General features: G+C 43.1%; 42 protein-coding genes. 40 read left to right on the forward strand and 2 right to left on the reverse strand.

Translation table 11 applies throughout. The features are described 5' to 3' along the window. The first annotated feature begins 395 nt into the window (after positions 1-395). The 12 genes from KFV02_RS08645 (at position 396) to KFV02_RS08695 (ending at position 9,506) form a co-directional block, all read left to right on the forward strand. Complete coding sequence (locus KFV02_RS08645) at positions 396-1,157, forward strand: prepilin peptidase (protein WP_252381145.1); 762 nt, start codon at positions 396-398, stop codon at positions 1,155-1,157. A 204-nt stretch (positions 1,158-1,361) separates the two neighbouring features. Then, positions 1,362-2,249 (forward strand): formate dehydrogenase accessory protein FdhE, encoded by an 888-nt coding sequence (locus tag KFV02_RS08650; protein WP_252381146.1) that lies wholly within the window; start codon positions 1,362-1,364, stop codon positions 2,247-2,249. After that, the gene (locus tag KFV02_RS08655; RefSeq protein WP_252381147.1) at positions 2,249-2,938 is read left to right on the forward strand and encodes a formate dehydrogenase accessory sulfurtransferase FdhD; all 690 of its coding nucleotides are present in this window, start codon (positions 2,249-2,251) and stop codon (positions 2,936-2,938) included. Before KFV02_RS08650 ends, KFV02_RS08655 begins: the two co-directional genes overlap by 1 nt. 136 nt (positions 2,939-3,074) lie before the next feature. Further along, a complete protein-coding gene (locus tag KFV02_RS08660; protein WP_252381148.1) occupies positions 3,075-3,665 on the forward strand; it encodes a molybdenum cofactor guanylyltransferase in 591 nt (196 codons plus the stop codon). Positions 3,666-3,755: 90 nt separating this feature from the next. Then, positions 3,756-4,322, forward strand: coding sequence for a lytic transglycosylase domain-containing protein (locus tag KFV02_RS08665; protein ID WP_252381149.1), 567 nt, complete (start codon positions 3,756-3,758; stop codon positions 4,320-4,322). Positions 4,323-4,452: 130 nt separating this feature from the next. Continuing rightward, on the forward strand, positions 4,453-4,995 hold the full coding sequence (gene pgsA, locus KFV02_RS08670; protein ID WP_252381150.1) for a CDP-diacylglycerol--glycerol-3-phosphate 3-phosphatidyltransferase: 543 nt from the start codon (positions 4,453-4,455) through the stop codon (positions 4,993-4,995). 15 nt (positions 4,996-5,010) lie between these two features. Continuing rightward, entirely contained in the window at positions 5,011-6,093 is a 1,083-nt protein-coding gene (locus KFV02_RS08675; RefSeq protein ID WP_252381151.1) for a type IV pilus twitching motility protein PilT, read from the forward strand. Next, positions 6,094-7,260, forward strand: a complete 1,167-nt coding sequence (locus tag KFV02_RS08680) for a type IV pilus twitching motility protein PilT (protein ID WP_252381152.1) — start codon at positions 6,094-6,096, stop codon at positions 7,258-7,260. A gap of 17 nt (positions 7,261-7,277) precedes the next feature. Beyond that, positions 7,278-7,895, forward strand: a complete 618-nt coding sequence (locus KFV02_RS08685) for a zinc-ribbon domain-containing protein (protein ID WP_252381153.1) — start codon at positions 7,278-7,280, stop codon at positions 7,893-7,895. A gap of 2 nt (positions 7,896-7,897) precedes the next feature. Continuing rightward, complete coding sequence (locus KFV02_RS08690) at positions 7,898-8,167, forward strand: hypothetical protein (protein ID WP_252381154.1); 270 nt, start codon at positions 7,898-7,900, stop codon at positions 8,165-8,167. 3 nt (positions 8,168-8,170) lie between these two features. Further along, positions 8,171-8,455, forward strand: a complete 285-nt coding sequence (locus KFV02_RS11525) for an FtsB family cell division protein (protein ID WP_353617327.1) — start codon at positions 8,171-8,173, stop codon at positions 8,453-8,455. A 22-nt stretch (positions 8,456-8,477) separates the two neighbouring features. Then, positions 8,478-9,506 carry a tetratricopeptide repeat protein gene (locus KFV02_RS08695; RefSeq protein WP_252381155.1) on the forward strand — a complete coding sequence of 343 codons (1,029 nt, stop codon included), beginning with the start codon at positions 8,478-8,480 and terminating at the stop codon, positions 9,504-9,506. Positions 9,507-9,796: 290 nt separating this feature from the next. Here KFV02_RS08695 and KFV02_RS08700 read toward each other — a convergent pair whose 3' ends face one another. Together KFV02_RS08700 and KFV02_RS08705 are read right to left on the reverse strand one after the other, a co-directional pair. Next, complete coding sequence (locus tag KFV02_RS08700; protein ID WP_252381156.1) at positions 9,797-10,054, reverse strand: hypothetical protein; 258 nt, start codon at positions 10,052-10,054, stop codon at positions 9,797-9,799. Positions 10,055-10,074: 20 nt separating this feature from the next. Beyond that, positions 10,075-10,506 (reverse strand): hypothetical protein, encoded by a 432-nt coding sequence (locus KFV02_RS08705; RefSeq protein ID WP_252381157.1) that lies wholly within the window; start codon positions 10,504-10,506, stop codon positions 10,075-10,077. Positions 10,507-10,888: 382 nt separating this feature from the next. Here KFV02_RS08705 and KFV02_RS08710 point away from each other — a divergent pair, with 382 nt between their 5' ends. From KFV02_RS08710 to fusA, 28 genes are all read left to right on the forward strand, one after another. Next, the gene (locus KFV02_RS08710) at positions 10,889-11,638 is read left to right on the forward strand and encodes a hypothetical protein (protein ID WP_252381158.1); all 750 of its coding nucleotides are present in this window, start codon (positions 10,889-10,891) and stop codon (positions 11,636-11,638) included. Between the two features lies 1 nt (position 11,639). Then, entirely contained in the window at positions 11,640-12,647 is a 1,008-nt protein-coding gene (gene fbp / locus KFV02_RS08715; RefSeq protein WP_252381159.1) for a class 1 fructose-bisphosphatase, read from the forward strand. A 456-nt stretch (positions 12,648-13,103) separates the two neighbouring features. Continuing rightward, complete coding sequence (locus KFV02_RS08720) at positions 13,104-14,906, forward strand: methyl-accepting chemotaxis protein (protein ID WP_252381160.1); 1,803 nt, start codon at positions 13,104-13,106, stop codon at positions 14,904-14,906. Positions 14,907-15,176: 270 nt separating this feature from the next. After that, entirely contained in the window at positions 15,177-16,232 is a 1,056-nt protein-coding gene (tsaD, locus tag KFV02_RS08725) for a tRNA (adenosine(37)-N6)-threonylcarbamoyltransferase complex transferase subunit TsaD (protein ID WP_252381161.1), read from the forward strand. 719 nt (positions 16,233-16,951) lie between these two features. Next, a complete protein-coding gene (locus KFV02_RS08730) occupies positions 16,952-17,176 on the forward strand; it encodes a hypothetical protein (RefSeq protein WP_252381162.1) in 225 nt (74 codons plus the stop codon). A 471-nt stretch (positions 17,177-17,647) separates the two neighbouring features. Continuing rightward, positions 17,648-19,870, forward strand: a complete 2,223-nt coding sequence (locus tag KFV02_RS08735; RefSeq protein WP_252381163.1) for an NADP-dependent isocitrate dehydrogenase — start codon at positions 17,648-17,650, stop codon at positions 19,868-19,870. A 562-nt stretch (positions 19,871-20,432) separates the two neighbouring features. Next, positions 20,433-20,567 carry a hypothetical protein gene (locus tag KFV02_RS11465; RefSeq protein WP_289510130.1) on the forward strand — a complete coding sequence of 45 codons (135 nt, stop codon included), beginning with the start codon at positions 20,433-20,435 and terminating at the stop codon, positions 20,565-20,567. Positions 20,568-20,762: 195 nt separating this feature from the next. Continuing rightward, entirely contained in the window at positions 20,763-22,700 is a 1,938-nt protein-coding gene (locus tag KFV02_RS08740) for an aconitate hydratase (protein WP_252381164.1), read from the forward strand. 10 nt (positions 22,701-22,710) lie between these two features. Then, entirely contained in the window at positions 22,711-23,985 is a 1,275-nt protein-coding gene (locus KFV02_RS08745) for an ATP citrate lyase citrate-binding domain-containing protein (RefSeq protein ID WP_252381165.1), read from the forward strand. Positions 23,986-23,995: 10 nt separating this feature from the next. Next, a complete protein-coding gene (locus KFV02_RS08750; protein WP_252381166.1) occupies positions 23,996-25,849 on the forward strand; it encodes a citrate/2-methylcitrate synthase in 1,854 nt (617 codons plus the stop codon). Positions 25,850-26,019: 170 nt separating this feature from the next. Further along, positions 26,020-26,952, forward strand: coding sequence for a malate dehydrogenase (mdh, locus tag KFV02_RS08755; RefSeq protein WP_252381167.1), 933 nt, complete (start codon positions 26,020-26,022; stop codon positions 26,950-26,952). 21 nt (positions 26,953-26,973) lie between these two features. Then, a complete protein-coding gene (locus tag KFV02_RS08760) occupies positions 26,974-27,366 on the forward strand; it encodes a 4Fe-4S dicluster domain-containing protein (protein WP_252381168.1) in 393 nt (130 codons plus the stop codon). A gap of 104 nt (positions 27,367-27,470) precedes the next feature. Next, entirely contained in the window at positions 27,471-28,292 is an 822-nt protein-coding gene (locus KFV02_RS08765; protein ID WP_252381169.1) for a CoB--CoM heterodisulfide reductase iron-sulfur subunit B family protein, read from the forward strand. Further along, on the forward strand, positions 28,292-30,256 hold the full coding sequence (locus KFV02_RS08770) for a CoB--CoM heterodisulfide reductase iron-sulfur subunit A family protein (protein ID WP_252381170.1): 1,965 nt from the start codon (positions 28,292-28,294) through the stop codon (positions 30,254-30,256). The genes KFV02_RS08765 and KFV02_RS08770 overlap by 1 nt, the downstream gene beginning before the upstream one ends. A gap of 55 nt (positions 30,257-30,311) precedes the next feature. Beyond that, complete coding sequence (locus tag KFV02_RS08775; protein WP_252381171.1) at positions 30,312-30,581, forward strand: 4Fe-4S dicluster domain-containing protein; 270 nt, start codon at positions 30,312-30,314, stop codon at positions 30,579-30,581. Positions 30,582-30,599: 18 nt separating this feature from the next. Beyond that, a complete protein-coding gene (locus KFV02_RS08780) occupies positions 30,600-31,754 on the forward strand; it encodes a 2-oxoacid:acceptor oxidoreductase subunit alpha (protein ID WP_252381172.1) in 1,155 nt (384 codons plus the stop codon). A gap of 20 nt (positions 31,755-31,774) precedes the next feature. Further along, complete coding sequence (locus KFV02_RS08785) at positions 31,775-33,238, forward strand: 2-oxoacid:acceptor oxidoreductase family protein (RefSeq protein ID WP_252381173.1); 1,464 nt, start codon at positions 31,775-31,777, stop codon at positions 33,236-33,238. 9 nt (positions 33,239-33,247) lie between these two features. Next, on the forward strand, positions 33,248-34,024 hold the full coding sequence (locus tag KFV02_RS08790) for a 4Fe-4S dicluster domain-containing protein (RefSeq protein ID WP_252381174.1): 777 nt from the start codon (positions 33,248-33,250) through the stop codon (positions 34,022-34,024). Positions 34,025-34,085: 61 nt separating this feature from the next. Next, positions 34,086-35,738: an FAD-binding protein gene (locus tag KFV02_RS08795; protein ID WP_252381175.1), complete on the forward strand. Its 1,653-nt coding sequence runs from the start codon at positions 34,086-34,088 to the stop codon at positions 35,736-35,738. Positions 35,739-35,833: 95 nt separating this feature from the next. After that, positions 35,834-36,982 carry an ADP-forming succinate--CoA ligase subunit beta gene (gene sucC / locus KFV02_RS08800; protein WP_252381176.1) on the forward strand — a complete coding sequence of 383 codons (1,149 nt, stop codon included), beginning with the start codon at positions 35,834-35,836 and terminating at the stop codon, positions 36,980-36,982. A 12-nt stretch (positions 36,983-36,994) separates the two neighbouring features. Next, positions 36,995-37,873, forward strand: coding sequence for a succinate--CoA ligase subunit alpha (sucD, locus tag KFV02_RS08805; RefSeq protein WP_252381177.1), 879 nt, complete (start codon positions 36,995-36,997; stop codon positions 37,871-37,873). A gap of 118 nt (positions 37,874-37,991) precedes the next feature. Then, entirely contained in the window at positions 37,992-38,534 is a 543-nt protein-coding gene (locus tag KFV02_RS08810; protein WP_252381178.1) for a gamma carbonic anhydrase family protein, read from the forward strand. Further along, positions 38,509-40,314, forward strand: a complete 1,806-nt coding sequence (locus KFV02_RS08815; RefSeq protein ID WP_252381179.1) for an FAD-dependent oxidoreductase — start codon at positions 38,509-38,511, stop codon at positions 40,312-40,314. The genes KFV02_RS08810 and KFV02_RS08815 overlap by 26 nt, the downstream gene beginning before the upstream one ends. A 69-nt stretch (positions 40,315-40,383) precedes the next feature. Further along, on the forward strand, positions 40,384-40,704 hold the full coding sequence (gene trxA / locus KFV02_RS08820; RefSeq protein ID WP_252381180.1) for a thioredoxin: 321 nt from the start codon (positions 40,384-40,386) through the stop codon (positions 40,702-40,704). Between the two features lie 4 nt (positions 40,705-40,708). Continuing rightward, a complete protein-coding gene (gene trxB, locus KFV02_RS08825) occupies positions 40,709-41,632 on the forward strand; it encodes a thioredoxin-disulfide reductase (RefSeq protein ID WP_252381181.1) in 924 nt (307 codons plus the stop codon). Next, positions 41,625-42,356, forward strand: coding sequence for an outer membrane protein assembly factor BamD (locus tag KFV02_RS08830; RefSeq protein WP_252381182.1), 732 nt, complete (start codon positions 41,625-41,627; stop codon positions 42,354-42,356). Before trxB ends, KFV02_RS08830 begins: the two co-directional genes overlap by 8 nt. Positions 42,357-42,496: 140 nt before the next feature. Next, positions 42,497-43,348 (forward strand): hypothetical protein, encoded by an 852-nt coding sequence (locus KFV02_RS08835; protein WP_252381183.1) that lies wholly within the window; start codon positions 42,497-42,499, stop codon positions 43,346-43,348. Between the two features lie 91 nt (positions 43,349-43,439). Next, entirely contained in the window at positions 43,440-45,491 is a 2,052-nt protein-coding gene (fusA, locus tag KFV02_RS08840) for an elongation factor G (RefSeq protein WP_252381184.1), read from the forward strand. Positions 45,492-45,615: the final 124 nt, after the last annotated feature.

A 45,615-nucleotide genomic window follows, 5' to 3' on the forward strand; every position in this document is an offset into this window, starting at 1 on the left:
AAAATTGTTCTTGAAAACAAAATAAACTAACCAATAAATTTTAACCATTAACTATTGACAAAAAACACAGTTGCTGAGTTAATTTGCGAGCGCATTTTCTTCAATGCTGACAAAGACTTGGACACATCTAAGGCTTGCTTGCGGGCTGTGCATAATGGGGTTAGTCAATAGAATGTTACTTAATGCCTTTTCTGTTGTTATGATGGGTTTCGAAAGTTCGATGGAATAACCTCCCTATGCACAGCACTTCCGCAATCTTCGCCAAGATGTTTTACCCAACCCGTTTGTAATGCATTTCAGAAAATGCACTCTTCAATTGTGTGGTAATTTGAGGATGTTAATCGTGTCAGAAAGTTGAGTAATAATTGTTGCAAAACTGAAACTAGAGGAGACTCATGTCCGAATATTTTGGGTTGGGATTTTCTTTTGTCCTTGGTTTAGTGTTGGGAAGTTTTTATAATGTCTGTATTCACAGGTACCTGTCGGGTGTGTCCATTGTCTGGCCAAGTTCTCATTGCCCAAAATGCCAGCATAAATTATCTTGGTGGGAGAATATTCCAATAATAAGTTATATAATTTTGCGTGGCAAGTGCCGTTCTTGCAGGCAAAATATTAACATAAGATATCCCGTAGTTGAATTAATTTCAGGTTTTTTGTCATTGGGGCTGGCGGTTAAGTTTGGTCTGGGAGTTTATTTTTTTGTTTATTTGTTTTTTTTCGGGTTACTTATCGTGGCCAGTTTTATTGACCTGGACAGTTTTATCTTGCCGGATATCATTACTCTGCCCGGTGCGGTTCTGGCCTTCGGCGCCAGTTTCATCTTGCCCGTTGCTTGGCAAGACTCGCTCCTAGGCGCTCTTCTTGGTAGTGGGTGTTTTTGGTTGTTGCAAAAAGGTTATAAAATATTAAAAGGTATAGATGGCCTTGGAACTGGAGATGTTAAGCTTATGCTCATGCTGGGAGCCCTTATTGGCTGGCAAGGGTTGCCAGCCATGATTTTTATTTCAGCTTTAACCGGCTTGATAGCAAGTTTGTATTATCTTAAGAAGAACAAAACTAACGTTGCTCAAACCCCTATACCTTTTGGTCCTTTTTTAAGTCTGGGGACCATTACTTATATTTTGGCCGGGGATATATTGGTAAAGTTTGGATTTTAAAGTTTAGATTTTGGTGGTTTTGAAGTCATCGGGACCAGGAAGCTTTCCAGTTTAGCACATAGCTGAAAAATATAATAGCTTGTAGGGTTTTTTGGTTACGGTGTTTTTTATTTAACTAGACAAACAATACAAGCAGAGATACCAATCAATCCCTCATTATTCACCGCGCCATACTTTAAAATTAAAAGTTAAAAAGGAGCAGTTATGGACAAAGATGTGCAAAGAGAGCTAGGCCGTTTTGAAAGACGTATGGGTATGCTCAAAAAGAAGGGAACAGTCCCTGACGATCTCTTAAAGTTAATTGATTTTATATATAAGAAACAGTTGAATTCTTTTGCCTTGCTTAAAGATGTCCTGGATAAAGGGCTGGACTTCCCTCAGACGGAAGATGTGTTAAAGGGAAAGCCAATGCTGCCCAGACAAAATTTTCCCTATGACTTCGATGCGACTCAGAAGCTTTTTTCTGAATTACTTGGTTTTTTGCAGGAACAAGAGGGGCATCTTGGTCAGGCAGCAGAAATTGTTACCCAGGATATAAGTAATGGAGAACTTGATTTGTCTGAAGCTTACGCCAAATATCTGACCGGAGACGATCACTTTTTTCGCTTATATGGGGAAAAAACTCCCACTGCTCCGAGAACTCTCAATTTTTTGATTCAGGCCAGCATAACCCCTAGCCTGGTTAAAACAGGTTATAGTATCAGCTTGCTTTTGCCGGCGGACCAAGTCTGGAATACCGGTCACTGTCCGGTGTGCGGTAGTTTGCCCCTAATTAGTGAGCTTAAGGATAAACAAGGTTTTCGCTACGTTACATGCTCTTTTTGCCAGACTAGGTATCGAGTTCCCAGAATGTCTTGTGTGTTCTGCCAGGAGGATAAAAAAGAGAAATTGGAGTATTTTCAGGTTAGTGAAGAGCCAGGATTTCGGGTAGATGTGTGCAAGTCCTGCAAAATGTACATCAAAACCGTTGATTTTAGAGAAATGGACAAGCAGTCTATTCCAGCTGTTGATGATCTGGAGTCTCTGCCCTTAGATGTTCTGGCCAGAAAACAAGGATACACCAGACCAACTCTTAGTGCTTGGGGGTTTTGATGAGTAAGATTTTACAATTACCCTGTAGACAGTATAAAAATGGTCAATGGCGACAAATCGATGATCTTGTTAGCCTCGAAGAAAAGATACATATTCATTGGCCAGGTCAGGAGGTTAAAACACTGTGGGCCTATCCAGAGGATTTAACTTCGTTGGTTATTGGCCATTGTGCCATAGAACTATGTGCACCTGATGAGCGGCCAGAGCTAGTCAAAAAGGAAGGGTGCGAATTTCATTTGAAGCCAGTACCAATTGAGCCTGACAATGATACGGAACTTCCGAAGCTTTCTAAGGCATTAATTTTGGAGAATATGGCCCGGTTTATGGCTTTGGATGGTAAGTGGGAGAAAACAGGCTGCTTTCATCGCGCAGCTTTATATGAGCCCGGGAAGAATGATTTTGTGCACTACGTGGAAGACATTGGTCGGCATAATTGTCTTGATCGATTAAAAGGGTGGGCCGTAAAGAATAATAAATCTATGGGCAGCTTAATCCTTTTTGTCTCAGCCAGGGGAACTGCTTCACTTATACTTAAGGCTGTTAAGGCCGGATTGCAGGCTGTGGTTTCCAGGTCTGCCTTGACGTCTGCCAGTATTGAATTGGCCTTAAAGAAAGGTCTAACCTTGATCGGTTTTGCTAGAGAGAACAGGTTTTCAGTTTTTACAGATCCCAAAGGTCTTGTAATTTAAGACGCAAGCTTAAGTGGTTGCGTGGTTGAATAGCAGAGCAACCGTTTTTAACCACGCAATCCCGAAATAGTAGTTGGCAGTAAACAGTAGATAGAAAGGTTAACCTATTTTACCTTTTGAATTTGGGTAGTTAGCTTTGAATACGATTTGCGGAGTGGTCTTGGCTGGGGGAAAAAGTTCCCGTCTTGGACAGGACAAGGCCAAGTTGCGTTTTAAGGGCCAGGACTTGTTGCAAAGAAGTGTTGCTTTGGTTCAGGAGTTTTGTCCTGTAACTTATGTAGTTGGCAGGGATGCCAGGGAGCATGAATTGAATGTGCCCTGGATGTTGGATGATATTCCAGGCATAGGCCCAATGGGTGGAATTTTGACTGCACTTAAAAGGCTCAAGCGGCCATGCCTGGTTCTTTCTTGCGACTTGCCACTTTTATCCAGAGATATACTGGCGAGACTTATTGAAGTCAGGAATAGAATTGGATACCAAAAGTTAATGACCACTTACTTACAGGGAGAAACAGGTTTTATTGAGGCCTTGGTAGCCATCTATGAATATAAATGCGTAGAATTTTTGCAAAGGTCTTTTAAACGAGGTTGTTATAAACTCAGTCAAGCCATTGAATCAGAGAATCGTCACCATATCCCTTACAGTGAGGCAGAGAGAAAATATTTCTTAAATATAAATTATCCCCGGGATATTCAGTTGTTGAAAGTGTTGGATAGTAAAGGATAAGCAAAAAGATAAAAAAATATGAGTGCTTGGTGAGTGATGGGCGTCCCGCGTGCCAGGTTTCGTGCATTACAGATTAAGAATCGCGAAATTATGAAGTTAAATTTAATATTCGTGGCTTGGATATTTTTCGTTCTTGTTGGCTTGGAGAATTTGGACGCAGGAGCCATCTATTATTTTTGTGATGAAAATGGTGTTTTTCACTTTACCGATTTGCCCTCTTCTGACTTATATCGGCCTTTTATTATTTTCAGCGACAAAAAGAATGACCAGACAAAAATCAATGAGATGATTAAGGTTTACAGTAAGCGCTATGGTCTGGATTATGATTTGGTGCGGGCAGTGGTCCAGGTGGAATCAGCTTATAAGCCAGAAGTCGAGTCCAGGGCCGGAGCGCAAGGGTTGATGCAGATTATGCCTCAGACCCAGGAGGAACTAGGGCTCAAATATCCCTTTGACCCCGCTTCCAATCTTGAAGCCGGGGTTCGCTATCTGCGGAGTCTAATTGACCGGTTTGGGGATGTCAGATTGGCCTTGGCGGCTTACAATGCTGGGCCGTCTAAAGTTGAAAAGTATAATGGTATTCCACCTTATGCAGAAACAAAACGATATGTACAGAAAGTGTTAAATATTTATTCGAAATTTAAAAGAAAAAGATAGTCTTATGGAGTGTGGGAACTAAATCGTGATGTATTGGAAAGATTATAGTAGTATATTTTCTGATGCATAATGATGACAGATGGTCTCTAAATTATAACAACAACTTCTAGTTTTCAGAGATGAGATATTTATGTTTAATCTGGCAAACAATTTAACTTTTTTGCGTATAGCCTGTATCCCACTTTTAGTCCTGCTTTTATATTTTCCAAGCAAAATATCCTGTCTGATAGCCATGTTTATTTTTATTGGTGCTTCTTTAACTGACTTGGTAGATGGTATTATCGCTCGCAGGTATAATTTAGTAACCAATATGGGAAAATTTTTAGATCCACTGGCCGATAAACTGCTGGTGGCATCGGCTTTGATTATGCTTGTAAAGCTGGGATGGGTTGAGGCCTGGATAAGTATAACTATTGTTAGCCGGGAGATACTGGTTACAGGCCTGAGGGCTATTGCTGCTGACCAAGGACTAGTGATTGCTGCAGATAAATACGGTAAGTTAAAGACCATTGTTCAGACAGTGGCTTTGTGTCCGCTGATTCTACACTATAAATGGTGGGGATTTGATCCTAACCTCCTGGGACAGGTCCTCATCTACCTGGCTTTGATTTTGACTTTGTTCTCAGGTGTCAACTATTTACGCAATTTTTATAGGAAGGTTTTAACTAATTAACCTGGGGGGAAGCTCATGGCCCAAATAGATGCTTTTTTTAAAATGATGCATGAGTTGGGAGCATCAGATCTGCATTTATCTTCAGGTTCCCAACCGATTATTCGTTTGCACGGCGATTTGCAACGGGTCAAATACAAGGAGTTGGAGCACAATGAGCTAAAAAAATTGCTTTACGAGATTACTCCTGAGAGCAAGATCAAAATTTTTGAAGAAAGCGGGGACGTTGATTTTTCCTATGAAGTTCCGAATTTGGCGAGGTACAGAGCAAATTTTTTCTTGCAACGTCGTGGCATTGCTGCTGTTTTTAGAGAGATTCCGCAGAAGATTTTGACCATAGACGATCTTGGGCTACCCCCTATTTTAAAAAATCTGGCCATGTTGCCAAAAGGTCTGGTTTTGGTCACTGGACCTACCGGCAGTGGTAAGTCAACGACTCTTGCGGCCATAATCGATTATGCCAACAGGATGCGCAAAGATCATATTCTAACCATTGAGGATCCCATTGAATTTGTCCACGAGCCTATAAATTGTCTGATTAACCAGAGAGAGGTGGGGCGAGATACCTTGAGTTTTCAGGCAGCACTGCGCGGGGCCTTGCGCGAAGATCCAGACATTATTCTGGTCGGTGAGATGCGGGACCTCGAAACGATTAAATTAGCTTTGGAGGCAGCGGAAACAGGTCATCTGGTTTTTGGCACTTTGCATACTATTTCTGCGTCCAAAACCATTGACCGGATTATTGAGGTTTTTCCAGCGGAAATGCAGGGTCAGATCCGGTCCGGCCTGGCGGATTCTTTGCGGGCCATCATTGCTCAAAACTTGTTTAAGCGAATTGATAAGCCTGGTCGGGTGGCAGCCTTAGAAATCCTTATTGCCACACCCGCTGTGCGCAACCTGATCAGGGAGAATAAGATTTTTCAAATTAATTCTGTTATTGAAACTGGTAAGAAGTTTGGCATGCAGGCCCTTGATGATGCTATTATGCAGCTTTTGCAGCAGAACATTATTTCACCTGAGGCTGCGTACAACAAGGCAGTGAATAAATCCAAATTCAGGCAATTTTTATCAGAGCCGCCGCAAGATTTTACCGAGGTATAAATGCTTCGTTCACAAATGGATCACATAGTGGGGCAGATCTTGGATCAGGCCCCGGATACATCTGATATAATTTTTACTGTGGGAAAGCCTATCCAGGCCGAGGTGCATGGTGAATTGCAGGATATAAAAATAAATCCGCCTTTGGGCCGGTTAGTACCCTTTCAAGTAGAGGCCATGGCTATGGCCATGATGGGCCGAAATTTGCGTCTATACAAGGATCAATTGCAAACAGGATCCTGTGATCTCTCTTATGAACTACCCGGACGGGCCAGATTCAGGGTGAATGTGTTCGGGCAAAAAGGGTCTCTGGCCATTGTTATGCGCAAATTGTCTATGCAAGTGCCAACTCTGGAACAACTTAACCTCCCTGAGATTTTTAAGGAAATAGCCAGAGAAAAGTATGGTCTTATCCTGGTCACAGGTGGTACCGGAACAGGTAAGTCTACATCTCTGGCCGCGCTCATAGATCGTATCAATTCCCAATTTAGAAAGCATATTATCACACTGGAAGATCCTATTGAATTTGTACATGTACACAAAAAAGGTGTGGTCAATCAAAGGGAACTCGGTATTGACTTTGATACCTTTGCCTCAGGACTTAGAGCTGCTCTTAGACAGGCGCCTAAAGTAATTTTGGTGGGCGAGATAAGAGACCGGGAGACCATGGCAATAGCTCTTGAAGCAGCAGAAACAGGACATCTTGTCCTGGGTACTTTACACACAAGTGATGCCGGTCAGACCATTAACCGTATCATCGGTATGTTTGAATTATCTGAAGAGAGATTGATCAGGGCCCGGCTGGTTGAGAGTTTGAAATATGTTATCTCTCAACGTCTTATGCCCAAGATTGGAGGCGGCCGAGTGGCAGCATTTGAAATTTTGCGCAAAAATTTACGTATTAGAGAATTGATTTTAAAAGGAGAATCCGAAGACAAGACATTTTATAACGTTATTTCCGAGGGTGGTACCTATGGCATGGTCACTTTTGACCAGTATCTAAGCAACTTATTTGAGCAAGGAGTTATCACCGAGGAAATTGCTATGCTTAATGCTTCGGACAGGTCACGTTTGAAACAAATGATCGATAAGATTAAGGCCAGGCGCGGGGAAAAGATTACAGATATTGAGGGGCTTGAATTGGATCTGGATTATGGCCGTGACTTTTAATATTGTAGAGGTGAACTATGGACCTTACATGCGCAAATTGTCAGAAAGAAATTTTTTTACCTCCTGAAAAAATTCCGAATGTACCGCGTTTTGCTTTAAAATGTCCCGGATGTGGTGAGAGGATCGTAGTGGAAAACGAGGCCTATGCGAAAGAGAACAAGACCGCTGTCGATAAGGAGCAAGTCAGGCAGACTAAAAGTATTGAACCTGATTTCTTTCCACCAGGTGCGAATGTAGCCTTTTTATTTACCATTAACGAGGAAATAGGACTGAAGGTCAGCGAATTTTTTCAGGAAAAGGAATTTTATATAAGCACGGCCGAAGATGTTCAAGAGGGAGTACTTAAGCTGAGACTTAACGACTACCAGTTAATTTTACTTGAGGATAGAGAAGAGATCGCCCCATTACTTACTGAAATACATTCCTGGCCAGGCAAGAAAAGAAGAAATGTCAACTGTTTGCTCATTGGTGACAGAGCTCCCAGTATGCATCAACAGGAGGCTTTTTACCGCGGGGTAAATTTTTACCTGCATATAAATGATAAAGATAGGATTGATGACTTGCTCGAGCAATGTTTAAATGGTTTTGTCCTCTATAATGAACCTTGGACCATGGCTTTAATGGTAGAGGAGTGAAGATGGGAAACAGGCAAACCCTTCAGGCCAGAGTCTTAAATTGTCTTTTGACCATAGTCGAATTGGAGCCCTTGATAAAAAAGTTGCCCCTTGATTCTGATTTGAGAGCAGAGTTTAAGTTTATTAAAAGTATAGTTAATCAAGTCAATGAGTTTGACTTATCCGAGAATGACGTTTCGCGTATTGAAAGGGCAACGGCTACATTTCTCGATGAGATCAGCGTCCCATTGTCTATTTTTTATAAAGATTTTAAAAAACAAAAGTTGCAATAAATTATGTTTTTCCGAGCCGTGTTCCTTCTTTTTTTGCTAGTAAACATTTTTTTAATTTGTAGAATAATTTGGTCAGATAGTGGAATAATTGCATATTTAAAGGTAAAGGATACGTACACTAAATTATATGAGGAGAATGAGAAGATAAAGAACGAAAATGTAAAATTAAGTAATGATATCAGAATGCTTAAATCTGACACTGAATACTTGGCTGATGTCATCCGTAAAGAAATGCATTATGTCAAGAAGAAAGAACTAATATATATATTTCCTACAAGTGGAAGGTAGTCGAGTTTTAGGAGTTTAGTACATGCAGGACAAAATTGATTTTTACGAAGAAGTTTTGGCGCTTGATCCCCATTCCAAACTGTTTTTTCCCTTGGCTAGGTTGTATCTGGAAAGTAAACAGACTCAAAAAGCCCTTGAGGTTTTGCAAGCAGGGCTTGAAAAATATCCGGAACATTTAGAGGCCAGACTTTTATTGGCCAATATATACTTTTGGCAAGGGCTAGAGGAACAGGGAGAAAAGATTTGCGTCGAAATCTTTGAACTTTTGAAGAAAAATAGTTTTTTTTGGACTACTCTAGAGCATTTTTGGGCACGAAAGAGCCAGGAAGATCTGGCCTTGGCTTTTAAATTTATAGCTGAACATGCACAGGGACAGGAACTAACCTGGAGCAGTGTTTTAAAGGCGGGTCTCTTGGCGTTGGAGAAAAGGCCTGAAGTGAACGCTAAAGGTCTTACAGAAGGAGAGGGAGTAGAGAACAGGTCCGAACAGGAGACCTTAACTTCGAGCCCAAAATCAATTCAAGAAAGGGTATCAACATCTGCCAAAGACCTAAGTTTAGAACATGAGCAATTAAGTGAACAGGAAACTGACGATAAAGGGCCAGAGGGGGCTCAAGCTGAAGAAATTTTCGCTCGGACCGGGACTTATCAAGACGGAACAAGAGCTGTTGTTGCTGTCGATAAGGAGCCGGATGGGGAATTCGAGGAAGTTGAGGAAGTTGAGGAACTGAACTTTGAAGAGGAGGCCCGGACCAGATCTCTGGCTGATCTTTTGTTCGAGCAGGAAGAATATGTAAAAGCCTTGGACATTTATGAAGAATTATGGCGGTCCAGCTTGCCCGGAACAGAGCGTAAAGAAATAGAAGAACGCATTAAAGAAATAAAGGAATTACTTGCCAGCCAAGAAAACAGACCAGAGCAGGAGGTATCTGGAGAAACTGCTGGTAGTGAAGAGGCTAGCTCAGGGGAGAATATTGAGCAAGCTGAAGTTGTCGATTTTTTATCTAGCCTAGCAGAGCGCCTAGAGGCTAGGGCTGAAAAGCAAAGTTAAGTCCTGAATCCGTGAAAGTGAGTAAATTTTGTTTATTGACAGTTAGCAATCCGGAACTTTTGTCAAACAGGCGAAAAAACTCCCTCGTAGGCAGCCTAAATAAAAATTTTAACACGATTCGTTGGATTTATGGGGCATTATATTTTCAGGTTTTTAAGCAAATTTTGGAGCTAACGATTTAAAAAGATTTTAATTGAGGCTGCCTAACTCGGTCAGACAGTTTTCGCTGTTTTGCAAAAGCCTCGGATTGTTACAGGAATCGTTGTTGAGTCAATTTTCACGGAGCCAGGTTAAGTATTTTGTTCATTCTTTATCTTTTCGTGCTCAGCTTGCAGTTTTTTTAATTCTGCCTCAAGGTATTTAATTTCTTTTTGCAGTTGTTCTTTGATTTTATTTAATCCTTCTATTTGATATTTTCTTTTAGAACGGATTATCGCTAAGCTATTTTCTTTGGCTGTGATTTGATTTTGTCTTTTAACATATATATAACCGATGAACCAGAAAGAGATAAAGCTTAAAATGATAATGTAGTATAATAGAGAATTCATTTTTCTAAAGATAAAACGTTTTACTCTTCAATTTTGTTCTTGGCCCAGGTTAGTTTATCTTTATCTAAATATCCAAGGACTACCAAAGCATCGATTAATTCGAGATTGGAATTGGCTTTTTTGATGTAGTTTTTGGCTTTTTCAAGCTGTTCATTTGTTATTAATCCTTCGAATTTGAGTAAGTTAATGGGGTCGGTCTTTTCTTTTTGGGTTGATTTTGTAGTAAGCTGTTCGACTTTTTTTTCTTCAGTTAATTTTGTTTTTAGGTTGTTTGCCTGTTTTTTTAGAGCTTCAACTTCAGCTTTTAACTTGCGATATTTTTCTGTTAGGTTTTTCTCTTCTTCTTTTAAGGTCTGTAATCGGGATTGAGCCTGCGAGTTGATCTGGACATAAAGCAGGGCGTTAATAATTGCGAAGATGAGAAAGATAAGAAGATATAAAAGCAAAGTCATTGTTGTTATTTTTTTTTGAACTATTTGCTTGGAAAGTTTATGATTTCCCTTTGCCTCTTCGCTGGAATATGAGGTTTAAAAGTAGGCAAATCGCTGGCCAACCCAAGAAAATGTTTTCTTAAATAAAAACGTTATATAATATTCCAGCTTGATAGACAAGAGCAGGTTAGCAAGAAACAATAATTAAAAGTTTAGGTTTAAAGAGTTTATTAGTGTCGTGTCGGTAGTAGTTTCTTTCGTCGCTATGAAGATTTAGGGTGAGTTTAAATAGAGAATGTTTGTTTTCTCCCGTGTGTTTTTTTACATAATATGTTTAAAAAAAATTATAAAATCAATAAGCTAAACTACCTAAAGCCTGTTTAAGATAAAGGAGAATAAAAAAATGTACAAGTTGATTATTAATTTAATAATGGTTTGTCTTTTTATCACCGGATGTACAGCGTGGAAGTCAACAAAAAATTTTTACAAAGAATATATAAATTCAGATCCGGAAATTGATCTACAAGCCAATGGGTTGGATAATAAACAAGAGGAATATTTTGCAAAGATTTTATATCCTATGGATAGGCAGTTAAGCGATGTTTTGCACAGGTTAGATGTTCAGGATAGTTATCCCGACGAAGTCTGGTTTGAGCAAATGTTGAAGGACTTTCCCTGGTTAAATGGTGTGGCCGCTATTGATAGAAATGGTCATATTTTGTTTAAACGTTCTGCCTATTCCATGAAGGCATTGGATTTTAGTGTGCTATTTACAAAGAGATTACGAGTAAATGAGCCAAAAGTTCGGGTTTGTGTCCAAGATTCGGTTTTGGGCCCGGAAGTATACCTAGGCCGACCTTTTTTTAGAAATAACCAAGTTCAGGGGTTCCTGGTGGTACATTTTGATCCCAGAACATGGGCAAGTTTAAGTCCCAGGCCTGAAGAATTGGCGATTATTGCAGAGGGGAAACTTATTTGGGCCGGTAAGTACGGAGAATTGAGTAAATTGTTTACGCAAAGAAATAGGACCGAGATGCTTAAAAACAGTGTCTTTGGTAAGTTGGAGGTCAAGGATAGGAATTTTTATTGGTTCTCTAGAGCACTGGAGGAAAATTGGCTCATATACTTGATGGCAGAATCTAAAGGGGGATGAGATGCGTCAAATTACTGTTACAGAACATTTACTTGTGCATCAAAAAGCAAGTGCAATGGCCACCGGTCGATTCACTCGGCTTTTAAATGAATTAATATTAGCAGCTAAGATAATATCCAGAGAAGTAAACAAGGCAGGTTTGGTAGATGTTCTGGGGTTTACCGGGGAGGTAAATGTCCAGGGAGAACAGGTGAAAAAGCTGGATGAGTACGCCAACAGGGTCATTATCCATCGTATGGAGAGAGCAGGGGTTTTGTGTGCCATGGCCTCTGAGGAGAATGCCGATTTAATAGAGATCCCGGCAAAATTTGGCCAGGGAGATTATATTTTGATCTTTGATCCCCTGGATGGCTCGTCAAATATAGATGTCAATGTAAGTATAGGCACTATTTTTTCCATTTACAGGCGTAAAGATGGCACTCGGCCAGTAGTTTTGAGTGATGTGCTCCAAAAGGGAGCAGAGCAAGTGGCTGCCGGTTATTTTATTTATGGTTCATCAACAATGATGGTTTATACGACAGGAAATGGAGTGCATGGTTTTACTTTGGATCCCAGTGTGGGCGAATTTTTGCTTTCTCATCCGGATATTAAGATTCCGGAACAAGGCAAGATATATTCAATTAATGAAAGTTACTGGCACTACTGGGATGAACCTACCAAACAAGTTGTTTCTTACTTTAAATCCCCTGAAAATGAGATTAAAAGACCATACTCCTTACGTTATATAGGTTCCCTGGTTGCTGATTTTCACCGCAATTTGCTCTATGGTGGTATTTTCATGTATCCAGCCGATTCAAGAGACCCCAAAAAACCTTCCGGAAAGCTCAGGTTACTATGCGAGGCCAATCCCATGGCCTTTATTGCCGAGCAGGCAGGAGGAATGGCAATTGATGGGCAGAGAAGGATTTTAGATATTGAGCCACAAGAACTGCATCAGCGGGTGCCTCTGTTCGTAGGGTCGAAAAAGGATGTCCAGAAAGTAGCTGACATTTACAAGTGTAGTACATAGCAAGCTGAGAAATTGAACGGAACAATTTAAGAAAAGTTTATAGATAGGTTCTACTGGTTTTGAAACGGAGGCTATTCATTTTTCTCGCGAAGAAAGAGAATCTATATTAATGTACCTTCAAGCTTGGATAAGGCAAAATTTTTGGCCTGAGGATGACCTTTCTTGACCTAGGCATTATGGGCTATCATTAAAGGTGCTTGTGGAAGTTTTATTATTCTTAAGGGAAGTAGTATGAGCCTTAAGGCTGGATTGAAGTCCGGGGAAAATATGTCTGATATGATTTGATTTGCTGAAATTTTTTTAGTTTACTTAATTTTTGTACTTTTGCTAAGTAACTCGACCGGCAATGCTAGCAACCAGTGGTAGCATTGCCGGTCGACTTTTTTTGGGATAAAATTATAAATTTTCAGATTAAAAAACAGGAGTGGGAAATTGAAAAGGAGATTTATGCTGTTTATGCTTCCATGTGTTTTATTGGGAGGGGTAATTTTAGCCTTTTTGATTGGTTTCCAATTAAACAAAGAGTTTGAGGAACAGTTCCGTCAGAGAGCGGAATTGTTGATGTACAGCATGAAAGCCGTACGTAAGCACATTGGAGCGGTAGTTAGGCCGAAGGCAGAAGAGTTACTAGGCAGTGATGAATTTGTGCTTGAGCTACAGTCAACTTCTTATGCCGCTAACAATGTTTTTGCTATGATTCCAAAGGAATATAAAGATGGGCTTAGCTGGAGAACCCCATCAATTAAGCCGATGAATCCAGCTAACAAGGCCACTGCTATGGAAGCAGAGTTGATTAACAAGTTAGACGAAATGCATTCGAGAGGCCAGAAGCCAGTTTGGAAAGGAGTGAAGACGATTAATGGGATTGAAAGTTATGTTATAGCTTTGGGCACGGTTAACAAGGCTAAATGTATTAGATGTCATAGTACGCCAGAGAGGGCACCTAAATCCGTACGCAATCGATATCCTTTTGATAGTCCAGCACGGATAGTGGGGCGTGTAGAAGCTGCCGAAATTGTGACAGTTCCGATATCCATTATTTCCGAAAAAATTGCTTATTTTAATTATATTATCTTGGGTTTTATTTTAACAGGCTCGTTTTTATTGGTAGTTATTGTTTATATTTTATTCAATAGGATGATTAGTAATCCTATACAACATTTGTGCAAATTGACTCAACAAATAGGTAGTGGAAATTTTGATTATAGAGTCAATGGCAAGTTTAAAGGTGAATTGGTGACTTTGTATAACGCAATTAGAGGGATGGCTAAAACTATAAAAAGCAAGATTGAAGAGGCTGATAATGAAAAAAGTAGGGCCGAAGAACATACTTTGCGGGCAGAACAGGCATTGAAACAGGCCGAAGAAGCCATGCACAGGGCTGAGCAAGCCAGAAAAGAAGGGTTACAGGAGGCAGCTTGTAAATTGGAGAAGGTGGTTGAGAGTTTGGCTTCGGCATCCGAACAGCTTTCAGCCCAGTCCGAACAGGTTGCTAATGGAGCCGAGACACAAAAGCAGCGTACAGAAGAGACAGCAATGGCTATGCAAGAGATGAACGCCACGGTTCTAGAGGTCGCCAAAAATGCTTCGCAAGCTGCAAAAGAGGCTGATCAGGCCAAGAGCAAAGCAGAACAGGGAGCTAAAATTGTGGATCATGTCGTTGGAGCTATAAACCAGATCAACGAACTGGCAGAGCAGTTAAAGGAAAACATGGGACAGCTTAAGAAAAAGGCAGGTGCTATATCCCAGGTAATGACCGTGATTTCAGATATTGCTGATCAGACAAATTTACTGGCCCTTAATGCAGCTATTGAGGCAGCCAGAGCAGGTGAGGCCGGTCGTGGTTTTGCTGTAGTGGCCGATGAGGTGCGCAAACTAGCGGAGAAGACTATTCAAGCAACCAAGGAAGTGGGCGGGGCTATATCTGAGATCCAAAATGAGGTAGAAAAAAATGTTACCGATATGGATAATGTTGCAACATCAGTGCAAAAAGGAAAAGCCCTGGCAAAGGAATCCAAACAGGCATTGCAGGGGATTGTGCAATTAGTCATTTTGGTAACTGACCAGATTAGAGCCATTGCTACAGCATCAGAAGAGCAAGCTGCTGCAACTGAAGAGATAAGTCAGGGAGTAGAAGATATAAAGCAGATTTCCGAAGAAACGGCATCGGGGGTGAGCGAGACCAAAGAGGCTATAAGGGATTTGGTAAGGCTGGCTGAGGAACTTAAGGCTTTGATCAAGGAACTGTCGCAGGGGTGATAGAAGCAATTTAGATTGGAATTTTTGAGAAGAGGTAGTATCTAATAGAAGTTAAATAAAATCCCGCTTTAGGCGGGATTTTATTTTTTTAATTATTGTTTATTGACTGTTTGTTTCCAATTCGGTAATTCTCTGAAATTCTTAGAATAATTATATGGACGGGATTTAATTCGGACTTTAGATGTAATTTGTTATTCTTTTTTTTGTGAGATATTAAAATTATGTGAGAACTTTTAATATTGAGACCCTCAAACTACAATCTATGGAATAATGCTCTGTTTAGGAATTGAGACTTCATGCGATGAAACGGCTTTGGCCTTGGTGGATAAGGGAAAGCTGATTGGCGAAAGTATTGCTTCGCAAATAGATATCCACTCAATATTTGGGGGGATTGTGCCGGAAATAGCTTCCAGGGAACACCTGCGCACATTAGTCCCCTTGTTTGATGATCTGCTCCAAAAGTGTGGAGTGGAGACAAAAGATATAGACCTAATTGCTGTTGCAAGAGGACCAGGCCTTCTTGGTAGTCTTTTAGTCGGCTTGGGTTTTGCCAAGGGTTTGGCCTTAGCCCTAGATAAGCCTCTGGTTGGGGTTAATCATCTATATGCCCACTTGCTGGCAGCTGGTCTGGAGCAAGAAATCGAGTTCCCGTCTTTGGGGCTTTTGGTCTCAGGCGGACATACGCATATTTATTTCATCCGATCGCCGTTTGATTTTGAACTGCTGGGCAAAACCCTTGATGACGCTGCCGGTGAGGCTTTTGATAAGGTGGCTAAGTTCTTGAATTTGCCATACCCGGGAGGGGTTTATATTGACCGGTTCGCACAGGAGGCTGATCCTGATCCTGGTCTTTTCCCCAGGCCTTATGTTGACAACGACAATTTAGACTTTAGTTTTAGTGGTTTAAAGACTGCGGTGGCCAATTTTCTTAAAAAGAATGATCATTTGGTATTGAAAAGCATGGATGAAGTTGCTCCCGGATTTACGCCTGGCCTTGAATTGGCAGCGGTTTGTGCCTCCTTTAACTGGACTATAGCAGAAACTTTAAAGATTAAGTTAAGCCGAGCCTTAAAAAGAGTTAAACCTAGAAGTATTATTTTAGCTGGAGGAGTTGCGGCCAACACTTTGATTCGCCAGACTATAGAAGATTTGTGCCAGAAAGAGAATCTGCCCCTGGTTCTCCCAAGTAAAAAACTATGTACTGATAATGGGGCCATGATAGCTTACTATGGAGAAATATTGGGGGTGGCGGGGTTGAAGCATGGCTTGGATCTTGAGGCAATTCCTAGAGGCAAGAAGATCCCCTGGGATTATATAAAAGATTGAAAGAGTGCCCGTCAGCAAAGGTTTTTTTAAAAATGGTCTTTTTAAGACCTCAACTTTCTGACATGATTAACATCCTCAAATTACTACACAATTGAAGAGTGCATTTTCTGAAATGCATTACAAACGGGTTGGGGAACACATCTTGGCGAAGATTGCGGAAGTGCTGTGCATAGGGAGGTTATTCCATCGAACTTTCGAAACCCATCATAACAACAGAAAAGGCATGAAGTAATATTCTCATGACTAACCCCATTATGCACAGCCCGCAAGCAAGCCTTAGATGTGTCCAAGTCTTTGTTAGCATTGAAGAAAATGCGCTCGCAAATTAACTCAGAAAGTTGAGTTAAGACTCCGAAACTATCGCTAAAGAGACTGTGGCCGGACCTTTTATCAACTCAATTTCCAAGGTTTATTTCAGTCTTGGTTTCTTTCATGCTGGTACAAATACTTGGACCTGATTCTCAAAACTTGCTTGCGGCCATAGCATAATGGGACACTTTGGGTAAACAAAATATTCTTTTATTATCGATAGTTATGGCAAATAGTCCCCGATATTTAGCTTTGTCGCCCCGAGGCTCTGTTCTTTCACAAGCATCACTAAGATTGGGTTACCCAAGCCGTTTGTAATGCATTTCAGAAACCAGGACTTTCAATCAGCGCTTAAAATGTGGTTTAGCCACAGACTCTTAAGATATTACCCAGTACCAAAATATGGCTCAATGAGCGTTTTTGTAGAAAAATTGATTAAAGTAGGCATTGCCCTGACCAGAACCAGGGAACTGGAAAATTTTTTGGAGCTCATCCTGGGGGCTAGGGCTGGAATTTGTGCGGACTATGGTTTTAGGGGGGATAATAACTATACTTATTTCAATGCCAGGCCTAATGACTGGCGCTATTTGTCCTGCGAGCGGTTAAAATTCTCAACTATTTTCCAGTATAATTGATTTGTACCTTTTATCACTTTTTTTGTACCTCATATCGAATTTGAGGTGCAAATTTTCAAGAAGGTTTATATTAACTTTTTGAAATTCCACAAGGAAAAATTGACAAGACAAGCTATTGGCTAAAACCTTGACCCCAAAAATTCTGCAAAATCAACTGGTGGTGGCATTTTTGAGTAAACTGGTGAGGGCGTATTTAACTCAAAAAAGTGAAAATTAGTTACGACTTACTATATTTATAAGCCTGAATCCGTGAATTGAATCCTTACCTCGTTATAACACTGACCATGTTGAACGCCAGAGCGGACTACTTCTTTCGCACGTGCACGGACACAACTATTATGACATTGTGTTCGGCTTTCAAAGCAATAGGCATTTTTTTTGCTGAGGTGCGGGAGCCCTGTCAGAGCTTTGGGGCGTTTGACATGAAGTAATTCACGGATGGAGGTTAAAACCTTTTCAAGGAGGACATGTATGTCTAAAAAAGCGACTATCGCGTGGACCAAGGTCGATGAAGCTCCAGCTCTTGCAACATATTCTTTATTGCCGATAGTACGGGCAATGACCAAAGACGCCAACCTGGAAATTGAGCTTAGAGATATTTCATTGGCTGGAAGAGTTTTGGCTCAGTTTCCTGATTACCTGCCAGAAGAGCAAAGAGTGCCTGATGATTTAGCCTTTCTTGGTGAGCTTGTCTTTAAGCCGGAAGCAAATATTATGAAGCTCCCCAACATCTCAGCATCTTTGCCCCAACTTAAAGAAACCATTCGTGAGCTTCAATCTCAGGGTTATGCTTTGCCAGATTACCCAGAAGACCCAAAAACTGAAAAGGAAAAAGAAATAAAAGCACGCTATGATAAATGTATAGGTAGTGTGGTTAATCCTGTTTTAAGACAGGGGAATTCAGATCGAAGACTGGCTCAGGTTGTCAAAGAGTTCGCCAAAAAACATCCTCATAGAATGAGAGATGTCGATGCTAAATCCAAAAGTTATCTTGCTCATATGGTTAGTGGGGATTTTTATGAAAATGAAAAATCTGTAACAATTGAAAAAGACACTAAAATTAAGTATGTTTTTACAGATAATAGTGGTCAGGAAACAGTTTTAAAAGAAGTTGAGATTGGAAAGGGAGATGTTGTTGATGCAACTTTCATGAATAGACAAAAGCTGCGTGATTTCTTTTCTCAGGTAGTTGAAGATGCTAGAGAAAAAGATATTCTTTTTTCCTTGCACGTCAAAGCTACAATGATGAGAGTTTCTGATCCTGTTATCTTTGGTGACGCTATCAGGGTTTACTATAAAGAATTGTTTGAGAAATACAATAAAGAGTTGGAGGAGATTGGATTTAATCCTAACAATGGATTGTCAGATCTTGAGGCAAGATTAAGCAAATTGCCAGAAGATAAGCAAGGCGAGATCAAGAAAACTTTAGAAGATATTTATGCCAGGCAACCAAGGCTGTATATGGTTGACTCAGATAATGGAATTACCAACTTGCATAGACCTAATGATGTAATTATTGATGCTTCTATACCTGCAGTTATTAAAAATGGTTTAAAAGGCTGGGGGCCATCTGGAGAAGTTGACGATTGTGTTATTACTGTCCCTGATAGAAGTTATGCTACAATGTATCGTGAAATAGTGGAAGATGTTAAAGTGAGAGGGCAGTTTGATCCAACTAAAGTAGGTAGTGTTGCTAATGTTGGCTTAATGGCAATGAAAGCTGAGGAATATGGTTCGCACGATAAAACATTTTTTCCTCCTGCAGATGGCACCATAAAAGTTGTTGATGGAGATGGAAAAGTATTACTCGAGCATTCTGTAAATGAAGGAGATATTTATAGAAGCTGTATTACCAAAGATAAGGCAATTAGAAATTGGGTTAAGCTTGCTGTAGATAGAGCGGAAGAGAGTGGGTGGACTTTAGTTTTTTGGCTTGATTCATTTAGAGCCCACGATAGAGAAATCATTAAGAAGGTTAAAGAAGAATTACCTAAATATAACCTTGACAATATTGATTATTACATCAAACCACCTCAAGATGCTATGAAGTTTACTTTAGAAAGGTTTAGAAATGGTGAAGATACTATTGCAGCAACAGGTAATGTCTTAAGAGATTATTTAACAGACTTGTTTCCCATTATTGAGGTTGGAACAAGCGCTAGGAGCCTTTCTATTGTTCCACTTATTGCCGGAGGAGGGGTGTATGAGACAGGTGCTGGAGGTAGTGCGCCCAAGCATGTTCAACAGTTTGTCAAAGAAGGACATTTGAGATGGGATAGTTTAGGAGAGTTCTTGGCTTTTGCTGAATCATTACAACTTGCTTATAAGCAGTCTGAAGATAAAAAATTGCTTATTATAGCAAATGCTTTGTCTAAAGCTATTGGTAAATATCTTCATAACGATAAAACACCAAAGAGAAAGGTAGGAGAACTTGACACCAGAGGAAGCCATTTCTATCTTGCACTTTACTGGGCCCAGGCTCTGGCTGAACAAACTGAAGATGAGCAACTGGCACAAAAATATGCCAAAGTAGCTAAAGAGCTGGAAACAAATGAAGCAAAAATATTAGAAGAGATCCAGGCAACAGAAAGATCTCCTAAAGACATTGGCGGATATTATCATCCTGATAAAGAGAAAACTGAACAAGCCATGCGGCCAAGTAAAATTTTTAGGGATATTATTGACGCCCTTTAAATTAATTCCCTGAATCCGTGAATTTATCTAAATCATAACCGTTTTGAATATCAGAAAGAGGGCTGTCCTTCCCGCAGCTAATAGAATACGGCTGTATTAAATGAGTTTCAGTTTTAAAACAATAGGGCTTCTTCCCTGGGTAGCGGGGAGACAGTTCCAACTCAGACGGTATAGATTTGAAATGATTCGCGGCTTCATGTTGATAAGCTAGACAAAGCACTTCCTTTCAAAGGAAGTGCTTTGTCTATTTTTTTTAACTTTTTGTTTAAGTGTTAGTTTTATTTAGCTTAACTCCTTGAGTTTTCTTGTGCTTCGTTATAATCCTTGACCATTCTGAACACCTGAGGGGGACTGTCCCTGTGCACCAATATATTCGTCAGAAAATGGAATTTTAAAGAAAGTATATAGCTCTACATGGTGTTAATTGTGCAGTCGGGTAAGACTATTAGACTTGGTGCTTCGGATGACAGTTTGGTCATTGAAGCGCAGCTCCCCATGCAAGATGTGCTTTATGTGCAGCCCGGATGCTTTTACCTGTAACTTTAATACGGGATTATCTTGAATGGGAATGACAAAAATATCGCCATTTCCCGGTATGATTGTGCTGGTCAATACTAAGACAGGCGAGCGTACCATCCTGGAATATCTACCTGATCCCTACCTGGAACGATTTCCCCACGCTTTTACTGAAAGCTGAATTGTAACCAACCAAAATGACCGGAGCTAATTGTCCCGTGAACGGTAAAAATTCACAACTATTTTTCCTGCATAATAGGTTTGTACCTTTTATCACTTTTTTTGCACCTCATATCGAATTTGAAGTGCAAATTTTCAAGAATGTTAATATTAATTTTATTAAATTCCACAAGGAAAAAAATGAGGAGAGAAACTAATGGCCAAAACCTTGACCCAAAAAATTCTGGAAAGTCATCTGGTCGTGGGCGAGTATGAGCCTGGGAAAGAAATAGGCATTCGCATTGACCAGACTTTGACTCAGGATGCCACTGGCACCATGTGTAACCTTCAGTTTGAGGCTATGGGTATCCCCCGGGTAAAGACTGAACTTTCGGTTAGTTATGTTGACCACAACACTATTCAGGCTGGTTTTGAGAATCCTGATGATCACAAGTACCTACAAACAATGGCAGCAAAATACGGGATGATTTATTCCCGGCCTGGCAATGGTATTTGTCATCAGGTACATCTGGAGAGGTTTGCTGCTCCTGGCAAAACTCTGCTTGGTTCTGACAGTCACACTCCTACGGGTGGCGGCATTGGTATGGTCAGCATCGGCGCTGGTGGTCTGGATGTTGCCGTGGCCATGGCAGGCGGGCCTTTTTATTTAACATGTCCCAGGGTGATTCGCATTAACCTTACAGGTAAGCTGCCTGAGTGGGTAAGTGCTAAAGATGTAATTTTAAAAGTATTGGAGATCTTTGGTAGCAAAGGCAACGTTGGTTGCGTTTTCGAATATACTGGTGAGGGCGTAAAGACGCTAAGCGTACCTGAACGCGCAACGATTACCAATATGGGGGCAGAGTGCGGTGTAACATTTTCTATTTTCCCCAGCGATGAAGTGACCAGAGAATTTCTAAGGGCACAGGCCAGGGAAACGGATTGGGTGCCACTGGCTGCTGATGAAGGCGCTGTTTATGAAAAAGAGGTGGAAATCAATTTAAGTGAGCTGGAGCCGATGATTGCCTGTCCGCACAACCCTGGTAATGTGAAGAAGCTGGCAGAAGTGGAAGGACTGGCTGTTGATCAGGTTTGCATTGGAAGTTGCACCAATTCTTCTTACCGCGATCTTATGATCGTTGCTGAAATGCTGGATGGCAAGGTTTGTCATCCGGATGTGAGCTTTGTTGTTGCTCCTGGTTCCAGGCAGGTTATGCGTATGCTGGCAGAGAACGGCGCTCTGGATAAATTGATTGCTGCTGGCGCCAGGATAGCAGAAAGTGCGTGTGGTTTTTGTATCGGCAATAGTTGTGCCCCGCGTAGTAACGGCGTGTCCTTGCGGACCAGCAACCGCAATTTTCTGGGGCGTTGTGGGACAAAGTCAGCAGATGTTTATCTGGTTAGTCCTGAAGCTGCTGCTGCTGCCGTTATTACCGGCAAAGTTACTGACCCGCGTGCTCTGGAGATAAGCTATCCTGAGATTGTTCAACCAGAGATGTTCTTGATTGACGACACCATGTTTATCGCTCCGTCACCAGAGCCGGAGAAGATTGAAATTTATCGTGGCCCAAATATTGGCGAGCCTCCAGTAAATGACCCCATGCCGGAAAAGATAGATGGCGTGGTAACCATCAAGGTTGGTGATGAGATTACCACCGACCATATCATTCCTGCGGGCAGCCGGATGAAATATCGTTCCAACGTGCCCAAATACGCAGAATTTGTCTTTGAGGTCCTGGACCCTGAATTTCATATCAGGGCCAAGGCCTATAAAGAGAAGAACAAACACAATATAATCGTTGGTGGTCTGAGTTATGGTCAAGGTTCTTCCAGAGAACATGCGGCAATTTGTCCCATGTATCTGGGAGTTAAGGCCGTTATTGCCAGATCTTTTGAACGCATCCACGCGGCTAATCTGGTGAATTTTGGTATTGCTCCGCTGTTATTTATCAATGAGGCCGATTACGAGGATGTTGCTCAGGGTGACGAATTGGAGATAGCGGATATGCGGGAAAAGATTAAGGCTGGCCAGGATCTGACAGTTGTGAATAAAACCAAAGGTAAAAGTTTTACCGTAACTTATCAGCTCTCAGACCGTCAGAAAGAGATCCTTTTGGCTGGTGGAACACTTAGCTATATGAAAATGAAAGCGTAAGGAGAGTATCATGGCACAACGCGGCATTAGAGAATATGATGCAAAAAGAATGCTGGCAAATTATCTGAAAGATAATCTGCCGGAGATTGCTTTTGAATTTAAGGGCGTTTTGGTTACACCTGAAACAGATTGGGACGTCCTGGTAAAAGAAAATCCGTGGCTGACTACTGAAAAGTTGGTAGCCAAGCCGGACCAATTGTTCGGAAAGCGAGGCAAGCATGGTCTGGTCCTGGTAAATGCAAGCCTGGATGAGGTAAAGGCCTGGATTGGCGAAAGAATGAACAAGGACGTGACCATAGGCCAGGTGACCAATGAGTTGAACTGCTTTTTGGTCGAGCCATGTGTTCCACATGAGAAGGAATATTATCTGGCCATGACCACGGAAAGAGAAGGGGATAAGATTTTTATCTCTGCTCATGGCGGAGTAGATATCGAAGAGGTTTGGGATACAGTCAATGAAGTATTTATTCCAATTCTTGCCAAAGAAAATATTGAGGAAAAGATTGCTCAGGCCATTCCAGAAGAAATAGAGGATAAAGAAGCTGTGACTCGTCTTGTAAAGGCACTATATGACTTCTTCGTTGATTATCATTTTACCTACCTAGAGTTTAACCCCTTTGTTTTAGAGGGGAACAAGTTTTTCCCATTGGATGCAGTTGCCCGCCTGGACGATACCGCTCAGTTCGAGTGTGTGGAGAAGTGGGGCGATCTTACCTTCCCAACACCTTTTGGACGCAAGAGCACTCCGGAAGAGGCATATGTCAAGCAGTTGGATGCCAAGAGCGGTTCATCAATGAAACTTACCGTGCTTAATCCTAAAGGGCGGATCTGGACAATGGTGGCCGGCGGGGGCGCCAGTGTTGTTTATACCGATACCATTTCTGATCTTGGTGGAGCGCAGGAACTGGGCAACTACGGTGAATATAGCGGTAACCCCACCACAGACGAGACCTATGAATATGCAAAGACACTTCTTGATCTTATGACCAGGGAAAAAGATCCCCAGGGCAGGCCCAAGGTGCTGATTATAGGCGGTGGTATTGCCAATTTTACTGACGTGGCCAAGACCTTTGACGGCATTGTTAAGGCCTTGGAAGATTATACCGAGAAGTTAAAGGCCGTGAATGCCAAGATTTTTGTACGCAGGGGTGGCCCCAACTATGAAAAGGGTCTCGCCAAAATCAAGGATGCGGGCGAAAGGTTAGGTCTTAGCATTGAAGTTTACGGTCCAGAGGCCCACATGACCAGAGTTGTTAAACTGGCCTTGGAAGAACAAGCTGCTTAAGGAGGACACAATGTCAAAACCGGAATATTGTTTGTTTGATAGAAATACCCAGGCCATTATTTATGGCTATCAGCAAAGGGCAATCCAGCGGATGCTGGACTTTGACTATATCTGTAGGCGCGAGACCCCCAGTGTGGCCGCCATTGTGGCTCCAACGCGTAAGAACGGTTACCATAAATGTTTTTTTGGCAACAAGGAAATCTTGATCCCAATTTACAGGGAGTTTGATGAAGCTGTTGAAAAGCATGCAAATGCTGATGTAGTGGTCAATTTTTCATCCTATCGTTCTGCCTATCCCACCACTATGGATGCTCTGGCCAAGGACACCATCCGTACTGTGGCTATTATTGCTGAAGGCATCCCCGAAAGATATGCCCGTATAATCGCGGCTACAGCCAAAGAGATGAACAAGTGCGTTATTGGCCCAGCCACAGTAGGCGGAATTGCTGCCGGAGCCTTTAAAATAGGAAACTCAGCAGGAACCCTGGAAAATATTATTCGTTGCAAACTCTATCGTCCTGGCAGCGTTGCTTTTGTTTCTACATCAGGTGGTCTGTTTAACGAGTTGAATAATATTATTTCTCAGGCCACAAATGGAGTTTATGAAGGAATAGCTGTCGGTGGCGATTTATATCCTGGCTCGACCTTTATTGATCATTGTTTGCGTTATGAAGCCAATCCGGACATCAAGATGATGGTAGTCCTTGGTGAGCTGGGTGGTAAGAAAGAGTATGAAGTAATAGAGGCCATGAAGGCCGGTAGAATTACCAAGCCTGTTGTTGCATGGTGTACAGGTACCTGTGCCAAGCTTTTCCCGGGCGAGGTACAATTTGGTCATGCAGGCGCGAGGGCCGGCGATGATTCCGAGACCGCAGAGGCCAAAAACAGGGCCTTTAAGGAAGCTGGTGCCATTGTCCCCAAATCATTTGATGAGCTCAGGAAGGTCATCAGGGAAACTTTTGAGGACTTGAAGGCCAAGGGGGTTATTCCTGAGTTAGAGGAGCCTGAAGTTCCACCTGTTCCTGAAGATTTTGCCGAGGCTAAAGCTAAAGGCAAGGTGCGCCGCGCAACCAGTTTTATCTGTACCATCAGCGATGATAGCGGCGAAGAAGCTACATATAATGATATTCCCATTAGCTCGGTTGTCGAGCAGGGGATGGGTATTGGAGATGTCATTGGTTTGCTTTGGCTAAAATGCCGTTTACCGAAATGGGCTAGCGAATATATCGAAATGTGTATAAAGATTGTTGCTGATCATGGCCCCTGTGTCTCTGGTGCCCACAATGCTATCGTTGCTTCCAGAGCTGGAAAGGATCTGGTTTCCTCACTGGCAAGCGGACTCCTGACGATTGGACCCAGATTTGGCGGGGCTATTGACGGCGCTGCCTATTATTTCCGCAAGTTCTGTGACGAAGGGAAAACTCCCAGGCAGATGGTTAACGAGATGAAGGCTGCCGGTACCTTGATTCAAGGTATTGGACATAAAATCAAGAGTGTACGTAATCCTGACAAGCGGGTTGAACTGCTTAAGAATTATGCCAAAGAGAACTTCCCTTCGACCAAATATCTGGACTATGCCCTTGAAGTAGAAAAGGTGACCACGGCTAAGAGGGGCAACCTGATTTTGAATGTAGATGGATGTATTGGGGTTTTGTTTGTGGATTTGCTGGCGAACTTAGGGTTCAGTTCAGAGGAAATCGGCGAAATCATTGATGCCGGAACATTGAATGCAGTTTTTGTTCTTGGCCGCAGTATTGGCATAATCGGTCATATTCTGGACCAAAAACGGCTCAAAGCCGGGCTTTATCGCCATCCAATGGATGATATCTTATATGCTACAGAGCCCCCACGCGAAGTACGCTAATAAACATTCAATGTTAGGCTAGGCTATAAAAGCAATGCGGGGGATACTCCCCCGCATTGTATAAGTTTTAAGTGTTAAGTTTTAGGTGTTAAGGGTGGAGATATGTATACGGTCCACACTACACTTAAAACTTAACACTTAAAACTCTATAAAATAAAAAGAGGAGAAAGATGCGCAGACATAAGGTATCGATTATTGGTGCTGGAATGGTAGGTTCTACAACTGCTCATTGTTTAGCTCAAAAAGATATAGCAGACATAGTATTATTGGACATCAAAGACGGCCTCGCTGCGGGCAAGGGTCTGGATCTATTTGAAGCCTCCCCAATTAATGCATTTCATGGTCAAATTCAGGGAACAACGGATTTTGCCCAGACCAAGGGCTCAGATTTAGTGGTGATAACAGCTGGTTTGCCACGTAAGCCTGGCATGTCCAGAAAGGAATTGATAGGAATTAACGGTAAAATTGTTGTCAATGCTGTTAAAGAGTGTATAAACTACTCACCAGAAGCAAAAATTATTATTGTCACTAATCCTGTTGATGCCTTGACCTATGCAGCCAAGAAACTAGTAGGTTTGCCACATTCTCAGATTATGGGTATGTCAGGGATGTTAGATTCTAGCCGGTTACGTACCTTTATCGCTATGGAATTAGATGTTTCCCCTCAGGATGTTAAAGCAATGGTAATCGGAGCCCACACAGGGTCAAATATGATTCCTTTGCTTCGTCTAGCCAATGTTAATACAGTTCCATTGCCTGAATTGCTGGAACAGGAAAAGTGGCCAAAGATAATAGATAGGACAAAGAACGCAGGAGCCGAGATAGTTAGTTTATTACAGATCGGTAGCGCCTATTATGCTCCAGCTGAAGCAACAACAGAGATGGTTGATGCAATTTTGCGTGATAAGAAGCGCCTTATGCCATGTTCCGTATGCCTGGAAGGAGAATATGGTTTGTCAGATTGTGCTCTTTGCGTACCTGTAATTTTAGGAAAAGAAGGGGTCGAGAAGGTTGTTGAGATAAAACTCACTGATGAAGAAATGCAAGAAATGGTCAAAGGTGCTAATGTAATTAAAGAGATGATTGAGTGTATCGAGGTTTGATTAAATTCAAGGAGAAGAAAATTGCGCGTTGCCTTAAATCTTCAGGACAATTTACTGAAAAAGGTCGAGGAAATAAGTGGCGAAAATGTTTTTGCCTGCTACCAGTGCGGTAAGTGTTCTGCAGGCTGTCCAATGGTTGCAGAAATGGACCTCTTACCCAATCAGGTGATCCGTTTTCTGCAGATTGGCGCGGGTGAGGCAGTATTAGAAAAGCGCACTATATGGCTTTGCGCCAGTTGTTTTACTTGCGCAGCTCGCTGTCCTAAGGGTGTAAATTTAGCCAGGATGATGGAAGGAGTACGTGTGACTATCTTGCGCCAGAGTAATGCCGATCAGGTTACCCCACCTGAAATGGTCAAAGAGCCACTTCCTCAGATAGCGTTAATCAGTGCCCTGCGCAAATTTACAACTTAGATGCTGGAAGACGCTGAAGGTCAAAGCCTAAAGAAATTTTTGTGGTAAACTGTTTTTTTAGCTTTTACCATCCAGCATTGAGCCAAATAAGAAGGAAGGCAGATATGGAGATTGCTTATTTTCCCGGATGCACGTTGAAGACGACAGCAAAATCTTTTGAGACATCAGCCTTAGCTATAGCCGAGTCATTAGGTCTTGATATTAAAGAACTGCCAGAATGGACTTGTTGTGGAACAGTCTATTCATTGGCCGAAGACGATTTAATGAAGCAGTTAGGTCCGATAAGGACTCTGGCTAGGGCAGAAGGCTTAGGTTATAGCACACTGACAACTCTTTGCTCAATGTGTTATAACACACTAGTTCAGGCGAAGCAATTTGTTGCAGGAGACTCGGTTCGGCTCCAGAAGATAAATAATTTTATGGAAGAAGAGTCTGACTATACGGGTACGGTGGAGATTAAACATTTTTTGACTCTTCTCATGGAGCTGGGCTTAGATAGGCTTAAGGAAGCAGTGCAAAGGGATTTGGCGGGCAGAAAAATTGCCTGTTATTATGGATGTTTACTATTGCGTCCAGAGAGTGCATCAATTGATGATTGCGAACAGCCACAAATTTTAGAGCAGCTCATGCAAGCCTTAGGCGCTGAACCGGTATTTTTCCCGTACCAGGTTGAATGCTGTGGTAGTTATTTAACAGCGGTAAAACCTGATATTGTGGCCAGGCGCGCATACAGGATTTTAGAGAATGCGAGAGAAAATGGTGCGGAGGCGATCATAACAAGTTGTCCTTTATGTTCGTTTAATCTCAAAGACCGCCAAAAAAATATTAAGGCCATTTATCCAGGTTTTAAAGATATACCTGTGTATTATTTTACGGAAATTATGTCCGAAGCATTAGGAATTACAAAAACAGTGGAGAACAGCTAATGCGCATTGGAGTATTTATCTGTCATTGCGGTAAGAATATAGCCGGGGTAATAGATATAAAAAGGCTGACTAGTTCTGTATCCGAATTAGAAGAAGTCTATTACGCAACCGATTATGTGTACCTTTGTAGTGAACCCGGCCAAAAAGCAATCCAGGATCAGATCAAGGAACTAGGCTTAACCCATATAGTTGTAGCAGCCTGTAGTCCCAAGATGCATGCTGCAACTTTTGCGCAGGCCTTGGAAGATGCAGGAGTAAATGCTTACCTGCTTGAGATTGCTAACATCAGGGAGCAATGCTCCTGGGTTCATCCTCATGAGCCCGAAGAGGCTACCGACAAAGCTTTTGAACTGATCAAGGCAGGTGTGGCCAAGGTCGGTCAGGCTGTTCCTTTGCAACCCCTAAGCGTTCCTTTAAACCGAAAAGTAATGGTAGTTGGGGGAGGTATAGCCGGGATTCAAGCTGCTTTGGATATCGCCAATGGCGGTTTTGAGGTATACCTCGTAGAAAGGACACCATCCCTGGGTGGTCATATGGCCCAATTAAGCGAGACCTTTCCTACCCTGGACTGCTCATCATGTATTCTCACACCACGTATGGTAGAAGCAGCCAAACATCCTAAGATTCATCTATACACCTATTCCGAGGTCAAGGAAGTCCAGGGAGTAGTGGGGCAATACAAAGTAAAGATAGAGCAAAAACCCCGCTATGTTGACCCGGTGAAATGTACCGGATGTGGGGATTGTACCGAAGTATGCCCGGTGATTGTGCCCAACGAGTTTGAGCAAAGTCTAGGTGGGCGTAAAGCCATTTATGTTCCCTTTTCCCAGGCAGTACCTCTTAAATACACAATTGACTTGGAAAACTGTCTGAATACCAGAGAACTTGTTGTCTGCGACCAATGTTATAGGGCTTGTGGCCCCAAAGCAATAAATTATCTGATGGAGCCAAAAGAGGAAGAGATTGAGGTCGGGGCCATTGTGGTGGCAACCGGATATGATCTCATGCCTGTTGAGGATTTGAAAGAGTATGGCGGAGGATTGTATCCGGATGTTGTGTCAGGCCTTGAATTTGAACGACTGGTTACGGCTTCCGGACCAACAAGCGGTGTAGTCAGGCGTCCATCCGACGGCAAAATCCCTAAGCGAATCGTCTTTATTCAATGTGCTGGCTCGCGTGATCCTGAACACGGTTGTGCTTACTGTTCAAAGATTTGTTGTATGTATACTGCAAAACATGCCTTTATGTTTAAGCATGCTGTGCCCGACGGGGAGGTATTTGTATTTTATATTGATGTGCGGGCTGCGGGCAAAGGCTATGAGGAATTTGTGCAACGGGTTATGGAGGAAGAGAGGATTGCCTATTTGCGGGGCAAGGTATCTAAAGTATTTCAGCGTGATGATAAATTAATTGTATGGGGATCTGATACATTAACTGGTATGGCAGTGGAAATCGAAGCTGATATGGTTGTGTTGGCTCCAGCGGTTGTGCCAAGTAAAGGAGCAAAAGAGCTGGCCAAGCTTTTTAAGACGCCAGTTAATGAATATGGATTTTTAGATGAAGTTCATCCAAAACTCAGGCCTGTTGAGTCTTCGGCTATGGGGGTTTATCTGGCCGGAGCAGCTCAGGCGCCCAAGGATATCCCTGATAGCGTATCTCAGGCTAGTGCGGCTGCAAGCAAAGTCCTGGGTCTCTTTTCTCAAGAAGAGTTGGCTCTAGAACCGATCAAGGCAGAAGTTAATCTTGATAATTGTGACGGATGTGCGCTTTGCGTCGGAGTTTGTCCCTATGGGGCAATATCTTTGGTTCAGGATGAGCCTGACGGTCCGAGGCATATCCAGGTACATAAGGCCTTATGTCAGGGCTGTGGAGTGTGTATGGCTACCTGCCCGAAGGAAGGAGTCAATGTTGCTGGATTTACCTTAGCGCAACTGCGAGAGCAATTAAGGGCTATGTTGAAATAGGCGAGGGGTTAAGGGGTGAATAATTAAAGTAAATTTTGATTTAAGGACGGATAAGATGCTTAAAGCAAAAAGAAAATTATTAAATGCGGACAAGTTACAGGTTCCTTGTGGCCGGCCTGTTGTTTTTGAGGAAAGATGTAAAGGGTGCAGGCTGTGTGTAGAGTATTGTCCAAAACAGGTTTTAGAGATGTCAAAAGATTTTAATGAAAAAGGGTATCATTACCCACAGCTTAAGCAGGGTCAGGAAAAAGATTGTATTAATTGCGGTTATTGCCAGGAAGTATGTCCTGATTTTGCGATATATGTAGAGAAAGTAACCAGTTAGCGGAGCGAGGGACAAAATATGGGAAAGGATGTTTTAACAGGGGTACATTTTATGAGTGGCAACCATGCCTGTGCTGAGGGTGCGATAGCAGCAGGCTGCCGTTATTATGCAGGCTATCCGATTACACCTTCAAATGAAATAGCCGAGAGAATGTCATGGCGTCTTCCGCAGGTAGGTGGTATTTATATTCAAATGGAAGATGAGATTGCTTCAATGGCCGCCATCGTCGGAGCTTCATGGGGAGGGGCAAAGTCCATGACAGCAACCTCCGGACCAGGTTTTAGCCTCATGCAGGAAAATCTTGGGCTTGCTGTTATGACGGAAGCTCCATGTGTCATTGTTGACGTTCAGAGGGGGGCTCCTTCAACAGGACTGCCAACTCTGGTTGCACAGGCTGATGTGATGCAGGCCAGGTGGGGCAGTCATGGAGATTATGCTACAATATCCATTTCTCCTTCTTCACCGCAGGAATGTTTTGATTTTATGATTAAGGCCTTCAATTTGGCAGAGACCTGGCGGGTTCCAGTTGTTATGTTAAGTGATGAGAGCATTGCGCACTTGTCCGAACGAGTAGTGATTCCTGAGAAAAAGGAAATAAAGACTGTTTTTAGAAAAGTGGCGACCGGTCCTAAAGAAGGATTTTTGCCTTTTAAGGTGGGAGATGATCTTGTTCCTGAGATGCCCATAGCAGGGAGTGGCTATAGGGTACATGTGACTGGTCTTACCCACGATGAGCGGGGATATCCGGATTTAAGCCACCGGATGCATGAGCAACTTGTGCCCAGGCTAGTCAACAAGATAAAACAGAATGCTGAAAAGATTATTGAATATGAAGAATTTATGATTGATGATGCCGAAGTAGTACTAATAACATTTGGTGTGTCCACAAGGATCTGCCGCGCTGTGGTTAAACGGGCCAGGATGGATGGTTTAAAGTTGGGCATGCTACGTTTGATAACTGTATGGCCATTTCCAGAGAAGAGAGTGATTGAACTTTCAAATCAGGTCAAGGCGCTGGTTACAGTAGAGATTAACCTGGGGCAGCTGGCATTGGAAGTAGAAAGAGTGGTCAAAGGCAGATGTGAGACATACCTTATTCCCAATGCTGGCGGAGAAGTCCATGATCCAGAGATGGTATATGCCAGGGTAAAAGAGATTGCTCAAAATAGTTAGTTTAAGATGGAGAGAATAAAATGTCAGAAATAAAGCATCCTTCAGGGAAATTAGTCAGAGAAGATCGTATGCCCCATATTTTTTGTCCGGGGTGCGGAATTGGGGGTACGATTAGCAATATAGCAGAGGCCCTGCTGGAGAGCGGTCAAGACCTGGATAAGTTTACCGTTGTATCGGGTATTGGTTGCTCCGGCCGAGCAGCGGGCTATTTTAAGCTGGATGGGTTTCACACCACACACGGACGGCCTGTAGCTTATGCTACCGGGCAGAAATTGGCCAACCCTGATCTGAATGTGATAGTTTTCAGTGGCGATGGCGATTTGACCACCATTGGGGGTAACCACTTGATCCATGCTGCTCGCCGTAACATGGATTTGATTGTCATCTGTATCAATAATTTTAACTACGGCATGACAGGCGGGCAGATGGGCGGAACCACACCGACTTTGACCAAGACGACTACATGTGTCTACGGAAATTTTGAGACTCCGTTTAATGTGCCGTTGCTTATGACTGCTTGCGGAGCCAATTATGTGGCTCGCTGGACTTCAGCCCATTCTCATTACATAAAAAAATCTTTTCACGAAGCCTTGGAGAGGGAAGGGTTCAGGTTCATAGAGGTCATTTCCGCCTGCCCGATAAACTGGGGACGAAGAAACAAGATGCGCACGGGCATAGATCTGGTTAAATTTTTCCTTAATCAAACTGTGGTGAAGGAAAATCCTGATCCCCAGGATGCGCTTATCCAGATGGATACGCCTATTTTGTGCGGTGTGTTTGCAGACGAGGGACGTCCTGGTCTTTTACGCTCTATGCATGAGGTGCTGTCTCCCAAGGTGAAAGTTGAGAAGTTCAGAGGTGACGGAAAGATTCAAGTACCAGAGACTAAGGAGGAAGAAGCTCCGGAGATCGTCAGCAGTCCGAAGAAGGTGGAGCAGGTCAAGATAAAGCTTGGTGGTCTTGGCGGACAGGGAATTGCTCTTCTGGGCCTGATTATGGGCCGTGCGACGTGTATTTTTGATGGTAATGAGGCAGTGTACTCCCAGGAATACGGAGCAGAAGCAAGGGGTGGTGCGTCGGCATCAAGCGTTATTATTTCGTCAGAGAAGATAGATTACCCTTATATTAAAGTTCCCGATGTTATGGTGCTCATGGCCCAGGCTGCTTTTCGCAAATATAAGTCTGAGATACAACCGGGTTGTACATTGTTTATTGATAAAGACTTGGTGAAACCAGAAGACTTGCCGGAAGATGTAAAAGTGTATGCTGTGCCTGCAACGCGTATGGCCGAAGAGGTAGGGCGTAAAGTAGTTGCCAATATAGTCATGCTAGGATTTATCTCCGCTTTGACTGACTATATCAGCCTGGATGCAGTACAGTCAGCTCTGAAAATGTCAGTGCCCAAAGGAACAGAAGAATTTAACCTGAAGGCCTTTCAGGCTGGTTATGAATACGGGGAAAAGTTGAAGAAGGAAGAATCATAGGAGGCCGAGATGGCAGAACAGGAATATACCATTGGTGAAAAGACCATTGTTTTAGAGGGCACAAAGAGGATACCCATTTATATAATGGGTAAACGCTATGAGGTCCTGGAAGGGCTTACTATTATGAAGGCCCTGGAGTTTGCCGGTTATCAAATCAAAAGGGGTTGCGGCTGTAGAGCAGGTATTTGTGGCGCTTGTGCCACGGTTTACCGCCTTAAAGATGATTACCGGCTTCGTTTTGGTCTGGCATGTCAGACCACTGTTGAGCCGGACATGTACCTGACACAGATTCCCTTTGTTCCTGCTAACAAGACTGCTTACAATATGGAGGAAATAACTCCTGATGTAGGTACAATCGAGAAACTGTACCCCGAAACATTTCGCTGTTTGGCCTGTAATACCTGTACCAAAGCCTGTCCCATGGAGATTCCGGTAATGGATTATATACAGGCTTTGATGCGTGGCGATATTGCAAAAGCTGCTGAGTTATCGCACAGTTGTATCATGTGTGGCATGTGTAGCATGCGTTGCCCGGCAGAGATACAGCATTTTCATGTGGCCATGCTCGCACGACGATTGTACGGCAAGTATATTCAGCCAAAGGCCAAGCACCTGGCCAAAAGAGTTGAGCAGATTGAGGCAGGTAAATTTGAGTGGATGCTGGATGAACTAGAAGGCCTCTCTGATGAGGAATTAAAACAGAGGTATAAAGATAGAGAATGGGAGCCGGAACCATACGATCCGGCCTGGAAGCCTCAAGATACTAAATATTTGATTCTGGAATAATTGAATTTAGAGAGAAGAAGGCTACCTGCTACGAACTACGAGCTATTAAAAGGGGAAAGAGATGAAAAAATCTGGATATCCGGAAAGTTTGCAGGAGACGTTGGCCAAGGTAGAAGAAACCAGGTCAGAGCGTCTGAAGGAAGCAAAAAAACAAAAATATTTTCCAAAATTATCGCCGGATGAATACAGGGGTGTATTGGAGAAATATCACCCTGATTATAAGCCAGAAGGTCGAAAGCCATTGCAAGTAGGGCCGAATAAGGGAGATTTGTTGCAACCCGAACTGATTGAAGTCTTACAGGGACGGCCTTGGATTGAACCGGCTACCTTTGCCTCAAGGCTTAAATCTCCTGATTTTAGCACTGATGTATTGATCATTGGTGGAGGCGGTGCAGGCAGCGCTGCTGCTATTTTGGCCACAGAGCAAGGTGCTGACGTTATCATGGCTACCAAATTACGTCATGGTGATGCCAATACTGTGATGGCTGAAGGCGGGATACAGGCTGCTGATTTGCCTTATGATTCACCATATTTTCATTTTTTGGATACCATTGGTGGCGGCCATTTTACCAACGATAAAAAGTTGGTTCGTGCCCTGGTAACAGACGGTCCTCTGGTCATGAAGTGGCTGGAAGATCTCGGGGCAATGTTTGACAAGGAACCAGACGGGACCATGAAGGAACTCAAAGGTGGCGGGCTCTGCCGGCGTAGGATGCACTCCTCAGCAGATATGACCGGCTCAGAAATTATGCGTGTCTTGCGAGATGAAGTCCGCAACCGCGAAGACAAGATCAGAATTTTGGAATTTTGTGCTGCTGTTGAATTGCTGCTCGATGAAAGTGGGGCTATCGGCGGAGCAGTACTCTATAATTTGGATACTGAAGAATTTATCGTGGTTCAGGCCAAGGCCGTGATTTTGGCCACAGGTGGTTCAGGCCGCTTACATTTGCATGGTTATGCCACCACCAATCATTACGGAGCTACGGGAGATGGTCTTGCCCTGGCTTATCGTTTGGGCGTGCCTCTGCGTAATTTGAAATACGCCCAGTTTCATCCCACTGGAGCTGTATATCCCGAGCAGTGCGTGGGTATGCTTATCACAGAAAAGGTAAGAACATTAGGCGGTGAGCCTGTAAATTATAACGGTGAGAGGTTTTGCTATCCACTGGAACCAAGGGATGTCGAGGCCGCTCTGTTTATCCGTGAATGTTTGGAGCGTGGCAACGGTATTGTAACCCCCACCGGCAGAGTTGGTATCTGGCTTGATTCACCAATGATCGATATGTTGCATGGTGAAGGCACAGTAGCCAAAGCCCTGGCCGGTAAATATTTGCAATTTAAACGCTATGGTATTGATATAGCTAAAGAGCCCATGCTTATTTTTCCCACTTTGCATTACCAGAATGGTGGACTGGAGATTAATGAATACGGAGAAACCAGGATTCCAGGGTTGTTTGCAGCGGGAGAAGTATCTGGCGGAGTGCACGGCGATAACCGATTGATGGGCAACTCTTTACTCGATACCAATGTATTTGGCCGTCGTGCAGGAGCAAAAGCCGCCCAGTTTGCCACCCAGAGAAAGGAAGTCAAGTCTCTAACCCTTAAGCATATAGAAAATTACTTAAAAGAGCTGAAGCAGGCCGGTGTTGAACCTGAGATGAAATCTCCTGTGGTATTACCAGATTATAGAAACCCCAAGATAGTTCAGAATTAGTTGAATAGTCAAACGGTTAAATGGTTGAGTAGGTTGATACATAACTATTTAACTAGTACACCGACAAACCAATAAATTAAAAAAGGTGTTGGCTGATGAAAGTCCATGAGTATCAAGCAAAGGAATTATTTGCCCGGTATGGTATCCCAGTGCCAAAGGGCAAATTAGTAACTCAGGTGCAAGAGGTTGAGGATGCAGTTAACGAGCTGGGGTTGCCAGTGGTTATCAAGGCTCAGATCCATGCCGGGGGACGTGGTAAGGCCGGAGGTGTTAAACTAGCCAAGACCCTGGATGAAGCACGCGAAATCACCCGGAAAATGTTGGGCAAGCCCCTGGTTACTCACCAGACCGGAGGTCAGGGAACAATAGTGCGCAAAGTCCTGGTGGAAGAGGCCGCGGCCATTAAAAAAGAATTTTACGTAGGCATGGTCATTGACAGGGCTAAACGCTGTCCGGTTATGATGGTCAGCCCGGCTGGTGGAATGGAGATCGAAGAACTGGCAAAAGAAAAACCGGAGTTGATTTTTAAAGAGCCGATAGATCCGTTTTTAGGGCTACTTCCTTTCCAGTGTCGTTCCTTGGCATTTAAGCTTGGCGTGGATATTAAGACTGGAGGTAAACTCCTTGCTGCCTTGTATAAGCTTTTCATCAGCCTGGATTGCTCTCTGGCAGAGATCAATCCCCTTATTTTGACCGAAGATGGACGGCTTTTGGCCATTGATGCAAAATTGAACTTTGATGACTCAGCTCTGTTCAGACACCCTGATGTAAAGGAAATGCTTGATCCTGATGAATTGGATCCGCTGGAATATGAGGCTTCAAAATACAATCTTAACTATGTTAGACTGGATGGAAACGTAGGTATTATGGTCAATGGAGCCGGCCTGGCCATGGCAACCATGGATGTTATTAAATTGGCAGGCGCTGATCCGGCAAATTTTCTTGATGTGGGCGGAAGTGCCAATGCAGAAATGATTGCGCAAGGGTTTAAGATTATTCTTTCCGATCCGAACGTAAAACTCATTTTTATTAATATTTTCGGAGGAATTTTACGCTGTGACGTTCTAGCCCAGGGTGTAATCGAGGCCGCCAAGCAGGTGGATATTCCTGTGCCCATTTTGGTCAGGCTTGAAGGGACCAACGTGGAGCAAGGACGTGAAATGCTGGCGAAGTCAGGCTTGAATTTTGTTGTTGGTAAAGATCTTAGTGATGCAGCCAGGAAAATTGTAGATATTTTGGGTTAAAGGAGTGTGGAAATGGGTATCTTGGTCAATAAAGAGACGCGTGTCCTGGTTCAGGGAATAACAGGTAGAGAAGGTGTTTTTCATACAACACAGATGCTGGCCTATGGGACTAAAGTAGTCGCAGGCGTAACACCAGGCAAGGCTGGTCAGCAAGTAGAAGGCGTGCCGGTATTTAATACGGTTGAAGATGCCGTGCAGGAAACCGGGGCCAATGCATCGGTAATTTTTGTTCCCGCGGCCTTTGCCTGTGATGCTATTTTTGAAGCTGTTTCTGCAGGAATCAAGTTGGTAGTTTGTATTACCGAGGGCATTCCAACTCTGGACATGATGAAGGTTAAACGCTACTTAGCCGGCCACCCGGACGTCGTTGTGATCGGACCGAACTGTCCAGGGCTTATTGCGCCACCAGTACAGTGCAAAATGGGCATTATGCCGGGCCATATTCACACACCCGGACCTATTGGCGTGATTTCGCGCAGTGGAACCCTGACCTACGAAATTGATTATCAATTGACTCAGGCAGGATTAGGTCAGAGCACTTGTATAGGAATTGGCGGAGATCAGATTCCAGGGACCAATTTTATAGATTTACTTAAGCGTTTTAAAGATGATGATGAAACCCAAGGTGTGGTCATGGTTGGCGAGATTGGAGGGACTGCTGAGGAAGAAGCAGCCGAGTGGATAAAACAAAATTTTAATAAACCAGTTGTCGCCTTTATTGCTGGAAGAACCGCTCCTCCTGGTAAGCGTATGGGCCATGCCGGAGCAATTATTTCTGGAGGCCAGGGTACTGCCGAAAGTAAAATGGAAGCTTTAAGAGCCGCGGGAATTTATGTGGCAGAGGATTTAGGCACTTTGGGCCGGACAGTGAAGGAAGTAATGGGCTTGTAGTTGTTTAATGACAACGAACATCGATATTTAGAAGGCATAAGGCATAAGGAGAGAGTCAAATTAATCTGGACACTTGAACCTTAGCCTTACGCCTTTAGTTTTTTTAACAGTAAAACATATGATCCTACCATTTTTAGATAAGTCCCCTCAGATTCATCCCAGCGCATATATTTTTGAGAGTGCAGATATTATTGGTGACGTTACCATTGGGGCGCAATCCAGTATTTGGTTTAAGGCCGTTGTTCGAGGTGATGTTCACTATATCAGAATAGGGGATAGGACGAATGTTCAGGATGGGGCTCTCTTGCATGTGACACGTGACACACATCCTTTGGTTATTGGAAACGATGTAACTATTGCTCATGGTGTTGTCCTCCATGGATGTACTGTAAAAGACAGGGTACTGATTGGGATGGGGGCTATTGTTCTGGATGGGGCGGTAATAAATGAAGACAGCATTGTTGGGGCTGGAGCTTTGGTGCCACCGAATATGGAAGTGCCATCACGTACTTTGGTTGTTGGAGTTCCAGCTAAGATAGTAAGGGAATTGAAGGAGTCAGAAGTTAAGCATATCCAGCAATCTGCAAAAAATTATATACGATATGTAGAAAACTACAGGAAGTCAGGGGTGAAAAATGTCAACACAAGCAAAAAAGAATAAAAAGAAGAAAAAAATTCCCAGATGGGCATTTGTGAAGTGTCGTGGTGGTGAGCGGGCTCCCCGCTCTTTTTTTTACCCTGATGATATAAAAGATTGTACTCAAGCGGTCGAGAAACTTGGCTCAAACTTGGTGTGTAAGATCGGTTGCCTGGGTATGGGGACTTGTACTCGCGTTTGCCGTTTTGAAGCCATATCCATGGGCGAAAATGGTGTGCCAGTAATTGACCAGGAAAAATGCACTGGTTGCGGCAAATGTGTTAGAACCTGTCCGCAAAATGTATTGGAGCTTACATCAGCCTTATCTATGCTTTTTAGATTTAATCGCGGAGATGACTGTCTTGCTCCTTGCCAGCAAGCCTGTCCTGCTCAGATTGATATTCCTCGTTTTATCAAGGCAATAGAGGTTGGGGATTTTACTCGTGCTCTTATGATTATCAAGGAGCATATGCCCATGCCCCTTACCCTGGGACGCGTATGTCCGAGGCCTTGTGAAGACAGCTGTCGTCGTCAGCAAGTGGATGAGGCTGTGGCTATAAATTATTTAAAACGTTTTGTTGCAGACCTGGAGTGGAAGAGTAAAAAGCGCGTTCCTCTTTATGTAGCGCCTGATACCGGTCATAAGGTCGCAATAATAGGGGGCGGTCCTGGAGGACTGTCTTGTGCGTATTTTTTACGCAGGTTTGGACATTCGGTAAAGATTTTTGAATCCATGCCCAGGCTTGGAGGCATGTTGCGGTACGGCATTCCTGACTATCGTTTGCCGCCCGAAATTTTGGACTGGGAGATAGAAGGAATACTTGACTTGGGGATAGAAGTCGAAACCGAAGTGGCTTTAGGCCGTGATTTTACCTTACAGGATCTGAAGGATAGAGGCTATGAAGCTATCTTTCTGGCTACAGGAGCATGGAAAACCTGGGCCCCTCGTATGGAAGGAAATGATGCTAGGGGTGTGATGTCTGGGGTAGAGTTTTTGCGTAAAGTGGCCGAGGGGAATCCGCCTAGCTTGGGCAAAAGAGTAATGATAGTTGGTGGTGGCAACGTGGCCATGGATGCTGCCCGGACAGCCCTGCGTCTGGGAGCAGAAGATGTCTGCGTTATCTACAGGCGTAGCAGACAGGAGATGCCCGCCCTGGAAGAAGAGATAGAAGCTGCCGAGGCAGAAGGCATAAAATTTTTGTTTCTGACCAATCCTGTAAGATGCGTGAAATGCGAGAGAGGGTCATTACGTGAGGTTGAGTGCATCCATATGGAATTGGGAGAACCTGATGCAAGCGGCCGCAGAAGACCTCAGCCCAAGGAAGGGTCTGAATTTTGTTTACAGGCTGACAATTTGATTTTGGCCATTGGGCAGTATCCTGATACGGAAATTTTTAAGGAAGATCCTTTAGGAAAGGGACTGGAAATTACTAAGTGGGATACTATTACTGTTGATCCTGCCACTTGTCAGACTATTATTCCAGGAGTCTTTGCCGGAGGAGATCTGGTCATTGGCCCCATGCGCGTGGTGGATGCTATTGGCATGGGCAGGCTGGCGGCTAGAAGTATTGACATGTATCTGCGAGAGGGCATTGTCAAGCCAGTGGAAAAGATGTTACACAATCCTTTTCCGGAGATTAAGGTGGAAAAAAATATTGAGAAGGCAAAGCGCCAGTCCATGCCTCATCTTGAGGTAAAAGAGAGAGTAACTAATTTTGCCGAAGTTGAACTTGGCTATGATGAAGATGCCGCCCTTGCCGAAGCCAAAAGATGTCTTGATTGCGGTCTGCAATGCTACGGATGAGAAGCTTGACAGGGATAAGTCAGGGCACTATTTATGAATCTTATAATAAAAATTGAGGAGGAGAATTAAATGGCTACGCAATTAACAGACAGTAACTTTGAGGCCGAAGTTTTGAGAAGTGATATTCCGGTATTGGTTGATTTCTGGGCTCCGTGGTGTGGACCGTGCCGGGCTATTGCCCCTGTGATTGATGAGTTGGCTCAGGAATATGCCGGACAGGTAAAAATAGTTAAAATGAACGTGGATGAGAATCCGTCAACCCCGGGTAAATATGGCATCCGGGCTATCCCAACGCTGATTCTTTTTAAGGGCGGTGAAGTTGTCGAACAGATAACCGGAGCTGTTTCCAAGGCCAGTCTCAAGCAGATGATAAATGACAAAGCACTATAAGTAGATGAAAATATACGACGCCCTGGTCATTGGCGCAGGACCAGCGGGGACCACTGCTGCCTTATATCTCTTGCGTTCAGGTGTATCTTTGGCCTGGGCCGAAAAGTTGTCACCTGGCGGCCAGATGCTTTTGACCGAGCGGGTTGATAACTATCCAGGCTTCCCCAGAGGAGTGACAGGCTACGAACTCGCGGAGACATTTGCCCAGCACCTCCAGGGCTTTTCCTATGATCGTTTTCAAGACGAAGTCCTGGAAATGAAATTAAAACCAGGGGCCAGTCAGATAAAAATAGGAGACCAATGGATTGAGGCCAAGACTGTTATTATCTGTTCTGGCGTTAAGTGGAAGAAGCTGGGTGTTAAAGGTGAAGACAGGTTTGTTGGCCGAGGCCTGTCTTATTGTGCCCTTTGCGATGGTAATTTTTTTAAAGACCAGGTCGTGGCTTGTATTGGAGGAGGGAACACTGCTCTTGAGGAATCTTTGTATTTATCCAAGATCGTTAAAAAAGTATATTTGATTCATCGCCGGGATAAGTTTAGAGGGGCTAAGATTTATCAGGAAAAAGTTTTTCAAAATCCCAAGATTGAGATTATCTGGAATACCGTAGTCCAGGAATTTGTAGGTGAGAATGAATTGCAGGCCTTGCGACTAAAAAATGTAAAAACAAGCAAAGAATCAATGTTGCCAGTAAGTGGGGCTTTTATTTTTATAGGTGTTGCACCACAGGCTGATTTTGTGACGGAAGAAATTAAAAGAGATGCAGACGGCTTTATTATAACAGATGCAGAAATGAGGACCAATATACCTGGGATTTTTGCAGCAGGTGATATACGTTCTAAATTATGTCGTCAGATATCTACAGCTGTCGGTGATGGGACCACGGCCGCGAATAGTGCAAATTTATATCTGGAAGGGTTTGATGGATAAGCTAAGATTCCGTTTTATATTTATTTTGCTGTTCGTGTTTTTGTGTTCGGGATGTGGAGTTATCGATTATTTTTTCTTGAGTCCACCTGAAGACACTGCCCAGGAACTGGCTGAGGCAGGTTACGAGGCCATGCAGGCTAAAGATTACAGCAAGGCCATCGAGTACTTTACTAAGTTGAGGGATCGCTATCCTTTTAGTCCTTATACGCCAATGGCCGAAATCAGTCTTGGCGATGCCTATTTCCTAGATGAGCAGTATAAAGCTGCCGTAGAAATCTACAAGGAATTTGAATCCTTGCACCCCAGGCACGAAGCAATCCCATATGTTCTCTTTCAGATAGGAGTAGCTAATTTCAAACAATTTAAATCTATTGACCGACCTCAGAGCAATATGACTGAGGCTCTGGAATATTTTTATCGGGTCAAGGAGACATTCCCTGACACAAAATACGCTAAAGAAGCGGATCAGTATATTCTAAAGTGTCGCAGATATCAGGCCGAGCATGAAATTTTTGTGGCTGACTTTTACTGGCGCACGGAAAAATATCTTTCCGCCTGGAAGAGATATGAGTATGTAGTTGAAAACTATAAAGATTTGCCTGATATAATTCAATATGCCCGGAGAAGAGGAAAATTGGCCTATTTCTTATATCAGAAAAAAAATTCAGAGCAAAAAATGGAACAGGAACAGGGCAGTTGGAAGAAATGGTTTGACTGGCTGTGATTTGAGTGCAAAGTTTTGGGTTTTGAGTAAAAATTTTCTTGCCTGCAAACTAATATCATGGATGTTTAAACTACAGCAAATTTTTGCAGAATTTTTAAGCGGTCCTCTGGGCCGCTTTTTTTGTATTTGGAGGATGGTAAATGCAGTTGGATAATTGGCTGGAGCGATTTGCATTAGATGACCAAGTTCTTGGTCAGGCGTATGAGCAATTGGGAGCATTAAAAAGGTCCTGGTTAAAGAAACTCATAGCCAATCTTTACAACTATTATGGACGTGAAGAGGTTCAGGAAAAGGTTGTGAGCCTGGCTCAGGGCCAGGGGCTTAAAAGTTATGTTCAGATTACCCCTTGGAATCGACTGGTTTGCGTCATTGATAACCAATTTAAGGCAGCCAACAAGGTCTTGGCAGCTATTATGCCAGCCATAATGACCGGAACAAAAGAGATTCTTGCTATCGTAGAGAACTGGGAAGAAAATGAACCTCCTGAACAGATTTTAGTGGGTCTGGAACTTATGGGGGTGGAAAGCATTATGGCCATGAGCAGGGAGAATATTTTAAATTTTATTCAGGAATCAGAGAATAACAACGCTCTAAACGGTTTGTTTTATTTAGGTCCCAAACAAATCCTTTCTCAGGCACTTGGTCAAAAAAAGGGTTATTTTTTCTGGGCACCGCGCCAAATCAAGTTGGCAGGACTAGTACTTGATGCTAGCAAAGAATGGAATATAGATGTGTTGGGTTGGGCCAATCCAGAGTTAGAATTTATCGTTCTTGGTGATAGAAAAGGGAATTGGCCGCAGAATTTTCGTCAGTTTACGGGTGATAAAGAAAGTTTTTGGTCAAAGGATTTTGATGTTTTATTTGCGTCAGAGAAGGAATTTGTAAAAAATAAGCAGATAAGCCTGGGGTTTGGACCAGGCCAGGAGAGTAGTTGGATCTGGCCGGACCTGGACAAGGCACTCTTTTATCAAAGGAGGGTGTTTTGGAAATAAAGTATAAGGCTAAACGGTTGAAAGGTAAAAGGTGAAGAATACAGACTTAAAGCCCTAGCCTCTTAACCTGTCAACCATTATTGGAGGAGAGATGAAAACCAGTGCTCTTCCGGGAAACTATTTGGAAAAGATAAGAAATATAGGCATTATTGCCCATATTGATGCAGGAAAGACTACTTTAACTGAGAGAATCTTATTTTATGCCAAAAAGATTCACCGGATGGGAGAAGTACATGAGGGAACAGCGACCATGGATTATCTGCCTGCAGAACAGGAAAGAGGCATAACTATTGTTTCCGCATGTACAACCTGTGGGTGGAAAGATAAAGTTATCAATATAATTGATACTCCGGGGCATGTGGACTTTACTATAGAAGTGGATCGGGCATTGAGAGTCCTTGATGGAGTGGTTGCTGTTTTTTGCGCAGTCGGAGGAGTAGAACCTCAAAGTGAAACCGTGTGGAAACAATCTGAAAAATATCATATACCCAAGATTGCCTTTATCAATAAGATGGACCGGATAGGCGCCAGTTTCGAAGCAGTTCTTGAGGCCATGCGTCAAAAACTGCAGGTTGTTCCGGTGCCTATCCAGGTGCCCTTGGGCGAGGGGGAAGATTTCAAGGGTGTTATAGATATTTTACGCATGCAAAAGCTTAAATTTAACCCCCAGGACCAGGGGCAGACTTTTGAGCGTTTACCACTAGACAAGGAAGAAAATGAATATGCTCTCAAGTGGAGAGAGTATTTGTTTGAACACCTGGCAGAGATAGATGATAGTGTTTTGGAATCCTATCTTGAGGGACAGGAAGTCTCCCTTGATGAGGTGAACAGGGTCCTGCGCAAGGCAACCCTGGATTTAAAGCTTGTACCAGTGCTTGCTGGTTCGGCTTTAAAAAATACAGGGGTGCAACCTGCTCTGGATGCCGTGTGTAATTATTTGCCTTCCCCGGCTGATGTTCCTCAGATTGAGGGTATTGATCCTTCAACAAAGGAGAAAAAGTTTTTTCCCATATCTCCAAAGTCTCCATTGTCCGCCCTGGCTTTCAAGGTGACAATGGAGACTGGTCGCAAGCTGGTTTTGCTACGAGTGTATTCGGGCAAGATAGTTTCCGGCCAGACAGTATATAATGTCAGCCAAAAGGTGGAGGAGCGGGTGGCCCGTCTATTCAGGTTGCATGCAGACCATAAAGAAAAGATAGAAGAGGCTGTTGCCGGGCAAATAGTTGCCGCTGCCGGATTAAAAAATACCAAAACCGGGGACACCCTGTGTTTACGAGAAAATCCTATTCTTTTGGAAAAGATTTCAGAATATAAGCCAGTTATATCTATGGCTCTGGAACCTAAAAATAACGCTGAAGAGGAAAAGCTTCTCCATGCACTGGATAAAGTGCTTCAGGAAGACCCTACCCTTTTTGTTGAACGGGATAAAGATACTGAGCAGCTAATTATTTCGGGCATGGGCGAATTGCACCTGGAGGTAGTACTGGATCGGATAAGAAAAGATTTTGGGGTGGAGTTTCGGGCCGGACAGCCCCAGGTTGTCTATCAAGAAACTATTGCTGACGAGGCTTTTGGTGAGGCAGAATTTGCCAAGGAATTGGGTGAGGATGTCCATTATGGTTATGTTCGACTTATGGTTGAACCTTTGTCCAGAAATAGCGGAAGAGAGATAAGATTTGAGATCGATAAGCAAGCCTGGCCAACTGAATGGATAGAGGCTGTGTATAATGGTATTGAAGACGGCCTGCAGGCAGGAACTATCAAGGGGTTTCCTGTTCAGGACATTCGCGTTGTGGTTCTAGAGTTAAAAAGCGCAGAACAAGGGTCAAGTCCTGTAGGGTATAGAATGGCTGCGGTTATGGCTTTGAAAGAGGCTCTGAGCAAAGCCAAACCAATGCTTTTAGAACCTATCATGTGGGTAGAAATTTATACTCCTGAAGAGTTTGTTGGTGAGTGTATTAGCCTGCTTGGGGCAAAAGGTGGACGTATTGAAAATATGTTTGATCGGCATGGTCAAAAAATTATACAGTCTCTAACTCCTTTGCGAAAAATGTTTGGGTTTTCTACTGATCTGCGTTCAGTTACCCAGGGACGGGCTGCTCTAAGTATGAAGTTTGAACGGTTCGATACATTTGATTCTTAACTCAACTTTCTCGTATGTTTACATCACCTGTTTTCAAATTTAAGAGATAAAGAAATAAGAATTTAGGCGTGACAGACCGTTCAACTTTCTGGTGCATCAAGACACCGTAACTCAGCTTTTGGTC

It is taken from the genome of Desulfovulcanus ferrireducens, from assembly GCF_018704065.1.
Lineage (GTDB): Bacteria > Desulfobacterota > Desulfovibrionia > Desulfovibrionales > Desulfonatronovibrionaceae > Desulfovulcanus > Desulfovulcanus ferrireducens.

Excerpts from the sequence above, each read along its gene's own strand:
- KFV02_RS08645 (WP_252381145.1), top strand. The coding sequence starts at position 396 with ATGTCCGAATATTTTGGGTTGGGATTTTCTTTTGTCCTTGGTTTAGTG.
- KFV02_RS08650 (WP_252381146.1), top strand. The coding sequence starts at position 1,362 with ATGGACAAAGATGTGCAAAGAGAGCTAGGCCGTTTTGAAAGACGTATG.
- KFV02_RS08655 (WP_252381147.1), top strand. The coding sequence starts at position 2,249 with ATGAGTAAGATTTTACAATTACCCTGTAGACAGTATAAAAATGGTCAA.
- KFV02_RS08665 (WP_252381149.1), top strand. The coding sequence starts at position 3,756 with ATGAAGTTAAATTTAATATTCGTGGCTTGGATATTTTTCGTTCTTGTT.
- pgsA (WP_252381150.1), top strand. The coding sequence starts at position 4,453 with ATGTTTAATCTGGCAAACAATTTAACTTTTTTGCGTATAGCCTGTATC.
- KFV02_RS08675 (WP_252381151.1), top strand. The coding sequence starts at position 5,011 with ATGGCCCAAATAGATGCTTTTTTTAAAATGATGCATGAGTTGGGAGCA.
- KFV02_RS08680 (WP_252381152.1), top strand. The coding sequence starts at position 6,094 with ATGCTTCGTTCACAAATGGATCACATAGTGGGGCAGATCTTGGATCAG.
- KFV02_RS08685 (WP_252381153.1), top strand. The coding sequence starts at position 7,278 with ATGGACCTTACATGCGCAAATTGTCAGAAAGAAATTTTTTTACCTCCT.
- KFV02_RS08690 (WP_252381154.1), top strand. The coding sequence starts at position 7,898 with ATGGGAAACAGGCAAACCCTTCAGGCCAGAGTCTTAAATTGTCTTTTG.
- KFV02_RS11525 (WP_353617327.1), top strand. The coding sequence starts at position 8,171 with ATGTTTTTCCGAGCCGTGTTCCTTCTTTTTTTGCTAGTAAACATTTTT.
- KFV02_RS08695 (WP_252381155.1), top strand. The coding sequence starts at position 8,478 with ATGCAGGACAAAATTGATTTTTACGAAGAAGTTTTGGCGCTTGATCCC.
- KFV02_RS08700 (WP_252381156.1), bottom strand. The coding sequence starts at position 10,054 with ATGAATTCTCTATTATACTACATTATCATTTTAAGCTTTATCTCTTTC.
- KFV02_RS08705 (WP_252381157.1), bottom strand. The coding sequence starts at position 10,506 with ATGACTTTGCTTTTATATCTTCTTATCTTTCTCATCTTCGCAATTATT.
- KFV02_RS08710 (WP_252381158.1), top strand. The coding sequence starts at position 10,889 with ATGTACAAGTTGATTATTAATTTAATAATGGTTTGTCTTTTTATCACC.
- fbp (WP_252381159.1), top strand. The coding sequence starts at position 11,640 with ATGCGTCAAATTACTGTTACAGAACATTTACTTGTGCATCAAAAAGCA.
- KFV02_RS08720 (WP_252381160.1), top strand. The coding sequence starts at position 13,104 with ATGCTTCCATGTGTTTTATTGGGAGGGGTAATTTTAGCCTTTTTGATT.
- tsaD (WP_252381161.1), top strand. The coding sequence starts at position 15,177 with ATGCTCTGTTTAGGAATTGAGACTTCATGCGATGAAACGGCTTTGGCC.
- KFV02_RS08730 (WP_252381162.1), top strand. The coding sequence starts at position 16,952 with ATGAGCGTTTTTGTAGAAAAATTGATTAAAGTAGGCATTGCCCTGACC.
- KFV02_RS08735 (WP_252381163.1), top strand. The coding sequence starts at position 17,648 with ATGTCTAAAAAAGCGACTATCGCGTGGACCAAGGTCGATGAAGCTCCA.
- KFV02_RS11465 (WP_289510130.1), top strand. The coding sequence starts at position 20,433 with ATGGGAATGACAAAAATATCGCCATTTCCCGGTATGATTGTGCTGGTC.
- KFV02_RS08740 (WP_252381164.1), top strand. The coding sequence starts at position 20,763 with ATGGCCAAAACCTTGACCCAAAAAATTCTGGAAAGTCATCTGGTCGTG.
- KFV02_RS08745 (WP_252381165.1), top strand. The coding sequence starts at position 22,711 with ATGGCACAACGCGGCATTAGAGAATATGATGCAAAAAGAATGCTGGCA.
- KFV02_RS08750 (WP_252381166.1), top strand. The coding sequence starts at position 23,996 with ATGTCAAAACCGGAATATTGTTTGTTTGATAGAAATACCCAGGCCATT.
- mdh (WP_252381167.1), top strand. The coding sequence starts at position 26,020 with ATGCGCAGACATAAGGTATCGATTATTGGTGCTGGAATGGTAGGTTCT.
- KFV02_RS08765 (WP_252381169.1), top strand. The coding sequence starts at position 27,471 with ATGGAGATTGCTTATTTTCCCGGATGCACGTTGAAGACGACAGCAAAA.
- KFV02_RS08770 (WP_252381170.1), top strand. The coding sequence starts at position 28,292 with ATGCGCATTGGAGTATTTATCTGTCATTGCGGTAAGAATATAGCCGGG.
- KFV02_RS08775 (WP_252381171.1), top strand. The coding sequence starts at position 30,312 with ATGCTTAAAGCAAAAAGAAAATTATTAAATGCGGACAAGTTACAGGTT.
- KFV02_RS08780 (WP_252381172.1), top strand. The coding sequence starts at position 30,600 with ATGGGAAAGGATGTTTTAACAGGGGTACATTTTATGAGTGGCAACCAT.
- KFV02_RS08785 (WP_252381173.1), top strand. The coding sequence starts at position 31,775 with ATGTCAGAAATAAAGCATCCTTCAGGGAAATTAGTCAGAGAAGATCGT.
- KFV02_RS08790 (WP_252381174.1), top strand. The coding sequence starts at position 33,248 with ATGGCAGAACAGGAATATACCATTGGTGAAAAGACCATTGTTTTAGAG.
- KFV02_RS08795 (WP_252381175.1), top strand. The coding sequence starts at position 34,086 with ATGAAAAAATCTGGATATCCGGAAAGTTTGCAGGAGACGTTGGCCAAG.
- sucC (WP_252381176.1), top strand. The coding sequence starts at position 35,834 with ATGAAAGTCCATGAGTATCAAGCAAAGGAATTATTTGCCCGGTATGGT.
- sucD (WP_252381177.1), top strand. The coding sequence starts at position 36,995 with ATGGGTATCTTGGTCAATAAAGAGACGCGTGTCCTGGTTCAGGGAATA.
- KFV02_RS08810 (WP_252381178.1), top strand. The coding sequence starts at position 37,992 with ATGATCCTACCATTTTTAGATAAGTCCCCTCAGATTCATCCCAGCGCA.
- KFV02_RS08815 (WP_252381179.1), top strand. The coding sequence starts at position 38,509 with ATGTCAACACAAGCAAAAAAGAATAAAAAGAAGAAAAAAATTCCCAGA.
- trxA (WP_252381180.1), top strand. The coding sequence starts at position 40,384 with ATGGCTACGCAATTAACAGACAGTAACTTTGAGGCCGAAGTTTTGAGA.
- trxB (WP_252381181.1), top strand. The coding sequence starts at position 40,709 with ATGAAAATATACGACGCCCTGGTCATTGGCGCAGGACCAGCGGGGACC.
- KFV02_RS08830 (WP_252381182.1), top strand. The coding sequence starts at position 41,625 with ATGGATAAGCTAAGATTCCGTTTTATATTTATTTTGCTGTTCGTGTTT.
- KFV02_RS08835 (WP_252381183.1), top strand. The coding sequence starts at position 42,497 with ATGCAGTTGGATAATTGGCTGGAGCGATTTGCATTAGATGACCAAGTT.
- fusA (WP_252381184.1), top strand. The coding sequence starts at position 43,440 with ATGAAAACCAGTGCTCTTCCGGGAAACTATTTGGAAAAGATAAGAAAT.